The organism is Lactiplantibacillus argentoratensis (genome assembly GCF_037290055.1).
GTDB classification, from domain to species: domain Bacteria; phylum Bacillota; class Bacilli; order Lactobacillales; family Lactobacillaceae; genus Lactiplantibacillus; species Lactiplantibacillus plantarum.
This window is the reverse complement of record NZ_CP147647.1, coordinates 2,018,168-2,070,746: the sequence shown is the minus strand read 5'-3', so window position 1 is coordinate 2,070,746 and position 52,579 is coordinate 2,018,168. Positions and strand designations below refer to the sequence as shown.

General features: G+C 40.7%; 81 protein-coding genes and 6 tRNA genes (1 of these 87 only partly in view). 68 read left to right on the top strand and 19 right to left on the bottom strand.

The features are described 5' to 3' along the window. Nucleotides 1-11: 11 nt before the first annotated feature. Both V7R88_RS10000 and V7R88_RS09995 read right to left on the bottom strand, forming a co-directional pair. Nucleotides 12-434, bottom strand: a complete 423-nt coding sequence (locus tag V7R88_RS10000; protein ID WP_027821901.1) for an ImmA/IrrE family metallo-endopeptidase — start codon at nt 432-434, stop codon at nt 12-14. Between the two features lie 14 nt (nt 435-448). After that, nucleotides 449-952, bottom strand: coding sequence for a helix-turn-helix domain-containing protein (locus V7R88_RS09995; RefSeq protein WP_060417484.1), 504 nt, complete (start codon nt 950-952; stop codon nt 449-451). A 145-nt stretch (nt 953-1,097) separates the two neighbouring features. On the opposite strand from V7R88_RS09995, the gene V7R88_RS09990 reads away from it, so the two are divergent. After that, nucleotides 1,098-1,352, top strand: coding sequence for a helix-turn-helix domain-containing protein (locus V7R88_RS09990; RefSeq protein ID WP_060417532.1), 255 nt, complete (start codon nt 1,098-1,100; stop codon nt 1,350-1,352). Nucleotides 1,353-1,508: 156 nt separating this feature from the next. Here the strand turns inward: V7R88_RS09990 and V7R88_RS09985 are convergent, their stop codons facing one another. After that, nucleotides 1,509-1,790, bottom strand: a complete 282-nt coding sequence (locus tag V7R88_RS09985) for a hypothetical protein (RefSeq protein ID WP_338816206.1) — start codon at nt 1,788-1,790, stop codon at nt 1,509-1,511. Between the two features lie 260 nt (nt 1,791-2,050). Here V7R88_RS09985 and V7R88_RS09980 point away from each other — a divergent pair, with 260 nt between their 5' ends. From V7R88_RS09980 to V7R88_RS09755, 46 genes are all read left to right on the top strand, one after another. Further along, complete coding sequence (locus tag V7R88_RS09980; protein WP_333509753.1) at nt 2,051-2,356, top strand: DUF771 domain-containing protein; 306 nt, start codon at nt 2,051-2,053, stop codon at nt 2,354-2,356. A gap of 67 nt (nt 2,357-2,423) precedes the next feature. Then, a complete protein-coding gene (locus V7R88_RS09975; RefSeq protein ID WP_338816204.1) occupies nt 2,424-2,936 on the top strand; it encodes a helix-turn-helix transcriptional regulator in 513 nt (170 codons plus the stop codon). A gap of 319 nt (nt 2,937-3,255) precedes the next feature. After that, on the top strand, nt 3,256-3,420 hold the full coding sequence (locus V7R88_RS09970) for a hypothetical protein (RefSeq protein WP_338816203.1): 165 nt from the start codon (nt 3,256-3,258) through the stop codon (nt 3,418-3,420). Nucleotides 3,421-3,437: 17 nt separating this feature from the next. Next, the gene (locus V7R88_RS09965) at nt 3,438-3,968 is read left to right on the top strand and encodes a host-nuclease inhibitor Gam family protein (RefSeq protein WP_024002536.1); all 531 of its coding nucleotides are present in this window, start codon (nt 3,438-3,440) and stop codon (nt 3,966-3,968) included. Between the two features lie 11 nt (nt 3,969-3,979). Continuing rightward, entirely contained in the window at nt 3,980-4,945 is a 966-nt protein-coding gene (locus tag V7R88_RS09960; RefSeq protein WP_338816201.1) for a hypothetical protein, read from the top strand. 82 nt (nt 4,946-5,027) lie between these two features. Next, on the top strand, nt 5,028-5,960 hold the full coding sequence (locus tag V7R88_RS09955; protein WP_024002534.1) for a DUF4373 domain-containing protein: 933 nt from the start codon (nt 5,028-5,030) through the stop codon (nt 5,958-5,960). After that, a complete protein-coding gene (locus V7R88_RS09950) occupies nt 5,957-6,244 on the top strand; it encodes a hypothetical protein (protein WP_003642800.1) in 288 nt (95 codons plus the stop codon). The genes V7R88_RS09955 and V7R88_RS09950 overlap by 4 nt, the downstream gene beginning before the upstream one ends. Next, entirely contained in the window at nt 6,241-6,759 is a 519-nt protein-coding gene (locus V7R88_RS09945; protein WP_338816200.1) for a hypothetical protein, read from the top strand. Before V7R88_RS09950 ends, V7R88_RS09945 begins: the two co-directional genes overlap by 4 nt. Further along, the gene (locus V7R88_RS09940; protein WP_011101765.1) at nt 6,756-7,136 is read left to right on the top strand and encodes an endodeoxyribonuclease; all 381 of its coding nucleotides are present in this window, start codon (nt 6,756-6,758) and stop codon (nt 7,134-7,136) included. The genes V7R88_RS09945 and V7R88_RS09940 overlap by 4 nt, the downstream gene beginning before the upstream one ends. Then, nucleotides 7,129-7,287: a hypothetical protein gene (locus V7R88_RS09935; RefSeq protein ID WP_123808850.1), complete on the top strand. Its 159-nt coding sequence runs from the start codon at nt 7,129-7,131 to the stop codon at nt 7,285-7,287. Before V7R88_RS09940 ends, V7R88_RS09935 begins: the two co-directional genes overlap by 8 nt. 2 nt (nt 7,288-7,289) lie before the next feature. Further along, the gene (locus tag V7R88_RS09930; RefSeq protein WP_338816199.1) at nt 7,290-7,457 is read left to right on the top strand and encodes a hypothetical protein; all 168 of its coding nucleotides are present in this window, start codon (nt 7,290-7,292) and stop codon (nt 7,455-7,457) included. A gap of 29 nt (nt 7,458-7,486) precedes the next feature. Next, a complete protein-coding gene (locus tag V7R88_RS09925) occupies nt 7,487-7,864 on the top strand; it encodes a YopX family protein (RefSeq protein ID WP_338816198.1) in 378 nt (125 codons plus the stop codon). Then, nucleotides 7,854-8,396, top strand: a complete 543-nt coding sequence (locus V7R88_RS09920; RefSeq protein ID WP_338816197.1) for an HNH endonuclease — start codon at nt 7,854-7,856, stop codon at nt 8,394-8,396. Before V7R88_RS09925 ends, V7R88_RS09920 begins: the two co-directional genes overlap by 11 nt. Before the next feature lie 2 nt (nt 8,397-8,398). Beyond that, nucleotides 8,399-8,848: a DUF1642 domain-containing protein gene (locus tag V7R88_RS09915; RefSeq protein WP_338816196.1), complete on the top strand. Its 450-nt coding sequence runs from the start codon at nt 8,399-8,401 to the stop codon at nt 8,846-8,848. Further along, entirely contained in the window at nt 8,845-9,090 is a 246-nt protein-coding gene (locus V7R88_RS09910; RefSeq protein ID WP_338816195.1) for a DUF3850 domain-containing protein, read from the top strand. Before V7R88_RS09915 ends, V7R88_RS09910 begins: the two co-directional genes overlap by 4 nt. Nucleotides 9,091-9,120: 30 nt before the next feature. Next, the gene (locus V7R88_RS09905) at nt 9,121-9,489 is read left to right on the top strand and encodes a hypothetical protein (RefSeq protein WP_338816194.1); all 369 of its coding nucleotides are present in this window, start codon (nt 9,121-9,123) and stop codon (nt 9,487-9,489) included. Between the two features lie 30 nt (nt 9,490-9,519). After that, nucleotides 9,520-9,744, top strand: coding sequence for a hypothetical protein (locus V7R88_RS09900; RefSeq protein WP_338816193.1), 225 nt, complete (start codon nt 9,520-9,522; stop codon nt 9,742-9,744). Nucleotides 9,745-9,820: 76 nt separating this feature from the next. Then, nucleotides 9,821-10,264: an ArpU family phage packaging/lysis transcriptional regulator gene (locus V7R88_RS09895; protein WP_015968485.1), complete on the top strand. Its 444-nt coding sequence runs from the start codon at nt 9,821-9,823 to the stop codon at nt 10,262-10,264. A gap of 192 nt (nt 10,265-10,456) precedes the next feature. Next, nucleotides 10,457-10,528, top strand: a tRNA-Trp gene (locus tag V7R88_RS09890). Nucleotides 10,529-10,644: 116 nt separating this feature from the next. Further along, a complete protein-coding gene (locus V7R88_RS09885) occupies nt 10,645-10,824 on the top strand; it encodes a hypothetical protein (RefSeq protein ID WP_338816191.1) in 180 nt (59 codons plus the stop codon). 177 nt (nt 10,825-11,001) lie between these two features. Beyond that, on the top strand, nt 11,002-11,541 hold the full coding sequence (locus V7R88_RS09880; protein ID WP_338816190.1) for a terminase small subunit: 540 nt from the start codon (nt 11,002-11,004) through the stop codon (nt 11,539-11,541). Beyond that, nucleotides 11,522-12,847 (top strand): PBSX family phage terminase large subunit, encoded by a 1,326-nt coding sequence (locus tag V7R88_RS09875; RefSeq protein ID WP_338816189.1) that lies wholly within the window; start codon nt 11,522-11,524, stop codon nt 12,845-12,847. Before V7R88_RS09880 ends, V7R88_RS09875 begins: the two co-directional genes overlap by 20 nt. A 47-nt stretch (nt 12,848-12,894) precedes the next feature. Continuing rightward, on the top strand, nt 12,895-14,445 hold the full coding sequence (locus V7R88_RS09870) for a phage portal protein (protein ID WP_338816188.1): 1,551 nt from the start codon (nt 12,895-12,897) through the stop codon (nt 14,443-14,445). After that, nucleotides 14,438-15,523 (top strand): phage minor capsid protein, encoded by a 1,086-nt coding sequence (locus tag V7R88_RS09865; RefSeq protein WP_338816187.1) that lies wholly within the window; start codon nt 14,438-14,440, stop codon nt 15,521-15,523. Before V7R88_RS09870 ends, V7R88_RS09865 begins: the two co-directional genes overlap by 8 nt. Before the next feature lie 63 nt (nt 15,524-15,586). Next, entirely contained in the window at nt 15,587-16,189 is a 603-nt protein-coding gene (locus V7R88_RS09860) for a hypothetical protein (protein ID WP_338816186.1), read from the top strand. A 13-nt stretch (nt 16,190-16,202) separates the two neighbouring features. Further along, the gene (locus V7R88_RS09855) at nt 16,203-17,150 is read left to right on the top strand and encodes a N4-gp56 family major capsid protein (RefSeq protein ID WP_015380617.1); all 948 of its coding nucleotides are present in this window, start codon (nt 16,203-16,205) and stop codon (nt 17,148-17,150) included. A gap of 88 nt (nt 17,151-17,238) precedes the next feature. After that, on the top strand, nt 17,239-17,499 hold the full coding sequence (locus tag V7R88_RS09850) for a hypothetical protein (protein WP_015380616.1): 261 nt from the start codon (nt 17,239-17,241) through the stop codon (nt 17,497-17,499). Nucleotides 17,500-17,509: 10 nt separating this feature from the next. Then, nucleotides 17,510-17,914: a hypothetical protein gene (locus V7R88_RS09845; RefSeq protein ID WP_338816185.1), complete on the top strand. Its 405-nt coding sequence runs from the start codon at nt 17,510-17,512 to the stop codon at nt 17,912-17,914. Then, nucleotides 17,915-18,304: a putative minor capsid protein gene (locus tag V7R88_RS09840; protein WP_106904684.1), complete on the top strand. Its 390-nt coding sequence runs from the start codon at nt 17,915-17,917 to the stop codon at nt 18,302-18,304. Continuing rightward, a complete protein-coding gene (locus tag V7R88_RS09835) occupies nt 18,301-18,702 on the top strand; it encodes a minor capsid protein (RefSeq protein WP_046947889.1) in 402 nt (133 codons plus the stop codon). Before V7R88_RS09840 ends, V7R88_RS09835 begins: the two co-directional genes overlap by 4 nt. Then, complete coding sequence (locus V7R88_RS09830; RefSeq protein ID WP_015380612.1) at nt 18,702-19,127, top strand: hypothetical protein; 426 nt, start codon at nt 18,702-18,704, stop codon at nt 19,125-19,127. Before V7R88_RS09835 ends, V7R88_RS09830 begins: the two co-directional genes overlap by 1 nt. A gap of 17 nt (nt 19,128-19,144) precedes the next feature. Continuing rightward, nucleotides 19,145-19,762 (top strand): phage tail tube protein, encoded by a 618-nt coding sequence (locus V7R88_RS09825; protein WP_063486493.1) that lies wholly within the window; start codon nt 19,145-19,147, stop codon nt 19,760-19,762. Nucleotides 19,763-19,880: 118 nt separating this feature from the next. Next, a complete protein-coding gene (locus tag V7R88_RS09820) occupies nt 19,881-20,399 on the top strand; it encodes a hypothetical protein (protein ID WP_338816183.1) in 519 nt (172 codons plus the stop codon). A 71-nt stretch (nt 20,400-20,470) separates the two neighbouring features. Beyond that, nucleotides 20,471-21,037 carry a Gp15 family bacteriophage protein gene (locus tag V7R88_RS09815; RefSeq protein WP_338816182.1) on the top strand — a complete coding sequence of 189 codons (567 nt, stop codon included), beginning with the start codon at nt 20,471-20,473 and terminating at the stop codon, nt 21,035-21,037. Between the two features lie 15 nt (nt 21,038-21,052). Next, complete coding sequence (locus tag V7R88_RS09810) at nt 21,053-26,701, top strand: phage tail tape measure protein (RefSeq protein WP_338816181.1); 5,649 nt, start codon at nt 21,053-21,055, stop codon at nt 26,699-26,701. Then, entirely contained in the window at nt 26,702-27,520 is an 819-nt protein-coding gene (locus tag V7R88_RS09805) for a phage tail domain-containing protein (RefSeq protein ID WP_338816180.1), read from the top strand. Between the two features lie 11 nt (nt 27,521-27,531). Continuing rightward, entirely contained in the window at nt 27,532-28,659 is a 1,128-nt protein-coding gene (locus V7R88_RS09800) for a phage tail protein (protein ID WP_338816179.1), read from the top strand. 1 nt (nt 28,660) lies between these two features. Continuing rightward, nucleotides 28,661-28,897, top strand: coding sequence for a hypothetical protein (locus tag V7R88_RS09795; protein WP_338816604.1), 237 nt, complete (start codon nt 28,661-28,663; stop codon nt 28,895-28,897). Continuing rightward, complete coding sequence (locus V7R88_RS09790) at nt 28,875-29,165, top strand: hypothetical protein (RefSeq protein WP_338816178.1); 291 nt, start codon at nt 28,875-28,877, stop codon at nt 29,163-29,165. The genes V7R88_RS09795 and V7R88_RS09790 overlap by 23 nt, the downstream gene beginning before the upstream one ends. Next, nucleotides 29,166-31,508, top strand: a complete 2,343-nt coding sequence (locus V7R88_RS09785; protein WP_338816176.1) for a glycosyl hydrolase family 28-related protein — start codon at nt 29,166-29,168, stop codon at nt 31,506-31,508. It begins immediately after the preceding gene. A 10-nt stretch (nt 31,509-31,518) separates the two neighbouring features. Then, nucleotides 31,519-31,791, top strand: coding sequence for a hypothetical protein (locus tag V7R88_RS09780; RefSeq protein WP_289229267.1), 273 nt, complete (start codon nt 31,519-31,521; stop codon nt 31,789-31,791). After that, nucleotides 31,791-31,934 carry an XkdX family protein gene (locus tag V7R88_RS09775; protein ID WP_289229468.1) on the top strand — a complete coding sequence of 48 codons (144 nt, stop codon included), beginning with the start codon at nt 31,791-31,793 and terminating at the stop codon, nt 31,932-31,934. The genes V7R88_RS09780 and V7R88_RS09775 overlap by 1 nt, the downstream gene beginning before the upstream one ends. A 6-nt stretch (nt 31,935-31,940) precedes the next feature. Further along, nucleotides 31,941-33,104: a GH25 family lysozyme gene (locus V7R88_RS09770; protein WP_338816174.1), complete on the top strand. Its 1,164-nt coding sequence runs from the start codon at nt 31,941-31,943 to the stop codon at nt 33,102-33,104. Continuing rightward, nucleotides 33,105-33,401, top strand: a complete 297-nt coding sequence (locus tag V7R88_RS09765) for a hypothetical protein (protein ID WP_338816173.1) — start codon at nt 33,105-33,107, stop codon at nt 33,399-33,401. It begins immediately after the preceding gene. Next, nucleotides 33,388-33,765: a phage holin gene (locus V7R88_RS09760; RefSeq protein WP_338816172.1), complete on the top strand. Its 378-nt coding sequence runs from the start codon at nt 33,388-33,390 to the stop codon at nt 33,763-33,765. The genes V7R88_RS09765 and V7R88_RS09760 overlap by 14 nt, the downstream gene beginning before the upstream one ends. Nucleotides 33,766-34,440: 675 nt before the next feature. After that, nucleotides 34,441-34,653 (top strand): LysM peptidoglycan-binding domain-containing protein, encoded by a 213-nt coding sequence (locus tag V7R88_RS09755; RefSeq protein ID WP_021356213.1) that lies wholly within the window; start codon nt 34,441-34,443, stop codon nt 34,651-34,653. 1,103 nt (nt 34,654-35,756) lie between these two features. Here V7R88_RS09755 and V7R88_RS09750 read toward each other — a convergent pair. From V7R88_RS09750 to V7R88_RS09695, 12 genes are all read right to left on the bottom strand, one after another. Beyond that, nucleotides 35,757-36,878 carry a tyrosine-type recombinase/integrase gene (locus tag V7R88_RS09750; protein ID WP_338816215.1) on the bottom strand — a complete coding sequence of 374 codons (1,122 nt, stop codon included), beginning with the start codon at nt 36,876-36,878 and terminating at the stop codon, nt 35,757-35,759. A gap of 95 nt (nt 36,879-36,973) precedes the next feature. Beyond that, nucleotides 36,974-37,663: a hypothetical protein gene (locus V7R88_RS09745; protein ID WP_127526314.1), complete on the bottom strand. Its 690-nt coding sequence runs from the start codon at nt 37,661-37,663 to the stop codon at nt 36,974-36,976. Between the two features lie 3 nt (nt 37,664-37,666). Continuing rightward, a complete protein-coding gene (locus V7R88_RS09740; RefSeq protein WP_127526313.1) occupies nt 37,667-38,053 on the bottom strand; it encodes a hypothetical protein in 387 nt (128 codons plus the stop codon). Between the two features lie 17 nt (nt 38,054-38,070). Continuing rightward, entirely contained in the window at nt 38,071-38,973 is a 903-nt protein-coding gene (locus V7R88_RS09735) for a ParA family protein (RefSeq protein WP_127526312.1), read from the bottom strand. A gap of 60 nt (nt 38,974-39,033) precedes the next feature. Continuing rightward, a tRNA-Gly gene (locus tag V7R88_RS09730) sits at nt 39,034-39,104 on the bottom strand. A 57-nt stretch (nt 39,105-39,161) separates the two neighbouring features. After that, a complete protein-coding gene (locus tag V7R88_RS09725; protein ID WP_016511204.1) occupies nt 39,162-39,338 on the bottom strand; it encodes a hypothetical protein in 177 nt (58 codons plus the stop codon). A gap of 23 nt (nt 39,339-39,361) precedes the next feature. Beyond that, nucleotides 39,362-39,448: transfer RNA gene (locus tag V7R88_RS09720), tRNA-OTHER, on the bottom strand. 47 nt (nt 39,449-39,495) lie between these two features. Beyond that, nucleotides 39,496-39,579: transfer RNA gene (locus tag V7R88_RS09715), tRNA-OTHER, on the bottom strand. Between the two features lie 42 nt (nt 39,580-39,621). Further along, the gene (locus tag V7R88_RS09710) at nt 39,622-39,798 is read right to left on the bottom strand and encodes a hypothetical protein (protein WP_076637223.1); all 177 of its coding nucleotides are present in this window, start codon (nt 39,796-39,798) and stop codon (nt 39,622-39,624) included. A gap of 25 nt (nt 39,799-39,823) precedes the next feature. Next, nucleotides 39,824-39,909: transfer RNA gene (locus V7R88_RS09705), tRNA-OTHER, on the bottom strand. 31 nt (nt 39,910-39,940) lie between these two features. Continuing rightward, nucleotides 39,941-40,372: a hypothetical protein gene (locus V7R88_RS09700; RefSeq protein WP_338816212.1), complete on the bottom strand. Its 432-nt coding sequence runs from the start codon at nt 40,370-40,372 to the stop codon at nt 39,941-39,943. Beyond that, nucleotides 40,359-40,931: a hypothetical protein gene (locus V7R88_RS09695; protein WP_338816211.1), complete on the bottom strand. Its 573-nt coding sequence runs from the start codon at nt 40,929-40,931 to the stop codon at nt 40,359-40,361. The genes V7R88_RS09700 and V7R88_RS09695 overlap by 14 nt, the downstream gene beginning before the upstream one ends. On the opposite strand from V7R88_RS09695, the gene V7R88_RS09690 reads away from it, so the two are divergent. Further along, nucleotides 40,914-41,111, top strand: coding sequence for a hypothetical protein (locus tag V7R88_RS09690; RefSeq protein WP_022638156.1), 198 nt, complete (start codon nt 40,914-40,916; stop codon nt 41,109-41,111). The genes V7R88_RS09695 and V7R88_RS09690 overlap by 18 nt on opposite strands. Nucleotides 41,112-41,161: 50 nt before the next feature. Here the strand turns inward: V7R88_RS09690 and V7R88_RS09685 are convergent, their stop codons facing one another. The 3 genes from V7R88_RS09685 to V7R88_RS09675 all read right to left on the bottom strand — a co-directional run bounded on the left by V7R88_RS09685 (nt 41,162) and on the right by V7R88_RS09675 (nt 43,013). Then, the gene (locus V7R88_RS09685) at nt 41,162-41,959 is read right to left on the bottom strand and encodes an Ltp family lipoprotein (RefSeq protein ID WP_338816605.1); all 798 of its coding nucleotides are present in this window, start codon (nt 41,957-41,959) and stop codon (nt 41,162-41,164) included. Between the two features lie 113 nt (nt 41,960-42,072). Then, on the bottom strand, nt 42,073-42,495 hold the full coding sequence (locus V7R88_RS09680; protein ID WP_027821901.1) for an ImmA/IrrE family metallo-endopeptidase: 423 nt from the start codon (nt 42,493-42,495) through the stop codon (nt 42,073-42,075). 14 nt (nt 42,496-42,509) lie between these two features. Continuing rightward, a complete protein-coding gene (locus V7R88_RS09675) occupies nt 42,510-43,013 on the bottom strand; it encodes a helix-turn-helix domain-containing protein (RefSeq protein WP_060417484.1) in 504 nt (167 codons plus the stop codon). A 145-nt stretch (nt 43,014-43,158) separates the two neighbouring features. Here V7R88_RS09675 and V7R88_RS09670 point away from each other — a divergent pair, with 145 nt between their 5' ends. Beyond that, a complete protein-coding gene (locus V7R88_RS09670; RefSeq protein ID WP_060417532.1) occupies nt 43,159-43,413 on the top strand; it encodes a helix-turn-helix domain-containing protein in 255 nt (84 codons plus the stop codon). A gap of 156 nt (nt 43,414-43,569) precedes the next feature. On the opposite strand, the gene V7R88_RS09665 is transcribed toward V7R88_RS09670, so the two are convergent. Continuing rightward, nucleotides 43,570-43,851 carry a hypothetical protein gene (locus V7R88_RS09665; RefSeq protein ID WP_338816206.1) on the bottom strand — a complete coding sequence of 94 codons (282 nt, stop codon included), beginning with the start codon at nt 43,849-43,851 and terminating at the stop codon, nt 43,570-43,572. 260 nt (nt 43,852-44,111) lie between these two features. Between V7R88_RS09665 and V7R88_RS09660 the strand changes: the two genes are divergently transcribed. The 19 genes from V7R88_RS09660 to V7R88_RS09570 form a co-directional block, all read left to right on the top strand. After that, on the top strand, nt 44,112-44,417 hold the full coding sequence (locus V7R88_RS09660; protein WP_333509753.1) for a DUF771 domain-containing protein: 306 nt from the start codon (nt 44,112-44,114) through the stop codon (nt 44,415-44,417). A gap of 67 nt (nt 44,418-44,484) precedes the next feature. Further along, nucleotides 44,485-44,997, top strand: coding sequence for a helix-turn-helix transcriptional regulator (locus V7R88_RS09655; protein ID WP_338816204.1), 513 nt, complete (start codon nt 44,485-44,487; stop codon nt 44,995-44,997). A gap of 319 nt (nt 44,998-45,316) precedes the next feature. Then, nucleotides 45,317-45,481, top strand: a complete 165-nt coding sequence (locus V7R88_RS09650; RefSeq protein ID WP_338816203.1) for a hypothetical protein — start codon at nt 45,317-45,319, stop codon at nt 45,479-45,481. Nucleotides 45,482-45,498: 17 nt separating this feature from the next. Then, nucleotides 45,499-46,029, top strand: coding sequence for a host-nuclease inhibitor Gam family protein (locus V7R88_RS09645; RefSeq protein ID WP_024002536.1), 531 nt, complete (start codon nt 45,499-45,501; stop codon nt 46,027-46,029). An 11-nt stretch (nt 46,030-46,040) separates the two neighbouring features. Then, nucleotides 46,041-47,006: a hypothetical protein gene (locus V7R88_RS09640; RefSeq protein WP_338816201.1), complete on the top strand. Its 966-nt coding sequence runs from the start codon at nt 46,041-46,043 to the stop codon at nt 47,004-47,006. A gap of 82 nt (nt 47,007-47,088) precedes the next feature. Then, the gene (locus V7R88_RS09635) at nt 47,089-48,021 is read left to right on the top strand and encodes a DUF4373 domain-containing protein (protein ID WP_024002534.1); all 933 of its coding nucleotides are present in this window, start codon (nt 47,089-47,091) and stop codon (nt 48,019-48,021) included. Beyond that, nucleotides 48,018-48,305: a hypothetical protein gene (locus V7R88_RS09630; protein ID WP_003642800.1), complete on the top strand. Its 288-nt coding sequence runs from the start codon at nt 48,018-48,020 to the stop codon at nt 48,303-48,305. The genes V7R88_RS09635 and V7R88_RS09630 overlap by 4 nt, the downstream gene beginning before the upstream one ends. Next, the gene (locus V7R88_RS09625) at nt 48,302-48,820 is read left to right on the top strand and encodes a hypothetical protein (RefSeq protein ID WP_338816200.1); all 519 of its coding nucleotides are present in this window, start codon (nt 48,302-48,304) and stop codon (nt 48,818-48,820) included. The genes V7R88_RS09630 and V7R88_RS09625 overlap by 4 nt, the downstream gene beginning before the upstream one ends. Continuing rightward, entirely contained in the window at nt 48,817-49,197 is a 381-nt protein-coding gene (locus V7R88_RS09620) for an endodeoxyribonuclease (protein WP_011101765.1), read from the top strand. Before V7R88_RS09625 ends, V7R88_RS09620 begins: the two co-directional genes overlap by 4 nt. Beyond that, complete coding sequence (locus V7R88_RS09615; protein ID WP_123808850.1) at nt 49,190-49,348, top strand: hypothetical protein; 159 nt, start codon at nt 49,190-49,192, stop codon at nt 49,346-49,348. The genes V7R88_RS09620 and V7R88_RS09615 overlap by 8 nt, the downstream gene beginning before the upstream one ends. A 2-nt stretch (nt 49,349-49,350) precedes the next feature. Beyond that, a complete protein-coding gene (locus V7R88_RS09610) occupies nt 49,351-49,518 on the top strand; it encodes a hypothetical protein (RefSeq protein WP_338816199.1) in 168 nt (55 codons plus the stop codon). Nucleotides 49,519-49,547: 29 nt separating this feature from the next. Beyond that, the gene (locus V7R88_RS09605; RefSeq protein ID WP_338816198.1) at nt 49,548-49,925 is read left to right on the top strand and encodes a YopX family protein; all 378 of its coding nucleotides are present in this window, start codon (nt 49,548-49,550) and stop codon (nt 49,923-49,925) included. After that, a complete protein-coding gene (locus V7R88_RS09600; protein WP_338816197.1) occupies nt 49,915-50,457 on the top strand; it encodes an HNH endonuclease in 543 nt (180 codons plus the stop codon). The genes V7R88_RS09605 and V7R88_RS09600 overlap by 11 nt, the downstream gene beginning before the upstream one ends. Before the next feature lie 2 nt (nt 50,458-50,459). Next, nucleotides 50,460-50,909 (top strand): DUF1642 domain-containing protein, encoded by a 450-nt coding sequence (locus V7R88_RS09595; RefSeq protein ID WP_338816196.1) that lies wholly within the window; start codon nt 50,460-50,462, stop codon nt 50,907-50,909. After that, entirely contained in the window at nt 50,906-51,151 is a 246-nt protein-coding gene (locus V7R88_RS09590; protein WP_338816195.1) for a DUF3850 domain-containing protein, read from the top strand. Before V7R88_RS09595 ends, V7R88_RS09590 begins: the two co-directional genes overlap by 4 nt. A gap of 30 nt (nt 51,152-51,181) precedes the next feature. Then, on the top strand, nt 51,182-51,550 hold the full coding sequence (locus V7R88_RS09585; RefSeq protein ID WP_338816194.1) for a hypothetical protein: 369 nt from the start codon (nt 51,182-51,184) through the stop codon (nt 51,548-51,550). 30 nt (nt 51,551-51,580) lie between these two features. After that, entirely contained in the window at nt 51,581-51,805 is a 225-nt protein-coding gene (locus V7R88_RS09580; protein WP_338816193.1) for a hypothetical protein, read from the top strand. Between the two features lie 76 nt (nt 51,806-51,881). Further along, nucleotides 51,882-52,325 carry an ArpU family phage packaging/lysis transcriptional regulator gene (locus V7R88_RS09575; RefSeq protein ID WP_015968485.1) on the top strand — a complete coding sequence of 148 codons (444 nt, stop codon included), beginning with the start codon at nt 51,882-51,884 and terminating at the stop codon, nt 52,323-52,325. 192 nt (nt 52,326-52,517) lie between these two features. Continuing rightward, nucleotides 52,518-52,579, top strand: a tRNA-Trp gene (locus tag V7R88_RS09570); it runs 10 nt beyond the window's last position.

Sequence of the window (52,579 nt, the reverse complement as noted above, 5' to 3'; positions counted from 1 at the left end):
ACAAAAGCTAATTAAAATAGCGAAGCCAGCTCATGCGGTAGCTTGAAAAAATCTAAGAAGTCTAATACATCTTCTTGCTTGCTCCAACCATATTCCTCTTTCAACATAGCCAGCATAAACTTGTTGGCCTCAGTTTCGTTGTCATCGGATAGAAAGCTTGTCGTATTTACCGCAAAAAACTGCGTATTGAATCCCTTGTGATGCCGTATATGAAAAATTTCATGATAGCAAACACCATCTTGTGTACGTTCGTCAATTGTATTATTAATGACAATCATTGGGATTCGATGCGAGTTATTATTGTAGCCGTAAATATTGCTACCAAGGTTATTGAATTGCACGTTAATGCCCAAGTCACGCGCCAAATCAAAAGCACTTTGAATCCCAAACTTGTTGGTTAAGTGGTCAATATCTTCTTCAATCCACCGTTCCATATAACCAGCTCCTATTATTCCTCTCCATTACGATACTTTTTAGGAGTGAATTTTCTTTTTGCTAATTGTTTGGATAATTCTAATGTTTGGCGCATGGACGCTTTGAGCAGTTCTTTGTCCTGATCGGATAGCTCTTGCCCATTTTGGAAAAATGATAAAGAATGTTTGGAGTCGAGCCCGTTCATCATATCTTCAAGTTCCTTATCGATACTTTTTTCATCTTTTTCAGTTAAGTCATAATAGTGAGAGTTTTTTGTAGGCAAGTTATCCTGATCTTTGGTAATACCAGCTAGTTTAAAAATCTCATCATCAGTAATTCGTAGACCTGTTGCCATTTTTTGAAGAGTTTTTGGTTTGGGAATCTCACGTTTTTTATTTTCTACCTGTGACCAAAATGATGGAGATATTCCTGCTTGTAGCGCAGCTTGTCTAACTGTAAATCGTTTCTTATTTCTTATTTCTTTGATTTTTGGACCGAAGTTTAACACTTCGTTACGTAAATTTTCCGTTGAACTCATGGCGTCAAACTCCCTTCTATGACTGGATTATAGCAAAAAGTGAAACAATAGAGTGCAAAAAGTGAAATATTATCGTGATAAGTGGTTGCAAAAAGTGAAACAAAAGATTATAATAATTTATGTAATCAAGAAAGGAGGCGAAGACATGGCAGTAGTCCTTCCTGTAAAAAACTCTGATGAAATCAGAGAACTAATTAGCCTGAAAGGTGAGACAGTACGGTCTTTTTCCCGTAAGAACGGCATTTCTTATGGATATTTATCTCAAATATTAAATGGAAGGAAACCATCTCCGAAAGTCGCTAAGAAAATATCAGATGGGGTTGAGAGACCAATTGATTCACTTTTTTTGTTCTCTAAAGTTGCAAAAAGTGACACAAAACCAAAGGAGGCGGCAAAATGAGTGAGAAAAAATATAAAGGTTCCTCAATAAATAAGTATGCAGAAGCTTGCAAGTTCGCACGAGAGGTAGCGTACCCAAATGATTTAGATAGTGTTCTTGCTGCTGTACAAAAAGTCGAGGAGCAATTTAATATGCACCCTCGGCAACTAGAATCAATTATTCAGTTTCATTGTCAATATCATCAATTTCAAGATGAACTTCTTCATCATGAATATTGAGACTAAAACGTGGTTCTTCTGATTCCATTTCATGTTTGTGGAATGCTTGGTTTAAGCTGGAAACTTGTGCCCAAACATCGCGAATAGGTTCAATCATTGATTCATCAACGTCTGTATCACAGTATGGACAGCTGATTTTTGTGATTGGTTGATACATGTTTAATGGAAAATCGTGATTACACTGATAACAATGAAGTTTCGCGATTGTCATAATAGCCATAATTATCACCTCCTTATGATAATTATCGCATAAGGAGCGAACAAAACTATTAACTTTTCAAAGAACGGAGGCAGCAAAATGACACATCTATCACGAACTACATTAATTAATGCACTAGCAAAGGTTAAGCCAGAAACACCAAGAGTAATGTTTGAGGCACTAAGCGATAAAGCACTAGATGCTGAATTCCGAGCGGTAACGGCCGAGTATAACGAGCAAGCTAGCCAACTTATGTCAGTTTCATATTAGGAGGTGCGAACATGTCAGATACGATATTGATTCGGCATGAGGCTCCAAAGGGCTTCCAATTCATTAGCGAAGAAGAATACGAGAGGTTCCAAGCATGGCAGCAAGCACAGCGTGGTATTCGTACTTGGAAGCTTAAAGATTTGGCCAGGTATAAATACGGAACTAAATCAACCGAACGAGCCTCACGATATTTAACCAAGCATCGCCATGATTTGGATATTGAACAGGGTGGCTTTATTGATTATGTGAATACCCATAACGGCTGGCAGATTCCAGCAGCTGAGATGATGGATTACTTATTAGATCATCCCGATTAATTTAAATTATAGGTGAATTACGTGGAAAGGCGATATAAAGCCCTTTCCAAAATACAGAGGTGTAGGTATGAAGAACAAGTTTGCAGAGCAATTGTCATTGGCATTAGGTAGAGATAAAACACTAACACAGCAGCAGATTGCAGATAGGACGCATGTTTCTCCCGGACAATTGTCTCGGTTGAAGAGTGGATCAAGAAGCACTGATTCACAAATAAGGAAGTCGTTAGCAAATGTAATTAACGATTTTTGGCTTAGCTATTCTGGTGCTCGCGAGAATTTCGGCGTGCTGTCATTTCAGAATGACAGGCGTCTAAAGGGTGACATGTTCTCAGCCCTAATGCGTCAGAAAAAAGAGCAGCAAGAACGAGAGGCAATGGAAGCTGAGTTTGAGAACGCTATTGCAATTAATCCAAATGATCGGACGCCAGCGCAACAGCTAGTTATTGAACGTTATCCACGTGAATACGCTGAAGAGATTAGCGCCGAGATAACCGATCTGGCTAAGAAGGCTGAGTATGCCGGTATTCCAATGGATAAATTGCAGGAAGTAATCGATAAAGTCAACCAAGAAAATGGCTAGGAGGAAATAGCAATGATTGAAGGAGCACTAATAGGCTGCACATTAACAGTGCTGTGGTTTAAACGTCATGAGGTTGCTAGTTGGTTTGGAATTTAAGGAGATGAAGACAATGAAATTTACATTCAGGATTGGAAATGTGCTTTACAAGCAAATCACAATTGAAGAATTGAATAATGTTTTTGGCACATTTAAGGAGGTTGAACGAATTGGAAGTATGCAAAGTATCGCTAAAGCCTAAATTTGAGTACAAAAAAAGCTGCTCGAGTATTGGTAGTACCCGTGCAGCAAAGACGCTTAACAATTTCATTTTCGAGTTCTATTGTACTCCGAAACAGTCACTAAGACAACGTTTAGTACGGAGGTGGGCGAAATGAACGGCTACGATAGCTGGTTAATTGACCAAGAAGAAGCTGCGGAAGGCTGGCGTGATGATGTGCCTACCGAGGAAGACTTAATCGAAAGTGGCGTCATTGCTGGATATTAAATAGGAGGATTTCAATCATGGATGCAATGTTAAAAGAAGAACTTAGAACGGTGACAGAACGTGAAAACGAAGGCTTCAAAATTGACTCATTGGAGAAAGCTGACTGGGCGTTAAAGAAGCTCAAGGCTATCCAAGCGCATGATGATGAAATTGGTCAAGTTGCGAAGAACAATATTGACCAGGCAATTGCATGGCGCGACCGGGAGCTTGATAAGAACCAAGCCAACCGCGAGTACTTCGAAGGGCTACTGACCGACTATTTACGTGATCAACGGTTAGTCGATAAGAAATTCAAAATCGATACTCCTAATGGCCGTGTATCAACTCGCAAGAACCCGGCTGGGTTGGCGTATGACGAAAAGATGGTTTTGAACTCACTTCGTAATCAAGGTATGAGCCAATACATCAAGGTCAAGGAGTCTATTGATAAAGTTGATTTGAAAAAAGCTGGTCGCATGGTTGGTGACAAGTTTGTCATGGAAGATGGCGAGATTATCGCTGGTATTACTGAAAAACCAGCAACTGAGAAGGTCACGTTTAAATACTAGGAGGAACCGATATGAGTGAAGCAATCGCGAAAGCAGAAAATCAAACGAACAGTCTATCCCTAATCATGGGTACTGATCAAAACAAGATGGCTAGCGAACTACAGGCTATCTCTAATTTCCAAACTATGGTTCAACATCAACTAAAAGATGGTCAAGATTTTGGGGTTGTCCCTGGCACACAAAAACCGACATTATTGAAGCCCGGAGCTGAGAAAATTCAAATGCTGATGGGTGTAACGAGTGAGTATAACGTCATTGATAAGGTTGAAAACTACAAGGATGGTTATTTCGACTATACCGTCAAGTGCGTGCTGTACAAGAGTGGTATGCAGTTAACTGAGGGATTAGGCTCGGCAAACACAAAAGAGAGTAAGTACGTTTCTCGTGATGGCTTTTCAATGAAAAACACGGTATTGAAAATGGCTAAAAAGCGAGCTCAGGTTGATGCCACACTGACCATCGCTAGTTTATCAAATGTCTTCACGCAAGATGTCGAAGATATGCAGAACTTTAACCAACGTGAGAATAATGAAACCATGACTTATGATGAAGCCTTTAATTTGAAACTTAATTTTGGTAAAAACAAAGGCAAGAGCATGGGAGATGTCTTGAATGAGAATCGTGGCTATATTGAATGGCTAGCTGAAAACGCGCAGAAACCTGAATTTAAGACTGCTGCTAAATTATTACTAGCTGGCAAGCAACAGCCCGCAACTGACGATGAAATAAATGAAGATTTTGACCCTACCACCATCATTGCTAGTTCAAAACAGACGAGTGAGATTGCTAACCTTGCTGGTGAACTGGCCACCCAAACCAAGAATGGCACACCATTATCAGTGACTAATGAGGTTATTCAACAAATTGTACCTGATTGGAAAGGGACTGACGACGATTGGAAGAACCTGACAATAGCACAAGCAGAGGATGCTAAGAGTCAGCTACAAGGATTGCTAGCAGCATTTGATAAGAAATAAACATTCGAATTGGCTTGAATGCAGCAGTGACTGAATCCACCAGGTGGGTGAAAGGCCCATTAATAAGGACAGGAGGTGCGAGATGGCCCGTCCAATTAAGAAAGGAATTGACTATTTCAACTTAGATGTAGATTTTTTGCGTGACATTAAGGTTCGTAAAATCATGCGTGCTTGTGGAAACCAATCGATTGCTGTACTAATCTGCCTGCTCTGTAATATTTATCAAGATGAAGGGTATTACATGACGTGGGATGCTGATATGCGGTTCTTGGTGGCTGATGATATTGGTGCCAAGGAAAGCGCAGTACAGGACGTGGTTTTAAAAGCAAGTGAGGTAGGGTTTTTCGACGCTGAGATGTTCAAGCAAGAAAAAATCTTAACGTCTAAGCGAATTCAAGAGAACTATAAATTAGCTTCTCGGCAGAAGAAAGATAGCTCAATTCTTAATAAATATCGTTTACCACGGGTTTCCAATACTGATAACGGGGTTTCCAACGTTGGAAACGAAGTAAACAACACTGACAATCCCCATAGTATATCAGAACAGAGTAAATCAGATAATAACAAAACAAATAAAACCCAACCGCGTGATCCTCGTGATCGCATTCAACAAGAGTTTACTGAACAGGTTTGGTCCATCTACCCGAAAAAGCGTGATTTTCAAAAAGCTTATGACGTTTATTATGCAGCCAAGGTTGAGGGGGTTAGCTTAGAGACCATTGTTGCTAAGATTAACGAGTATAAGGCTTATTTAAAGCTACATGGCACGGGTGAGTATTACACCAAAAGCTTAGAAAATTGGCTGGGTGGTCGAGGCTGGATGGATGAATACGATATGACACCGCCTAAGCCAAAGGGTAAGGCATCAAACGGCCGTAAAGAAGTTACGCCAAAGTGGATGCAAAACGGCGCTTCTCAGGCGGATTCTAAGCCAAACTCAAGCGATAACCAGCAGGACGATATGAGTGATGAGGATTTCCTAGCGCTCGTGAACAGTCAGGAGGAAGCTAAATGAATTGGGGCAATCAATTAGTCAATTTAGCCGCTAACCATGCCTATGAACCGGCCGCGTTGCACTGGACTAAGCAGCGCATGAAGCGACATCTGAAGGCTGGCGGTAGCGCGCAAGATGAGGTGTGCGCTCATGAGTACAAGCTATTTGCACTCGAAGTTTTAATTATTGAATATCAGCGGGATGGCTTAAATTTTGATTTGACCCAATGTTGGGGTAAGCCAGCCGAGTATTTTATTGATCTAGAGCAAGCTAGACAAGGATTGCAAACGGAGGTAAGCGCATGACTGAAACACAGGTGCTAGTAATTAACGCTGATCTACCCGATATCGATCACCCACTAGCAATGGGGCCCGAACCGGAAATGTTTAAGCTCGCGCAGCATAACTACAAATCTGGTGAATGGCCTTTCCCGGTTAGACTGGTGAAGCCTGGAACTAAGGTAAGCAGTGATGCGGCCTACCTAGCCAGTATGAAACAAGATCCGAAACAGGGCGAACGTGAAGATATTAAAGCCATTCGGCAAGCACATAAGCATGGCAAACATTCTCTCAGACAGATAGCCGAAAGCACGGCAATTGAATTCAAGCGGGTAAAGGATTTAGTCCACAAATACAGCCTGCCACTGAATAACGGTTACTGGCGTGCTGAGAAGTATAACAATCCTGACGAAGTGATCGCTTATCAAACACTGGCACGATTATGTAAAAGGATTGGCGCCCCAGAGTTCTCGATTAGACAGGCCAGTATGTCTAACGGGATCGTTAATGGCTACTACATTAGCCGGGTGCCGAAAGTATGAACAAAGTCGTGATTAAGGGCGAACTACCTAGCTTAAATGAGTACATCAAGGCTGAACGGGCCAATCGGTATGCGGCAGCTAACCTAAAGAAGCGGTACACGGCCTTATGTAGTGTATATGCGAGAGCTAGTCGGAATTCCGGAGTTGAATTCAGTTGGCCTTGCAAGCTTAAATTTACGTGGTACACGAAGAACAACCGGAAAGATGCGGATAATATCGCGTTTGCTAAAAAGTTTGTGCTGGATGGCTTTATGAAGGCTGGACTTTTAGGCAACGACAATCGAAAGCACATCACAGGATTCCAGGATGAATTTGCCGTTGATAAACGAAATCCTAGAGTAGAAATTGATGAAATCACGGAGGACGAAGATGCCTAAACACACTAAGAAGCGTTCAACGATTAAACGGAAGCACCGGCGCATGAAGCAACACGCTGAAGCAAACAAAGCTAAAGCACAGGATAACAAGCAACTGGTCAAGGAATATGAGCCGTACAACATTAATAAGCGGGCGTTCGGGGAGGATTGAAAATGAGCACTAGAAATAAAATTGGCTTTGGAATAATCATCTGTCTTTTAATTGCTTTTGCTGTGGCATCTATAGTCGATATATTTATTGAAGGTGGAATAGTTGCATTAATAGTTTACCTGACTATTGTTTCATTGTGTGTTATAGGAGTGACACTAGCGGCTTCGTAGGATTGAAACTAATCAAGGAGATGGCGACGATGATTAAGTTTAGAGCGTGGGAAGACAGAGGAAAAGAATATATAAAAGATGTGTTAATTGGAAGTGACGGAAAAATTTATTTTGATGATGGAGTTGCAACGCAGGACGATTTGGATATTAGCGTTGAGCAGTTTACCGGCCTGAAAGACGTGAATAGCAAGGATATCTATGAAGGCGATATTTTACAGCCAGTCATTTCTTACACTAAGAGGAATATTGGCAAACCTTTTGAAGTTAATAAAGGCAATTATGTATACGGTAAATGGATTGCTAAGGATGTTTCTAGCAAGGAATTTGACGTAGATGGGTGTTATTTCAGCAATGAAATCAAGGCTATTGGTAACGTGCATATGGACGGTGATTTGATTGACAGTTAAAATTCAAAGAAAAATAAGATGGATCAACGATTGCAATTGCAAAGTTGATGAGATCCTTTTAACTGAGGCTTCCTTATGGAAATCAAAAAAGCCCATGACATCTATTAAGCACATTTATAAATACGGAAACTATGCCGCAGTAACAGTTGATGGGATAAAAATGCACGTTCATAGGTTGCTGATGGAATATGAGGTACTTAATAATATTCCTAAAGAATTTTGTATTCATCATCTTGATGGAGACAAGATGAATAATTCAATTGATAATTTAGCAATTATGGTTTCAGGAGCACACAATAGCCACCATATGAAAGGACACGTAGTAACAGACAAACAAATAGAAATGAGTTCAAAAGCCAACCATAAACGAAAAGGCATAAAAATTCGCCGTACGGTCAAAGTGCCTTTAGACGAATTAGAACAATTTTTGAAAGACGGTAAAAGCATCAATTGGATTTCAAATTACTATGAGTGCGACTGGGGAACCATCAAGCGAAGAATTAACGAGAACCCGGAGCTATTGGAGGATTAAAAATGAAGTTCTATCGCAAACAGCCAATCGAGGCCGAACAGTTTGATGGAAGCAATGAGATGGTTGATAAGTATGAATTAATTGACGCAGGAATAATGCTTGGAACTCACCGCAGCCCTGAATTATATCTAACAGGGTCAGGGAAAGTAGACGTTGGTGACTGGATTGCAACCAGCGTTAACGGTGAGCGTTGGCTGATTACAGACGAAGTGTTCAAGCAGAAGTATAAAGAGCTACCGGTGATTCCTAAAAATGTTGCAAACTATCTTACGGATTGCAAGCGTGCCAATACTACCATAGAAACATCTTTATCTGGCAATATCATGTTGTTTAGCCATGCCAGATCACATGATATGATCCACGACATATTAAGTTGGTTGTGTCCGTCTGATAATCAAGATCTTTTTGCTCGCGCGTGGCTAGATGGATATACGGTGGAGGAAGACAAATGAAAGCTCATGTTTTAAAGCTGTATGCAAATTATTTCAACGATGTAGCACATGGACATAAAAGATTTGAAATTCGAAAAAATGACCGTGACTATCAGGTCGATGACTTGCTAATCTTGCGTGAATTCGTACCACAGTTTGGTGTGTATACGGGCAATATGATGGTTTATCAAGTAACGTATATGACTGACTTTAAGCAGCAGCCGGGTTATGTTGTTTTGGGAATCGAGAATTTCGTTGAATAAAGCTTTTATTTTATACAGAGGTGAAATGTTATGAAAGCATACAGAATTGGATATGACGAAGACCTCCCAGTTAGAGCTCTTGTTTTTGCCAATACTCCAGGTAAAGCAAAGGATAAGGTTCTTGGCACTGATGAGTTTGATGGAGCTGATTGGACAGATCTAAGTTGCAAGCGAGTTAAGTGGGCTGACAATATGGAAGGCTATCCTCAAGTTGACCTTGAAATTTTGGAATTACAACATGGTTGGTCTTGGTGGTTTGAGGATGGCGGCGAGTCCATAGATAAGGACACGATTCCGTTAGTTAAAAAGTATGGTGGCGTTGAAAAATTGATATCTGCGTATGCGGACTCTGGTTCTGGACTGCATTACGGGGAAGATGGCTTTTATGAAGAACGGTAAATAAAGCTTTATTTTATGTGGAGGTACTAGGTGGAAACAAAAGATTATACGTTAGAGCTAGACTACAACGATGCGGAAGAGAACATCTATATGTGGCTTACGCGGCTAGAGTTTGAAGAGCTTGTCGAAAATATGCAGAAATTGTTGGGAATGCCTGACGATGGTGCCACCCATGAATACCGGAAAACGGTGATTGATGATTATGAGGGAAAACAGCTTAAGCTAACTGTTGGCCTCCATAAATGGTGTAAATAAAAACGCCGCCACTGAAGGCCGCGCTACGATTGAATCCGATTAATTTAATTATAGCACAGCGAGGAGTGGCGGGGTAATGAAGCAGGTACGAGATATGGATTACAGCAGTCTGTTCCCTGAAGTAGACGAAAAGAAGACAATTGCCAATGTTAAACGGTTCCTTTCGGTGGAACTACCAAGAATGGAACGGGTAAGCCATCAAGATATTACCTGTTTGAAGTCACCGGTTGTTAGTGATTTGCCAAAGGCCCCTGCGAGCGATAACAAGGCCGAAACAACAATATACCGTAAATTATATGCAGAACAGGTTGTATGGCGTACAAGTGAAGCCATTGATGGCTGTGATCACATCAGTCAAGTGTTACTCAAACGGTTGTTCGCAGACAAATCTGCGATATATGATTATCAGTTGATGAATGAGTTAGGTTATGGGAATGATCGTTATTATTTTTACAAGAATCGTGCGTGTTTGCAATTCGCTGACACATATTTATTAGATGATTTGCACACTTATCTATAAATCGTAGAAACATCGTAGATATACCGTATGATATAGATGCTTTCAGGGTGTAAATTAGTATTATCGATAATTGGTTAGGGCGACAAATAAATGTTTTCCTGATAGCTCTAATTGATTATTATTATAGTTTGAGATGGTTGGTAACCGGCGACGGTAAGCCGACTAGCAGGGTGCTATAAAGCGCCCTTTGCTACAGATATGATCTAATTGGCAAGATGGCGGTCTCCAAAACCGTCTATGTTGGTTCAAATCCAGCTATCTGTGTAGCTGGCGGATTTATAAGGGGTGATGTGCTCCTCTCTGCCGCCGGCATTGTCTATTAGTTAAAGTCCGGGGTCGGAACCGGGCTTTTTGTGTACATAAATTTAGGAGTGGTATCAATGTCACGAATGATTCATAGCAAATACGGGTACGAGCCGCCTGAATGGGTGCAAGCCGATTCCCGGCTAGATAGGTGGTACAAGGATAAGAAGCGTCGTGCTAAACAGCATGGCGCTTTTCGTTTGGATAAAAATAAGGAGGTGCAACATGCGGGGAATGAGACGACAACGAGGTATTAATTATTTAAAGCCAATCAATTATAAAGATGTTGGATATTATGATGGAGGCCGAGTTAGTACCATTGTTACGGACAGAAACGTCAAGGCTTTACCTGAAACGTGGCTATTGGTTAAGGACATCTTACTCAAGCGTTAGACGCTGAAAATATCAATTAGACGGAGGTGTGGTGGTATGTAATGAAACGAAAGTTAACGCCAAAACAGCAAAAGTTTGCCGACGAGTATATCAAGTCTGGCAATGCTGCTGATGCGGCTCGTAAAGCGGGTTACAGCAAGCAAACAGCTCGCACAGTTGGACAGCAAAACTTGACAAAACTTGACATCAAAAAATACATCGATGAGCGAATGGCCGAGATAGCCTCAAAGCGCATTATGGACGCCAGAGAGGCCGTCGAATTGCTTACCCGGATAGCTAGAGGCGAGGAGAAAGAAACGGTTATATCGAGCACTCCGGAAGGCGTATACGAGAGCCAGAAGGAGGCAGACTTGAAGACCCGGATAAGTGCTGTCAAGGAGATACTTAAGCGATATCCAGGCGATGATAAGCTAGTCAAAGCTCAAATCCGTAAAGCTAACGCGGATGCTCGCATTGTTGAGCATAAGGCTAATGAGCTTGAAGGCGTTGGTCATGTCAATCCATTGCTTAAGGCTTTAACGAAGGGTGCAGCGCAACTGGTGCCTAAGGAGGAAGAAAACGATGCAAACACCATTGAGTAATATTAATTATGGTAAGAAGCAAGCGACGTTCATCTTTTCTCCATTTGACCACCTATTTGATGTGAATGAGGGCTCGATTCGTGCCGGTAAGACAGCGGCGGATGATGCTCGGCTTGCAATGTTCTATTTGGCAACACCGGACGAGAACCATTTAGTCAGTGCCTACAACCAAGAGTTAGCCTATAACCTGTTTATTGAAGGTGATGGCATGGGACTAGCCTATATATTCGATGGCGCTAGCCATTTAAGGCGCGATCGTGGTGGCGACCATTTAGCTTTAGACCTGCCTAGTGGGAAAAAGAAGATTTATTTCAAAGGTGGGGCCAAGTCAAACAGTGCTAACGCTATTCGTGGGATGTCATTGGGTTCAGTCGCGTATTCTGAAATCAACTTGTTAAACCGCGAGTTCCTTGACGAGACCTTTCGACGAACGGCCGCAGCTAAGTATCGCTATCATCTTGCTGACCTTAACCCGCCAGCACCACAAGACCCGATTATTAAGTTCTTTGATGAACGTGATGCGCATTGGCTACATTGGCGTATGTCTGATAACCCAGTGATGACAACCAAGCGTTTGACTGAGATGGAGGCACAGCTTAAGAAGAATTCATATCTGTATAAGCGCGACTGGTTAGGATTAAGAGTTATGCCACAAGGGATTATCTATGACCAGTTTGACCAAGACAGTATGACTAACCATACCTTAATTGGGCAGCCAGTAGAAATGTACTTTACTGGTGATGCTGGTCAAGATGATGCCACAACAATGAGTTGCAATATTGTTACCCGCGTCCGTCAACCTGATGGGCGTTTTAAGTTTGTTCTAAATCGCGTTGCTAATTATTATCACAGTGGCACGGAGACGGGACAAACAAAGGCGATGAGCACATATGCAACAGAATTGAGAAGATTCATTATGTGGTGCGTTAGCACATATCAGCTGCACTACTCGATGGTACTAGTGGATCCTGCTTCATTAGCATTGCGGCAAGAGCTAATCAAAGTTGGTATCGAGGCTGGTAAGGCAGATAACAATGGCCATGATCACGTTGGTAATTCTAAAGGAATTGAAGTCGGCATTCAGCGGCAGCAATCACTGATTGCCGATGGTCAGTTTGTCTTAGTTGATACGCCGGATAGTGGACTAGCCAATCAGAGCTATGATTCCTATCACTTCGTTAAGGAACTTGGTATGTATGTTCGTGATGAGGCGACTGGTAAGCCTGTCGATGCAAATAACCATGCAATGGATGAGTGCCGGTATGCGGCTAACTACTTTACGAAGAAATACAAGGGAGGTTACTAACCTTGTTTAATAGAATACACGATTGGATAAAGGGGGTGTTGGTCAAAATGGGATTAGCTAGTGAATTGCAGAGTGTACCTGACCATAAGAAAGTAATGGCGGATGATGATCAGTATGGATTGATTGCTAAGTGGTTTGATATTTACCAGTCAACACCTGAATGGTTGAAAATCCATAAGCGGCTTCCTGACGGCTCTTATTTAGATCGTCAGAAGATGTCATTAAACATGGGACAAGTTGCTGCTAAAAAGATGGCAAGCCTAGTATTCAATCAAAAGGCTGTCATCACCGTTAGTCCTAAGGATGCGAAGAGCCCTAATGATCCTACATCGCCTGAGGACTATCAAACGGTTGAGAATCAATTCGTACAGCAAACCTTGAAGGACAATCATTTTTATAACAACTTTGAACGTTACTTAGAATATATGTTCGCAACTGGTGGCATTGTAATTCGGCTATATACCGATCGTGGTAGAGTTAAGATTCGATTCGCTACCGCAGATGCGTTCTACCCGATTTCTTCGGATGCAAATGGTGTGAGTGAGGCTGTCATTGCCTCCAAGTTCATGAGTGACAGTCATTACTATACGTTACTGGAATGGCATGAAGAAACAGATACTGACTACGTTGTGACTAATGAAATTTACAAGAGCACAACTAACAGTACTGATGATTTGGGTGTGAAAATCAATGACTGGAGCGACCTACCAAATGCGTTCAAAAATATGTCACCCAAACCAACTAAGTATCCCAAAGAATTATACTCGCAACCTACATTTATCTATCTGAAACCCAACCTAGCCAACAACTTGCACATTGACAGTCCACTTGGTATTCCGATTTATGCGAATGCAGTGGATACGTTACGCCAACTAGATGAAGCCTATGACCTGCTATTCCAAGAATTTGTTAAAGGCAAACGACGCATCGTTGCACCAGCAAATCAATTGAGGCGTGAAGTTGACCCGGAAACCGGTAAGGAACGGTATTTTGTCGATTGGACTGAAGATGTCTACATGGCATACAACACGACAATGGGTGGCGGTGATGGCGAGTCAGCTAAACCAACTGATATTACCTTAGGGTTGCGAAATGAAGCAATCGTATCTGGAATCAATGATCTATTGCATTTCTACTCCTCACAAATTGGATTTAGTGCGGATATGTTCACATTTGACAGCAAACAGGGTGTTATCACAGCAACGGCGGTAATTAGTGAGAATAGTGATACGTATCAATCAAAAAACAGCCATGAAACGTTGATTGGAGAAGCGATTGAACATATGTGCCAGATTATTGTGGAGCTGGCTAAAAATGATCCAGGTGTACAATATTCAGGCCAAACGGATATTGATATTTCAGTTAACTTTGATGATTCGATTGCCAAAGACCGGAATGATAATCTGGACTATTACATGAAAGCTAATGGCAATCACCCCGTCATGACACAGCTAGAAGCAATCAAGCGGGCTAATGGAATTACTGATGTTGAAGCTCAACAGGTTCTTGACCAAATCAATGCAGAAACAGCGAATGCTGAAGGTGCAATTGAAGATGTTGTCGGTGGTAATGGTAAAGATGGTGAGGGTGATGCTTAAACCATGGGATTTATCAGACTATTCGGATGAAGATGCTAACAACTATGCTAGTGTTGAAGATTTGATTTGGTCTTACATTGTCAACCTAATAGGAAATGAAGCATCTAAACATGATGATACGGATAACGAATGGATAAACGAGCTACTTAACCATGCGGACGATGTACGGAAATACGCTGCTAAAATAACTGTCTCGCCTACACAGCATGTGTCTAAGCAATTGCACACAAGACTTAGTACAATTAGTCAAGATAATGTCAAACAAGCTGAAAAGTGGCTTAAAAAGGTTACTGGAAAGCAAGTGGATTCGATCAAGGATTCGCAACAGTTTAAGCAAGTTGTTGATGACCAGTTAACAGAGACGGATAATTATCTGAACCTTGCTAGACGTAATATGAGCGCTAATGCGTATCAGATGTTTAGGGGAATTGTTGGTGATGCAAAGCGGTCAATTGATAGTGGTACAACTGCCATCAAATCAATAGCTAAAGCTAGTGAGCAATGGGCAGAACAAGGTGTACCCGCACTCGTTGATAAGGCTGGTCGAAAATGGTCACCAGATGTCTATGTGCGGACAGTGGTTAACTCAAGTATTAATAGTGCTACGAATGATACAGAGTTACTTAGGTATCGTCAGTATGGCTCGTTAGTTAAAGTTAGTTCACATATTGGTTGTCGGCCAAGCCACTTGCAGTATCAAGACCATGTCTACTCATTGGATGGTGATACGGACAAGTATCCAGATTTTGAATCAACAACGGGATACGGTACGATTACTGGCATTGGGGGCATTAATTGCCGACATTATACGATTCCATATATTGAAGGCCACGGTTCAATGCCAGTGCCGCAGCAGTCAGATGATGACAATGCTGCTAGGTATCAATTAGAACAGACTCAGCGACGACTTGAACGTGAGGTACGAAAAGCTAAGCGTAAATTGATAGCAGCTAAAAAGCTTGGTGATCAAAGTGATATTACGGATGCACAAGAATTAGTGAGACGTCGTCAGTCAGTTACTCGTCAGTTTGTTAACAAGCATGGGCTAGTACGTCAATACGATCGAGAAAAACAGTAGTGCCCTTAGCATGGCGTTAAAAGGCTTATTTTTTATACCTAAATTTAGAGAGGAGCAATAAAGATGGCAGAAGATAATCCAGTTCCAACACCTGAACCAGTGCCGGTTACTGATCCAGTACCGACTCCTACGCCAATTGATACTAAACAGGTAGCCACAGAAGCGCGTACCGAATTATTAAAGTCACTTGGGTTCGATAACGAAGATGACTTGAAAGGTGTCGTCGAACAGCATAATAAAGATGTGGCGGCTAATCAGAGTGCATTGGAGGCTAAATCCGGTGAGTTAGACAAGGCTACCAGTAAGCTTGCAAAAGAAACCAGTCGTGCTGACACTGCAGAAGCTCAAGTAGCTGCTCTTAAACAAGGAGTTGATGCTGATCATTTAAGTGATGCGCTGGCACTCGCTAAGGCCGATTTGGTGAATAAAGCTAACGGAGTTAAAACAATCGATGAGGCATTAACAGGTGTTTTGGCACGAAACCCATCGTTTAAAGGTGCAGAAGTCGCACAAGGAACAGCCGTTGCTGGTCAAAATCTTAGTGGTGGTCAAGATAACATTGCGGTGCCAGATTTGTCAAAGATTAGCTACGGTGAAGCCGCAAAACTGAAACTTGAGCACCCGGATGTATACAAGCAAGCTGTTACAAAACTAACAAATAATTAGGAGGAAATAACACATGGCAGATGAAACAACTGTATTAGATAACCTGATTGATCCACAAGTTATGACTGCGATGATTAGTGCTAAATTACCTAAGGCAATCCGTTTTAGCGCTATTGCACCTGTTGACACCACACTTGAAGGTCGACCAGGTACTGATGTAACTGTACCTCGATACAAGTATATCGGAGATGCGACGGATGTCGATGAAGGTGGCGCTATTGATTATGCCAGTCTTTCAACAGATACCGACATGTTCACGATTAAGAAAGCAGGTAAAGGTGTCAAGATTACTGACGAAGCCGCTCTATCCGGATACGGAGATCCAGTGGGAGAAGGTCAGCGACAAATTACGATGGCAATCGCATCTAAGATTGACAATGATATCTTGGCTACTGCAATGAAAGCACGGCTTACGCTAAGTACTGGCGTTGATGTTACGTCATTGGATATGGTTGATGCAATTGAAGCTGCATTTAATGATGATACGAGTGAATACGCGGTAGAAGATGATTCACCGACCACCGGCGTCTTGTTTATGAACCCTAAAGATGTCAATAAACTACGTAAGGCTGCTGCTGAGAACTGGACGCGAGCAACTGATTTAGGCGACAACATCTTGATTAATGGCACATTTGGTGAGTTACTCGGATGGCAAATTGTGCGGTCACGTAAGATCAAAGAAGGCTCCGCTGTGGCAGTTAAGCCGGGTGCAATGCGTACCTACATGAAGCGGAATGTTCTCTCTGAAAAGGGTCGCGATATGGATCATAAGATCACTAAGTTTAATGCCGATGAACATTATGGTGTTGCAATCTATGATGACACTAAGTTGTTAGTCATTAATCCATTTGATGTCGAAGGCGGTACTGTTATTAACCAAAACGTAACCAGTACTAAGGATGCTACGGTTAAAAAGTCCAATAAGGGTAAAGCTGTGGCATCTGATACGCCGTCAAAATAATGTCGCCGTCTAATGTCAAAGCAATGCCTACTAATGACGGTGCGAAGATCACAGCAAAGTAGGCAATTAAATTTAGGAGGAATGTAGAATGGCTAAAGTGTTGAAGGCTTATCAAAAGGGCAATGAAACGGCAATTGCGACTGGTGATGCAACCAGTGTGGCAATTACTGGCTTAGCAGCTGGCACAGTTGTCGCTACTGGTGACTATCAGGTTGCCTATGTGGACGGTAGTCAAACGAGTGACAAGTTAGATGTTCCGGGATTTACGGTTCTTGCTGCCAAGCCCGCTGATCCACAAAATGTTAAAGCTGCAGCAACCACTGATGGTGCCAATGTAACTGCTGGTTAGAGGTGATTAGATGCCGATAGTAGATCAAGATTTTTACGCTTACACTTATTTTGGCGAGCAAGTACCAGTAAATATTAATTTTGAACGTTTGGAAATGCGAGCCGAAGAGATGGTCAATCAATACGCAAATTATTATTTCGATTCGCATAATCTTGATGATTTGCCACTTGAGGCTGACCGAATTAACGTGAAGAAGGCTGTCTGCGCTCAGATTGAATGGTTTATTGATTCTGGTGGGGTTGAAGAGCTAGCTAACGCTAAACAATCGGCTAAAGGGATTAGTCATGTAACGATAGGCAAATTTAGTTATGATAAGTCAGCGCCCACAACGCTGCCACGTGGTACGGCACAACGCTCCAATGCGGCAATCAACTACTTACGACCAACCGGCCTATTGTATCGTGGGGTGCATTAAATGGATGATATTATTGATCCAATTCCCATAGAGTTGTTAGATGATGCCATCAAAGTGACACCCTACGACGCTAATAAAGCCAAACAGGATTCATGGACTACCAGCCCAGATAGCAATGGATCTGATGACTACATGATTAGACATGTACGAGTTGAACCCACAACTTCAGTGTCAGTTCAATCTGTTGGTAATAATACTAGTACACAGGTCGTTACTGGCGCTTATACATTAATTATTGATTCGGCTAACTCGGCGCCGCTAAACAAGTTACCTAGCCTGAATGACAAGATTCAGGTACAGAGTACCCAACAATCATTAGTTGTGAAGAGTCTTGACCCCATTTATGATTTTGGCACGCATGTTCATCATTGGGAAGGGGTGCTGCAATGACTAACAAAGTAGACTTGTCACCATTGGTTACACGTTTGAATAATCTTAATGTGCTGACAAACCGACTAGCAGATGTGATTGTGCGTGATTCTGACCAATATGTGCCATTTCTAAATGGTTATTTAGCTGGCCATGTATCGAGAATTCAAACCGGTACTGGCGTTACTATTGTTTGGACAGAGCCGTATGCGGCCTATATGTACGGTGGTAAAGTAATGGTGAAGGCACCGGATACAATGGGTCAGCGGAGAGGCTATCACAAAGTAGTGACGAATCGGCCTTTGAATTATAACCACACTAAGCATGCGTTAGCGCAAAAGGGTTGGGTTGATAAAGCCTATTTGGTTAATGGTCACAATTGGGCAGCGCTCGTGGCACACGGATTGGGGGCGACGTAGTGAGTCAAGTTGACCTTGATCTGGATGTTCGGGTTGCTAATTATATTAGTGCTAACGTTAAGCTGTTTGATACGTTAACACTTGGCAATGACTATGCTCCTGGAATGTCACTGAGTTATACATTGCAACCCGCTGGACCGGCAACGCGATATTATGACGGTCGCCGCCGCCGTAGTTTTGCATTTGCAATCACTGCTAAACATCCACACGGAATTGTTTGTATTAACACTCTCAGTGCCATTATGGACATCATGGAGAATGCAACGCCGATATCAATCAAAAGTGAGAATGGAAGTTTCAAATTCATAAGCGCTAAGATGACAACCTCACCGGAGTTTCTAGCCACTGTTCAGGATGACGATGGTCAAGATGCTCAAAAGTATGGTGTCTATCAAGGCGCTTTTAGTGTACAAGTAATTATTTAATTTAGGAGGAATGCAAAATGGCTGATGCAACAACACCAACAGCTGACCCGAACGACAGAAACGTCCAGGGGTCAATTCAAGAAAACTATTTAGATGAATATTGGGTAGGAAAAACTGCGGCAGATAAGACGATCAACTGGTTATATTTAGGTGATGGGATTACGACTGTAACGCCTAAATATACTGATAAGAAGAAGTCTGCTGCCTACTACAATGGTGGTGGCCAAGAACGACAAACAGTTACTGGTGTAACGTCATCGTATGATATTTCTGGTGATCGTTCAATTGGGAACCCGGCCCAAGATGATATTGCCGACATGAAGCAAAAGACTGGTGGCTTGCGTGAACGGATGTTCCGTAAAGTCCAATGGGTACAAGAAGAAGATGGTTCATTAACACCTAATGCGATTGAATCAGGTATGGGAACATTCTCTGACATTGATGATGGTGGTGGCGCTGCGGACGATAACGGCAGCTTCAAGGTAACGATGACGTACAATGCTACTCCCACAGTAATCAAGGCAAGCAATCCTACTGATATGCAAACTGCATTGAAGGATACACCTTGTCAAAATGCGATTATTTTGGGTGTTAAGGCTAATATGCCAACTGACAACGGTAATCCGTCAAAATAACAGCGCCATCAAATGTTCAATCATTGCCTACTAGCGATGGCGCTATTGTAAAGAGTATGTAGGCAAGTGACGGAGCGATCCGTCATACATAGCATTAAAAATATTAGGAGGTACCAGCATGAGTGATGTAATTAAATTAGAGGTTCCTAGTGACAGCATGACTTTTGAAATTGGTGATAAGAGTTACACGGTGAGCTTTGCGGATAAATCATTTGCTGTTTTTACAGATCAATATAACGACATTAAGATGGCCGAAGTTAAGTTGCAACAAGACTTGCAACACCGCTCTGTTGAGTTAACTGATAAAGAAGCTCAATTGGAAAAAGATATGATTAATGAACCAATGACGGCGTTAGATCATAAGAAACAAGTCCTACAACGACGCTATTTGCGAATGTACGATGATATTCAGAACAAATATAAGATTGAAGCTAAGGAACGCTTTTATCAATTACTTGATGGCATGTTTGGTAAGGCTGCTGGCAAGGAACTATATCATACTTGCAATGATTCTATGGTGGTATTTGCTAAGGTTGTCGCTCAAATCATGATTAACGTAGAACAACATACGGATATTTCCGATTATCGCGACAAGTACTTACAGTCCATTACAGAATTGCGGAAGAATGAACAATGAGTTTTACCGAGATAAACACTAACAGTATCGTATTTCGGAAACATCGGTATCGTTTAGACCTTTCATTTCGCATGGTGTTGCTCTATTTTAAAGCGATTCGGGATGAAGGCCTAACTATACCAGAGCGTGTAGAAGTCAGCTTAAAAGCGCTGGTATTAGACGATACGAGCAAGCTACGTTTTGAGGATAAGGGCCAGTTACTATCTGAAATATTTAATACAAAAATCAATAATGACCGCGATCGGGTTCGAGCTAAGGTGCTCAAGTCTGGTAAGCGGTCTTTTGATTTTGATGAAGACGAATCGTTAATCAAGGCTGGGTTCCAACAACAATACGGTATCGATTTAGACCGAGATAGCCTCAGTTGGGAACGGTTTACCACTATGTTGGATGGTCTTAATGAAGATACGCAATTTAAAAAAGTTATCAGGTTTCGACTGACCAAGGTTAGCGATGATGTGGATGCTGATACGCAAACTTATTTGAAACAAATGAAGCTAATTTATGGTTTAAAGCAAGCTCACACCGATGGCGACGGCAAGCTGACACCAGATGAACTATCTATCGAGCTGGCTAATTTAGATATGCCACACAAAGCGTTACGGATGAAAGAGCTACGGGAGCAAGGGAAAATATAGAAAGGATGTGTGTAGATGGCTGATATTGCTGGTAGTGTCAAGATTAACGTGGACTTAATCGCTAAAGAGGCGCTTGCACAAGTCGAAGTTCTTAAGCGAACATTTAAAGACGTGGATGTTAGCCCGAAAGCAGCTGCCAATTTAAAAGTGTTGAATCAAGGGTTAGAGACAACTGCAGCCAGCTATAGTAAGCTATCAGCCGCTCAAGAACAAGCAGGGCTGCACATATCTTCTCAAGTTTCTAAGTTGAACTCTTATAAAGCACAGTTGCAAGCTAACCGACAAGAGATGACAGCAACAGCTGGTGAAATTGGTCGTCTGTCACGAGCAGAAGGTGATAATTCTGCTGAAGTAGTAGCGGCTAAAAGCAAATATGCTGCCCTTGAACGTGAACAGCAAGCTCTGGTTTTGTCAGCAGGCAAACTGCAAAAGAGTGTTGGTGCGTTAACACCTGAAATGGCTGCCGTAGCCGATAAAGCTATGGCAATGGGTACTAAGATACAAAATGCCGGTGAAAAGATTAGTTCATTGGGAAGTAAAGCCACCATCGGTTTCACGGTACCTATTGTCACAGCACTGGGTGTAGCAACTAAAGCCGCTTCCAATTATCAATATCAATTAGCTGATATCCGTAAGGAAGTTGTTGCACAAGGATACTCTGCTAGCCAAACAAGCTCAATTATGAAGAATCTATCTTCAGACACATTAAAATGGTCCAAAGAATTTGGTGTTGGTACCAAAGAAATCAATGATGGTATGTTTGAATTGGTTTCTAATGGTTACAATGTCAAACAAGCCATGGGAATGATGCCAGAGTTGTTAAAGACTATGACCGCTAATTCCGATCAGTCTGGGGAGTCTATTAAACTGACCGCTTCTATGCTTGAACAATTTGGTCAGAACTTGGGTTCAAACAGTACTGTAATAAAGAATGGTAATAGCTTGATGAATCAGATGACTGAAGCCACCCATAAGTCAGCCATGTCATTAGACGATTTGAAAGAAATTAGTGGTAATGCTGGTGCTGCAATGCACGCCATGGGCGTTAAAACATATGAATTTATGGCAATTGCAGGGCGCTTAAAGTCTGCTGGTATTGACGCTAGCTCTGTTGGTACGGGGCTGTCATCATTGATGACACGAGTTGGAACAGGGACAGGTCAAGCAGCTAAGGATTTAAAGAAATACAATATTCAAGTATTCGATAGCAAAGGCAAAATGAAAGACGTCTTTGATATTCTTGGACAAATGCAGGGTGCTTATCAGAAGATGAATGATAAGCAGCGTCAGTCGTTCATGTATAACGTTGTTGGTCAGGAAAATATGAAGGTCGGTATGACCTTGATGGACGCTAATCTTGATCGGTACAAATCGTTATCTAATGAGATCGAACACAGCAATGGAACCGTTGATAAATACAACAAAACAATGCGTAACACGAGTCAGTTCACCATGGCCCAATTTAAATCTAGTTTAAACGCTTTAGAGATTGAATTTGGGCAGAAATTCCTACCAACCCTCACGCCAATTATTCGTGAGTTAAAGAATATGCTAGACCGTTTTAGCGACTTAGATCCGGCAACGCAGAAGCTAATTCTTAATACAGGCTTAGCAGTTGCGGCTGGTGGCCCATTGATTAGCATGTTTGGAAAATTGACCTCTGGTGTAGGGCTACTAACTAGTGGATCTATGAAACTATTGGTTGGTGCTGGTAAACTATCACCGTTATTTGGCACTTTGGTTAAAGATGGCGGTGCGGCCAGTACTGTCATTGCTAGCCTTAGTGGTGGCGCAGAAACAGGTTCAGCCTCCTTATTAGGTTTAGGTGGGTCAGCATTAGGTACAGTCTCAGGATTAGGTGCGTTGGCTGCGGCTGCTGCCCCGGTTGTGTTAGGTGTAGCAGCTGTGGGGACAGCGACTTACTTTGCGATTAAAGCTGGCAAGGAGCATAGTGACCAGTTGAAGCGCCAACGTGCTTCGATGGACGAATATGGCGCCAATATCAGTCAAAACTCGCAAAAAGCAATTGGCTCATTTAATGAACTACATCAAAAAGCCAAGAATGATATGGCACTATTGGACACCGCGGTAGGTAAGCAGTCTAAACAATTATCTAGCGATGTGGTTACTAAATACAGTAAGATGGCTGATTTGGTTGAACAACAGTTTTCCAAGACTAAAAAGGCTGGGATGGACGCACTATCCGACTTATCTGGAAGCTTTGGAAGTGCCGGCAATAGCTGGGTAACGCAAGTTGAAAAGGGGGTTGATAAGCGGGCTGATGGGCAAACAAGTAAGCTTGAAAAAGCTAAAAAAACGATGGAGAGCATTTTAAAGTCAGTTGACGGTGACTTCTCTAAGTTGTCTGCTACTCAGAAGGCCAGGCTAAATGAGGCTGAAGCTTACATTGACTCGCAAGTCTCCGCGTTTGGTATGGCTTATAAGGACCAGCAAGCATTATATAAAGCCTACGTTCAACAGCATGGCACTATCACGGATGGCATGTATAAGGCGGACGTAAAGTCAGCAGATTCGGCATATTCCAAGACTTACGGCAAGGCAAGTGATAGCTACAAGAAGAGTTTGTCTGAGCTAAAATCGCTAAGAAAAAATGACCAAATTAGCAAGAGCCAATACGACCAAGCACTGGCCATGCTGGACGCTAAGCGTAACAAGCAGCAAACGCAGGCCTCGTTGGAATACATCAAAACTGAAAAGGCAGCTGGCGATGCGTATAACAACAATGGTCGTGAAAGCTTACGCACAAAGCAAACGCTTGATGATGCGTATACTAAAACGATTACCGATGAGAATGGCAAAAAGGAAAAGCTCTATTGGGACGATGTCAGCAACAGCGAAGAATCGGCAGCCAAGTGGATTGCGGACCATAAGAAGGATAATCAGAAGTACATTGATGATCAAGTCAACGCGCATGGCACGATTCAAAAGAATATGGCTAAGTTCCAGAAGTCTCAGGAAAAAGCCTATGAAGCAATGGGGATGGATGCTGACCAAGCTGTTGCTCAAGCCAAAGTTGACGCTGACGATTTACTAGCAACCACTACTAAGTCGGGTGCTGAGAATGCCAAAGCGGCCGCTAAAATTCATAGTGACTATATTAAGGCACTGAACAACGGAAGTTTGGGAAGTGCTACGGCAGTTGCTAAGCAATGGGGCCTGGATCTTTCAGACACGACTAGCAAGATTGATCTTGGAAAGTATGGTAAGAAGACAGCTGCTTCGTTTTGGAACGATATAAAATCTGGATCTAAAACAGGTTATGAAGAAGCAAAAGTCTATTTTAATACTATTTTAGCCGACTTGAAGTCACGAAATATTACATCTGCCAGTGATTTAAGCAAATCCACTATGGATGAACTAAAATCTGGCTTGTCTAGTGGCGTATTAACGCTAAAAGAGTTAAAGCCAGTTTTGGGTGATTCCTTTGTTAGCTTGTTTCCACATGACCTTTCTAAAGTAAGCAGTCAGGAAATGAAGACTCTAAAGCAAGGTCTCAAAGATGGCGTAATTACATTGTCTGACCTAAATGGACAATTCAATGGAAAAATCATGGGGCTGTTTCCTAAAGACTTATCACAGCTGGGTAAAGATGACATTTCAACATTGAAGAAAGGTTTGAAAGATGGCTCAATTACAGACTCCGATTTAAAGGGTAAGTATGGCAAACAATATGCTTCTATTTTTAAGCAAGATTTATCTAAGCTGGGTAAGAGCGATATTCAATCACTCAAATTAGGCTTGGATCTTGGAATTATTACCAAGAGTGATTTAAAGACACGTTATGGCAAAGCACTAAATAAGATGTTTAGTAGCAAGAAGTCTTTGCATGATATTGGTAAAGAAAATATGAGTGCCCTAGCCAACGGATTAGACGCAGGGATACCTGAGGCTGACAGCGTACTAAAAAAATTACAAGGCCAAGTACACAAAGGCACCACCATTGAGCTTAACGGCGAAGGTCACTACACAATGGATACGTTAAACCGAGGCTACAAAGATAAGAAGCTTTCTACTCACGACTATCTCAAAGCGCTTACTGCTATGATTGCAGGTGACACCAACGTCGATATTAGTAAGAGCGGCAAAGACACAATGAATAGTTACAACGATGGACTAACAGCTAACAAAAAGACCGCTATTCAAACTGCTACTGGCACGGCGGACTCGATTCAAGGTGAATTAACTTTAGGGCGGAAGGCAATAGGGGCTGGTAAAAGCTCTATGAAATCATTTAATGACGCCTTAGTTCAATATTCAGCTGACCCGTTGAAGGCCGCTGGAGGTATCGGAGAAGCTGTTGCTAAGAACATTGATATAGGTGGAAACAGTGCTAATGATTTATCGAAAGCTGTGGGTGGCAAACAATCGTACAAAAAAACTCACAATAGACAGCCAGTTACTGGTATCGCCAATCCTTGGGCTGGATACAAAGCCGGCACTAATGGCAAAATCACTAGTCCTGAAACTGCAATAGTTGGTGATGGTTATAAGCCAGAATTGATTGATTACGGTAATGGATCATTAGGACTGTCACCGGCTGTTCCAACTGTGACCCACTTGCCTGTCGGTGCTCAAGTCTTTTCAGGTGAGGATACTGAAAAAGCGGCACCATTCCTTAAAATGATGGGGTTACCGATGTTTGCGACTGGTTCTGGTGGTAACATCGTTGATTGGATTAAGAACCTATTTGGTGATGCTATGAAGTTCATGGAGCACCCGATTAAGAACTGGGAAAAATTAATAGATTCTAGTTTCAACATGAACCTGTTTCCAGGTGGATCACAGAATCAGTTTGGCCCAGATACTAAGGACTGGGAAAAGAAGCAAACCAATTGGCTAAAGAAACTAGCTATTGAGGGTGCTGGTAATCCGGGTGGTGCTGGAGTAACACGGTGGATTCCGTACATCAAACGAGCCGCCGCTGCTATGCACGTATCGATGCCGGAAGATGGTATTAAGAAAATTCTCAATACCATCAATCACGAGTCCGGCGGTAATCCGACAGTATTTCAACATGGCTATGTGGATGTCAATACTGGTGTTGACCCTGCTCAGGGGTTACTTCAATTTATCGGACAAACATTCCGGTATTACGCGGTTAAAGGCCATGGAAACCGTGCTAATGGTTATGACCAACTATTGGCGTTATTTAACGATTCAAACTGGTACAACGATTTGATGTGGAATCGCGGTTGGGCGCCCAGCGGTCATCGTCGTTTTGACAAAGGCGGCGAGTCCTATGAAAAGCAATTAGCGTGGGTATCTGAGCATAACCAACGTGAAATTCACATCCCAGATGATCAGTCGAATTACAGCAAGTATTTAACGGACCAAGCTGTCAAGATGTCATTTGGCCAGCAGGCTTTTGTTGCTACAAGTGCAGAACAAGCCGCTGGGTTAAAGAGTACCATTCCCGTGGACGTTCCTAAGAATGGTGGGCCCGTCGCAGTCAGTGGTGCAACGGCGAACGGAACTGCTGAGGTATTAGGTATGGTCAAGTCATTAGTGGACGCAATTACTAGCAAGACAGTTAACATCACTGCCAAACTAGATAACGGTGTCCTTTTTAACGCCCAATATCCGTTAATCAAGCTGGCTCTAGGCCAAGATGTTGTCATTGATCGAGCGAGAGGAGGTAAATAAATGGAGTTAGATATTCAAGTGATTCAACAGGATGGCAATAGCTACTGGCTATCTGATTTGGGTATTCAAGTAGAAAAGTTTTCACCACCCGCACCAACGTTCACTCGAACTTACACGCCAGTTGGTAAGTACAATGTAGCTTCATCTGAAACACACACGAGTGAACGCAAGATACCACTAGTGTTTGATGTCAAAACAATTGACTCGGTTGACCAAGAACTAATGCGGTTGAAGCTGTTTGATTTATTTCGCGGCTACGAGGATTTTTATGTTGTTAGTAGCGTCATTCCATCGATTCGTTGGCCAGTCCATGCGGATGATGGTTTTAATGTAGACCCTTATGAAGCGTCACCTATTATGACGGAGGATATCACAGTTAACCTAGTTGTTACTGGTGGATTTGGTGAGACGATTAACACCACTGCCAACATGAAGGATAACATACCATTAGGATTTGATATTCCGTTTGCATGTTTACCACCGTATCGTTTCACCAATCAAAGCGACGTCAAGGTGTTTGTTGGTGGCTCAATTCCGCTGTTGGCTGATGGCAAGACAGCCACATTAACCTTCCATGGAGATGTGGCTAGTCAGTTATCAATTACTAACAAAACTACGGGGCAGGTGTTTCAGTTAAACCAAGCATTGAATAAATCCCAAACTCTAATTTTATATGGCATGGTTCCAGTTGTGGATGGCGTGAATGTCTACAGCAAGGGGAATCATGCCTATTTAGATTACGTCAAAGGGATTAATGAATTACTGGTGGCGGGTGCAACGAATTATGATTTGGAGTTTGATACACGCTATTACGTTTAGGAGGTGTGACAGTGTTTTATTTACGTGATGTAACAGGTAACGAACTACCAGTTATCCCAATTTCAGCACAATTGACTGAAACCGTGAATCAAGTGGCGCAGTTGGAATTGACGTTCATTAACACGGGTACTAACGCGTCTGCTGTAGGCATGTTGCAGCCACGCACGCTTTTGCTAGATTCTGATAGTGGTGAAGCTTATCGTATTCAGACCATGAATGGATCTAACATCGGTGGTAGTCGCAATGTTAAAGCAACGTTTCTAGGCGCTGTGCACGATTTAAACGACCATTACGTTGAAAAGAGTATAAAGGGATCCCAGTCGCTCGATAGCTGCATGCAGCTAATTACTGAAGGCACTGGTTTTACTTATACGATTCATGATGATTTCAATCATTATGATTTTTCTGAAGATTTCGGTACTGGATTAGCGTTTGATTTATTCTTAAACACTTTGATGTCGGACTTCAATTTCGAATGGACTAGTACGGGCAAGCACATTGATATTTATAAACAAGTCGGTAAGCGTGATGCTTTCGTTTGGTTAGATGGATTGAATCTTAGCTCGTTGACCGATGAGAGTGATTACACGACGATTGCAACTCATATTAAAGGTACAGGTAAGTTAGACGACAAAGAAAAGCCATTGGCTACTGCTGAGTACACGAGTCCTAACGCAACAACGTGGGGTGTAATTGATGCAGAGCCAATTTCTGATGAGCGGTTCACGAATAGTGATTCCCTATTGGCATATTTGAAATCAAAATTACAAGATGTGCCGTTGATTCAGCGAACTGCGACATTGAATGATTTCAAGACTAACTCGGTACCTGGAATGATTAATAACAGTGAGGTTGGGAATTACGGCTATATTCGGGATCGTAATGGTGTGGATGTTGAAACTCGAATCAGTGAAACCGTGATTGATTTGGTTACTCCAGCGACGACTAGCGTGACCTTTGGCAATATGACTAAAAGCTTTACACAAATCACCGCGGGATTGCAGACTGCTCATAGTGATTCTGGTAAACAGATCGCACAACTAAAGGCCGGACTTGATGCTGTAGATGGCAATGATTTGATTACTGACACGAGTACACTAGCAAGACTTAATGCATTGGGTGGTGCTGTGAGTGGATAAAATGACGGTGCAACAGGCTATTAATATTCTTTCAATGCAGTTTCCAATTAGCTGGGAGAAGATTGCCAATAAACCAGAGTTAGTGACTAGTGATGATTTGGACCAACGACTAAGTTTAATTGGGCAGTTAACCTCACCAGATGGTACTGCATGGGTACCTAGCATTGATAATGATGGGAAGGTCATCTGGCAAAAAGTAAAAAAGGAGGAAGAAGATGGCAATACAACTAGTAACTGACCAGCTGTCAAACGTGTTAGATGATACTCTTAGAAGTCAGCTTGTTGGTAATTTTAAGGTAATTGAAGAGGCTTTGAATGATTTAGATGGTTCCCAGGCTAGGCTGAATTCGGATAAGGATAAGATTATTCAGGATCTAAAAAATATCAAAGATGACAATGAAATTAGAGATGCGAATGTTCAAGCTATCGTCAATATTCTCACTAAGTATGATGTACCGATTCAAATTGTTAACGGCAAAGTAGTAGAGATTGAGGAAGGTGAGTAAATGATTAGTACGATTACATTAGATACGTACAAGCAACAAATTGGTTCAGGTGATGCTTTCAATCTGAGTGATAGTTTCAATGGTCGAGTGGGGGATGAACAAGCCCCATTGGTTGTCCAGTTCAAAGAACGTGGATTAGCACAACAGTTTCAAGATGGGCTAGTTCCGTTTTTGACTGGCTTTGTGGGCAGCCTTGATGATAATAACCAAGTTACCGCTGAGACTGGTGAAGCAGTTAGCTATGTTGGGACAAGCGATGATATTGTTGGCCTGGGTCGAGTGAAGATGAACCTCCCCGGAACCATTTTCCCACAGGAAGGCTATTTCTACGGCTTCTTGGGGTTACAAAATGCTGACGGTAAACGGGTGACAACTTTCAATGTCTGGTTCCACGTATATAACGGGAACCCTGATATGTTTGTCAATAAGGCACCGTTCCGTACAGAGTTACAGAAGCTTCTGGATGCCGTACAGCTGCTGATTAACGACGCTGATGGCGACTTGAGCAAGTGGAAACAAAAGCTAACTGACCTCTTTACGACTTTGAGCGCGCAGGGTGCCGATACAGAGACTTTGCTGACAACGCTACAAGCACAAATCAAGCAGAGTAACCTGTTCACTCAAGGCCAGATGGACGAACTAGTGGGAACACTAAGCGATTTCAAAATGGCTGGTACTACCGTTGCAGATAAGGTCAATGGTGAATTTGAAGATCGTGGTGTTAATGTCAAGTGGTTTGGGGCTGTTGGCGACGGTGTGACTGATGATACCGCGGCTCTGCAGGATGTTTTTAATAAATACGACAAAATTTTTATGCCTGCGGGAAATTATGTAATTACTAAAACTTTAATTATAAAAAAATCCAATCTCACCATTTATGGTCAAGGCGTCACAATTTTGCTTGACGCTGATGATACGGTGGCGGTAAACATGCAGGGGGCTAATATTAAATTATATGATCTTAATTTTAGATTAGTTGAAGGCCGGTTTTCAGGGAAACAATTTTGTCTTGGTATTGCAGATGCATCAAGTAATGTCACACTAGATAATATTAATATTTCTGGCTTCACAAATTGCGTAATTGATACGTATAACTCAAAAAACTTAGTCTTTAATAATTGTGAGTTTTCCAACGCAATGACAACAGCAACTGCTGAAAACCCAGAAATAACAAACGGATATGGAATCGTGCTACAGTGCTCAAAACATGTGCAAATTATAAATTGTGATTTTAATCACATTTATCGCCATTGTGTATACATTTCCTGTAGTGCTGAGCATAATACGGATTATTGCGACGATATTACGATTGATGATTGCCACATTAACCGTGACATTGATGGATTTGTGACAAATTTTGAGCACCCAATTAAATGTATGTCTGGGCGTAATGTCATTGTTACAAATAATTACTTTAAAAATTGTGGATCTGGTTTGATGGTTGCGCTATTTGAAAAGGCTGCAGATGCTAGTCTAATGCAACCCGAAAATGTAATTTTTAGAAATAATGTTTTTGAGAATTTATTAGCTGGCCAAATTAATCATAACGGCATGGTTGAGGAATTAAACGGCTGCGCCACTGACGGACTTTTCATTACAGATAATATTATGCATAATGCCAAGCTTAATGCTTTTATCAAGCTTTCTAAGACTAATAATTTTGTTATTAATAATAATCGTTTATTTGATTCAACGGCAATAGATTTTTTGGACGTTGAAATGCATTTCGCCAAAGGATTTGTGACTGATAATACGTTAATAAATACTGAGCCGGATCAATTTATTAAGTTTTTAAATTATGCTGATGATAATGGCACCGATTATGATTTGTTTGATGAATTTGTTATTACAGGTAATCGTGGCTATTTGCGTAGATCAATCCTTTATTTAAATATTATAAATAAATACAAATCATTACACATCGCAAACAATGATTTTTATTCTGACGCAGGTGATGCAACGGCTATTATGATTAATAGTCCTACTGATATGGCTACTTATATTAATGGCAATGTGATAAAAGGATTTCGCTATGGTTTCGGATTCCCGTTAGCAAGTGAAATGACCCGTATTGTTGAGCATAGTAATACGATTGCCAATTGTAAGATGGGTACCATCGAGTCAATGGGGGCAAATGTATTTATGATCAAACCATTTCGCAATCCATATAAAAATTGGCAGAATTATGTTTATTCGCGATCAGATAACACGATGCCAGACCCTGTCAAGCTTAATTATGGTGACATCTATCTGCCATCGACTAGTAATGCAGATGGTATTGCTAGCATCGTAGTCGATAAAAACGGCAGTAAGGCGTTTGCCAAAATTTCAGCGATTTTATAGGAGGTCAGAAATGAAATTAATATATATTTTTGACGGTGAGACAAAAGAATTTCGCGGGTCTAAATCCGTTGAGGACAGTTATATTACTGCTAAAAATGAAACAGAGCTGGCACCCGAGGACGACTTAATGCCACCTTACAGTTGGAACGGTATTAAGTGGACAGGCACAGTTACAGCACCGCAGTTGACCCCAGATCAACAGCAAATTGCTATTTTACAGCAAATATTGATGGCACAAGCGGCTGATGTTGCCAAATTAAAACAAGGAGTTGATAAATTGTGATGACAATTTACGATCAATGCAAAATTTTTAAAAGCTGGGGCGCGGCTAACGATTATTTTAAAGTATTCGTTGGTGCCGGTTTGACAGCTGATCAGTACAAAGAAATCACTGGTGAGGACTACGTAGCGCCAACCACTAAATAATGGGAGATGATAATAGTGAAACTCAAAAATAAACTAGCATTATCCGGAGCGGCTACTATGGCGGCTCTTTTTTTAGGACTAAATGCCAGCGCCGCTCGCATGGATATGGTCGATGTGTCGAATAATAATGGCTACATGAGTACCGCCGAATACGTTTCGATGCGTAATGAATTTGGCGTTAAGGCCCTTACCGTCAAGATTAGTGAAGGTACAACCTTCAAAGATGGCTATGCTGCTAGCAATATCGCTAATGGTCAAGCAGCTGGCTTATACGTCAACGGCTATCACTTTGCCCATTATAAAACTAAGGCTCAAGCAATTGCCGAAGCTGACTTTGCTGGTCAGGCAGCCAAAGCGGTCAGACTACCAGTTGGCGCGGTACTAGCAACTGACGTCGAATCACAGGAAGCCAACAGCCAATCGAAAGCAACCAATGACCGCAACAATGCCGCCTTCATGAAAGAAATTCAAAAGTTTGGTTATCGACCCGACATTTACACGTCAGGGTCATGGGCTAACAATAAGATGACCATTAAGAGTAAAACCAGCTGGGTTGCTGCTTACCCGTATGTGGTTAGCAGTAAGAACTGGTATTCAAATAACCACGCATGGCAGTGGTCATCAACGGCTAAGTTCCGTATTAGCTATGGTGGCTTCGATGTTAGCCAATTAAATGACAACTACTACACCGCTGGTCAAAAATCAACGGTCAAGCCGACTAATAAGGCTGCAGTAAAGGCCAACAATCGAAAAGCAAACAAACATACTTACCAGCCGTATGCTTCGGCTAAGTGGATCAAGGAAAAGAAGATCTACACACTCAAGACGGCGGTTAAGCTGCGCACTGGCATGTCAACGTCATCAAATGCGATTGCTATTTTGCCAGCTGGAACCACGGTAAAGACCGACCAAGCTATCATTAAAAGTGGCTATCGCTGGGTACGTCAGCCGCGATTTAATGGTTATGGTTATTTAGCAACCGGCCCAGCAAGCAATACGCTGGAATATGTAAAGAGTGGTGCCTTTCATACGTACTACACAGTTAAGTCCGGCGACAGCTGGTGGACAATCGCACAACGCAACGGCCTGAGCATGACTACATTAGCTAGTCAGAACGGAAAGACGATTTACACCACTATCTATCCTGGCCAGCGATTGGTGGTGCGGTAATTGCATACACTATTAGGATTAGGTTGGGATGAATGGGGATCCATTGTTGCCATTGTCACTAGTATTTGTGTATTAGCTAATTGGATTCTCAATAAGACGGTCCGTATCCCACTTAACGATTTAGGCAAGCGGCTTAGCCGTTTTACTGATGAAAGTTTAAAAGTACGACAGCAAAACGCCGACACAATGAACGCTATTGAAAACCGGGTCATTAAGGTAGAAGGTCGGTTAGATGGTCATGACATTGAATTTAAACATCTATATGAAAAGGAAGCCAAAGAAAATGAAAAAAATTAGTTTTAAGAATGCTGACGGAAGCTTGAATGGAAAATTAATTGCTGGGATTATTTCATTATTGATCGTTTTGATTCAACAAGTCTTTGCTGTGTTTGGCGTTAAATTTACTGGTGACTGGACGAGTATTGTGGCCGTTATCAACACCGTGTTAACAATCCTTGGTATGCTGGGCGTTATTACTGACGTTCAAACAGTGACAGCACCAACAGTTAAAAGTGACGAGGAAAGTCAGGTTGAAGCGACCGCTAATGCGGTTGCTGACGAAGCGCAAACACCAACGTCCACAGTCGCTGCAGTGAATAGTTCTGCAGCTTCTGACACTGAAATGGCGTCAGAATCCGCCTCACAAGCAAGCCAAAAGTAGTATAATAATCTTGAACTGTTCTAGTCCCCCATGCTTCGGCGTGGGGATTTTTTGTTAACAAAATATATAAAAAAGAGCCAGTCAAGACTGGCCCAATGTTTAAATAAATAAAATGGGTGTTCTGTTTCTCCTAAGATAATAAAGAACACAGTTATTATACATTAAACCTAATTAATATAACAAGGACTTATTAATATTTTTCTATAGATTACTTTCGGTATTGTGATATAAACCGACAAGTGTTATTATGTCCCTTGTCCTGTTATTAGTATCACAGCTTTCAAATCCCCCCAAGATTGTCGGTTAGTGGTGCCGGAAGTGATGAGGATAATCTTCTGCTTGATGGGTGGAAGATTTTTTTTGTTGCTTGCCTGTATATTTTGTTAGTGAGAGTTTAGATTTAGCATTATTAGCTGTCAATATAGCTAATTAGATAACTACAAGACTTTACAGAATAGCAAGTAATAAGTATAATATTAATTGTCTCTAGTGTAGTTTCTAGATGATAGTTATAACTTGATTAATTCCCCTGCGCTTCGGCGTGGGGAATTTTTTTATGTATTACCCGCCTAGAAATTTTGGTGCACATTTGGTGCACGTCGTGAAACAAAACGTTGCTATGTTGGTGCCTAACCACCGTATACTACTCCGGGTGGGTACGTCAGCCACGATTTAATGGGTTATGGTTGTCTAGCAACAGGCCCAGCCAATAATTCACTGGAATACGTTAAAACGGATGCTTCTCACACGTATTACACGGTCGTTTCAGGTAACTCATGGTGGGTGATCACTCAACGCAACGGTTTAAGCGTCTACACGTTGGCAGCGCAAAACGGTAAGAGTATCTATTCAACGATTTATCCTGGTAACAAGCTACTTATCAAATAAGTGAGCTTTCTAGAAGTGACACGCAATCTGCGTTTTATATTATGATATAATAAAACACAGACTAGTTGGTGTGCTTGCCCACACTAGCCTGTGCTTCCAAGTTTATTCTGCTTTACGCTTTTTTGTTAGCTTTCCGAATAAGTAAGGCAAACTTGGTTAATCCTAATAATACGGTTACCAAATCTTTAGTAGAGATGGTAAGCGTAAGATGCAGAATGATTGAAGATATTACCATTGAAGGATTCCTCCTTCCGGCAAAATAGTGGATTGATTAAGTCCCGTAAAATTTGCCTATCTTTAATTTTACCATAATACTTTGTTAAACTCAGTATTATGAGTAATCAAGAAACGTTATTTGTTGATGAATAAATTGTTGAATTTTTTCTACTAGAAGTGTTAGAATGTTTGTAGATTGAAGATACATTATTGAAGGATTCTTTCAGTGTGGACTGATTACCCACACTAAGTTTCCAATCTGTCATTTGTTATCACTCCTTTCTGCCAGTTGCAGGAAGGTCTTTTTTATTTAACGAGTTAATTATAAAGTAATGGTTTAGAAAATCAGTCAAAACATGTAAAATCGGAAAAATGAAGCAAACAGATGCAATGTTAACACTTTGCCTTTTAGTAAAAAATGTAAAGTCATTTATAAAATCCTGCACTAGCCTTAATTGGCTGGTGTGGGACTTTTTTGTGTTTAAGATAATAAGTTGGTATATAATAGTGGAAAAAGCAAAACATCAAAAAAGGGCCAATATTAAATTAATTTGTGCTCTTCCACGATTTGTAAATTAAAAATCTCTCTTTTTCATAAATGGCTTATAAATGGCATTTATAGCGTGCTACCCTTAATGGTATAACTACCGTGCGGGTGATAAGGCGACAAATATAGAGAAACGACAAAGCACCAAAACGCTGATATAAAGGCGTTTTGGTGCTTTTGTTTTACACTCGAAAACCACTCAAACACGATATGTTCTTCCACGATTCTTCCAAAAACGAAAAAAGTAGCCAAAATATAGCAGTTTTTGGAAGAAAAATTAACAAATGATTTTGTAATCCCTTGCGGCACAAGGACTACAGCAATCATAAAATTATCATTTTTAAAATCCTCCGTCCATTAGCTCAGTAGCCTTCTTATCTGACACGCCGTTTTCTTCTTCAATAAGATGGACGTAGGTGTTAACGGTCGTTTCTAGTTTTTGATGTCGAAGGCGATGTTGAACATAGGGAAGGGACTCATGATTTAGGATAAGAATCGAAGCGTGTGTGTGCCTCATGGCGTGTGTTGTAACTTTGTTGATCTTTAGACGGTTACAAATACGTCCTAGCTCTTCGTTTGCATTCCCATTGCCCACGATTTTTCCTAGTTTAGACCAAAATACGAGGTTCTTAGGATTCTTCATTTCGTGTAATTCTAAATAATCTTTCTGCGTGCTACGATAGCTCCTCATAAAACGACAGTAGGCGGGTCCTATGGTTATATCTCCATCGGCCTGTCCATTTCCCTTAGTTGGACGAAAAGTCTGTCTACGGGCGTCCCACTGCTGTTTAATGTGAACTATTCCATTATTCAAATCCAAATTATCCCACGTCAGACCAGCAGCTTCCTCGAACCTGGTTCCAGTTTCTAATTGAAACAGCATCATCAGCATAGTCATGTGGTCATAATCAGCCGTTTTAATGAGGTATTTACGCAGCTTCTTATAATCGGACAACGTCAAATACTTTTCCTCTACGGGCTTAGGAGGGCGTCCAGTGACGTGTGCCTTGTAAGCAAAGTCTCGTTTTAGAATACCATCAGCTACGGCGTCCTTGATTGCAGTGTGTACTTGTTGATGAAGCTTGTGAGATGTGGCAATTCCATGACTGCGGCCAAATTCATTCAGGAATTTCTGATAATCCGGCCGTTTAATTGCGCTCATAGGTTTATCCTTAAAATATGCAGAGACGTGACGCCAGTTGCCCATATACAGCTCGTGAGTATGACGCGATACACCGTCAGTTTTGTAAATTCTGATCCAATCAAGAAAGTAATGCTTTAGGCTCTCGGTACTACGTGATAAGTCAGCACCTTCCAGCAGAGCATTTTTAGTTTTAGTTTCCCACTCAACAGCGTCAGTTTTGCGCTTTTCTAAATGGGTAACCGACTTATAATTACCGTCATCATCCTTATAAGAGACACGGGCTTGCCATTTACCATTATTAAGTTTGGTTACTGACATGTTTTATTCCTCCCAACTGGAAATAACAATAGGTTAATATTTCCGAACGTATGTTCTTTTAAGCTTAAAATTAAAAGCCCAGGTCACTAGGGCTTTCAATAATAATCAAGTTTAATTTGCTCTGAATGGCTAAATATATTTTTTAAGATTGTTAGTTCTTCAATTCCATAGTCTGCGTATTTAAGAGGCATTTCATTCTGAAAAATATTTAGATTTATTCTTAATATATTAAAAATTTTCTTCTTATAAGTCCCATAATTTAACGAAGTACGTAGCTGCTCATTTAAATATAGAATGGTATCTATATCCGTAAGTGGACCATGTAATTTAACTGATGATGTACTGAATAAATCGTATAAATAAATAAATTGTTTTTTTCTTTTAAAAAGATAACTATCAAGATTGATTTGTTTTTTTATTGTCGAGAAAGAAGCTTTTTCAATTTCAAACTTTGATATTCGTCTATTAGAACTAGCAGTTAAAATTAATCGTAATTCTGATTCTGAAATAGAACGCAAAAGTGTATCAAGTAGATACTTATCATTTAGAGGAAGAACGAGTAGGACTTTTAAAAATAGTTGTTCAATTTCTTGGATATAATGTTTCCTTTCGTTCTCTATACCATACTTATTGCGCATTAACTTCAGTTGGAAGATAATTTTATAAATACAAATATACAGTTGAGCAGCATCATTCGAATGCTCGTCAGGTTTAGCCAGAAATGTAGTAGGATAGTTATTTTTTATGAAAGATTTATAACTTGAGTAAAGTTCCGTTTTTTTCATAATTTAAGAACGGCCAAACTTATCTATTGCGGATAGCTTTTTGCTTGTTTTTGTAACTGCTCTCTTGGATATTTTGCCGTTGCCGTTTTCCTGAACAATTTCTTTTGCGACTGACAGGAAAAGAAGAATTTGTTCTGAGTCTAATGTTTGAATCTTTTTCATAAATCTGGCAATAAGCAGAGTTCTGCTTTTGAAGACATAGTCTTTTAATTCAAAATCAAGTTTATTTGTTAGTTCCTTAATATCAGCATTTGTTTGAAAATATTTATGTGAAAGTAACAGGTTAACATATGCTGAGTATAGTTTATATTGTATGGTTGCCGGATTAGTACGAGTATCAATTTCTTTTAAATCATTTTCAAGTAAAAAATTTTGAGATTCTTTTGCCATATCATTATCCCCCAGAACTAAATTGAGTTGACTCTGTCGATGAATTCTTGAGTTAGCTTGTTAATGTTGGCCGTACTCTTCATATTATCATGGTCAAGTATAAAGTACGATATATCTTCTCTAAATTGATAATTGTAAATGAAATCATTAGAGAAGAAAAACAAGTTATACTTACTTAGCTTTTTACTATTTTTAATTCTACTTTTTTGTAGCTCTAATTGCCGGTTAGCTGAAGATGACTTTGCTGTACTATCGAAGATTACTCCTAAGTTCTTTAGTTTTTTAGATGAGTACCTTCTTATATCGGTTTTTCTTAATTTTTTAACTACTTTTTCAAGCAAATCAATTCCAAGAGTTGAGTAAGGATCTACACCAACTGGAACAATATAATAATCGCTAGCATTGAAAGCAGCTGTTGTATAGAAGGAGTATGTAGGGGGACAGTCAATTAGGATATATTCATATTTTGTAGTAATACTATTTCTTATTAAAAAATTGTCAATGGCATTTTCTCTTGCAGACCCCCCATTAGTGCGTTCTAGGAAAATAGTGTTAAGATCGCCCGGAATTAACGCAAGATTTTTGTTGCTATCTAATACCTGTATTACATCATTTTCAGCTGGCTCATAATTTGAGGAGTCTAATAACCTACTGATTGTCTTATCGGAAATTGTTATGCCCTTTTGCTGTTTAGGGTCTAATTCGTCATATAGTTCTTGATTAAGAAAATCATATTTATCAAATAATGATTGGGTTAGATTTGCTTGTGGATCAACATCGATAAACAACACAGATTTATTGAATTTATCCGCTAATGTGTATCCAATTTCTTTACATAAGGTAGTTTTTCCAACACCACCCTTCATGTTAATGAATGAGACAACTTTTCCTGCTTGACGTGCTTCTTCTGGTTCACTCATTGTTAGACTCCTCCAATATTTTTATTTTCCTGAATTATTAGCCGGTAATATGTTGGTCAAAGCGAGTGACGGGAATCGGACCCGCGACTACAGCTTGGAAGGCTGTCGTTTTACCACTAAACTACACTCGCATAAGAGCCAACAATGGGTTTTGGTCGGCTCAACAGTTAATTAGAATGTACCTACAATTATTTTTGCTTAAGACGATCAACCATATCTCTTTCCATTCCTTGGATTATGCGGTCATATTCTTTCCTTGAGTAGCTATCTTTTGTAAGATAAACGAAAGCATACAGATTAATAAAAGAGGTTAAGTCATTAGTAATGTTATCTATGAGTTCGTATTTCGACATATCTTTATCCATAATCTTACCTTCTTTCTTTTAAAAGTGGGTGGCAGGGATTGAACCTACATAACAATTTCAAACGAGAGAGAAGGGCTGAAATCGTTATTCTACCATTGAATTACGCCCACGTGATGTAGGTACTAAAGTAAGCGGTAGTATGGGTTATTTGTTACAATGCGAGCGGCAGGAGTCGAACCTGCATTGGAAGGTAGGCTATATTTGAATTAAAGGAACCATTCTACCGTTGAACTACACTCGCGTGAAGTCAGCTAGGGCTGACTATCATTTACTGAGTTCATAATTATTTTTGCAATAGCCGTGTTTTCAAATCATCTTTTACTTCTGTAAGCATACGGTCATATTCTTCTGTTGAATATGAATCTTTTTTTAGATATAACATGGATTCTGAGTCCATAAATGTCTGTATATCTTTCTTCATCGTGGCAATTAGCTCGTATTTTGAAATTTCACTATCCATAGCATTAAGCCTTCTTTCTGGTTAAAGCGAGCGGCAGGAGTCGAACCTGCATCTGTTAGTATCTAGTTAGCAATTCAAAGGAGCACCGTTCTACCGTTGAACTACGCTCGCGTGGAAGCCCGGGTAGGGGCTAGTTTGTGCTTTAGCTCAATTTGCGTGCAGTATCGCCTCTTTGAATAGGGGCGTCACTTTTCTCTAGCGGTTCCATTTCAGATGGATCTATATTGGCTCGCTTGTAATGAGCTGGAACGTCGGTGCGCATAGAACCAGTTACGAACGGAGCAAAAGCGCTAGACTTCATCATTTGCTGAATTGATGTTTCTTTATTAGATGTCGAGTTTATAAAACGTGTTTTTAGAATTGAGAAAGTATCGTGAACATCAGTGGCTGTTAATATTTCTTTTTGCGCTCCGTAATAACCAATTACGTTATCATCCATATCCTTAATAGGATTGGATTTTGTATCTAACACTTGAAATTTATCTCCATTTTTTACTCCATCGTTGATGCCAGCGTCAATAATGAATTCAGTATCCGATATAATTCTAATAATCTTAAAATTATGACTGTCCATCTTTGTTTCCCTCCGTAGCTACTATTGCGTCAATATCTTTACGAGCTTGTAATTTTTGTTCTAGAGCATATTTCCCTGCAGTCGTTAATTCTTTATTGTTATTGGGTGAGACGGACATTTGGTATAGCAATTCAATTATCCTTGGGTCCGGCGTATCTATGTCGATTAATTGATATACAAAATAAGCAAAAGTCTTATCTTTGTTTTGAGATGCTTCTTTCAATTTATTCTGTTCATCGGCATAACGCAGATTCTCTGCATTAATGCTGTCATATAATTGCTGTAAATTGTTACTTGTTTTTTGTAATTCTTTTATCTTTTTCTTCTGATTGTCGCTATTTTCTTGAAATTCAGCAGTGATTTTTGAATATTGAAAGAATAAATTTGCCAAAAATAGTATAGAAAATATTATAATGACTGTGTAGAATAAGAATGTTTTTTCTGGTGTTATCCATCCAGTGAAGAAATCAACGAGTTCGAGTGTACCTAGTGTAGTTGCTGAACCTGAAATTATTTTAAAACTGTTAGGAGGAATACTGATATGTTTAGAAGCAAACAAAGTCCCATCGACTCCTTTTTAAGTTCTCTGGATTACTGGCAAGAATTGAATTTGTTAACAGTCCTGATAAAGAGCCAGCATCCAGAATTATCATTATCGGAAGCTAAACGTGAAGCAGTACTTGCAGATGACGATGAATTACGTTCAGAGCTCGATGAAGCCTTGAACAGTCCAATTTAAAACCAGTAGGATACGCTCGCGTGAAAGCCCGGTGAGGGGCTTTGTGAACATTATTTTGGTAAGTGATCCACAGCGTATTGTGCTTGAGATTGAGTAAATTGCTCACCAGCTGACGATGTTAATTGGTCAAGAATTGCGCTGCGTGACATGGACATTTTACTTTGGTAGTCCTTCGCTTTTGCAAGAGCATTAGCATTCCAGTCGATATCGGTCAGATGATTAACAGCATACTGTGCAGCCTCTGAGGAGAAGCCTTCACCAGCAGATGAGGTGAGTTGCTCATATACACCTTGTTTTGACATGTCCATTCTGGAAGCATAAGCTTCTGCTTTGTTCAAAGCTGCCTTATCTTCGGAACTAACCTTAGTAGTTGCGGTCGAACTGCTAGAGCTCGATTCGTTTGTTGCAGATGAATCAGTGTCTGATGAGCTAGATGTCAAAGATTCGTCTGCACTACTCTTGGAGGTGCTGGACTGTGAGCTAGAGTCAGTTTCATTACTACTTTCTTTTTCAATAGATGCCCATGTTGAAGATTCTTCTTTATCCTCATATTGGCTAATTGCTTTGTCTTTTTTTACATGTAATTTTAGAGACTTGCTGGCCTTTCCGTTTAAGCTAGCGGTTACTGTATAAATTCCAGGCTTTAGATTTGTTTCGTAGAATTTTCCATTGCTATTTGCAGTCGTAGTTACTTTCTTTTGCCCATGTGTGAAAGTGACTTTTGATTCAGGTGTCGCTTTACCACGAACAGTATCTATTTCTGATACGTTAGTTTTATATAATTGAATTTCAGTTTTGGTAGAACACCCTGAAAGTAGTAAAGCTAAAATGGGTATACTTAAAATCATCTTTTTCAATTGAAACTCCTCCAAATATCCTTATTCCCCAATTAAATCCCATTCATATATCTAAAATAAAACATTCGAACTCTTTGCTAGTTTCCCATGCTAACAAAAGCTAATTAAAATAGCGAAGCCAGCTCATGCGGTAGCTTGAAAAAATCTAAGAAGTCTAATACATCTTCTTGCTTGCTCCAACCATATTCCTCTTTCAACATAGCCAGCATAAACTTGTTGGCCTCAGTTTCGTTGTCATCGGATAGAAAGCTTGTCGTATTTACCGCAAAAAACTGCGTATTGAATCCCTTGTGATGCCGTATATGAAAAATTTCATGATAGCAAACACCATCTTGTGTACGTTCGTCAATTGTATTATTAATGACAATCATTGGGATTCGATGCGAGTTATTATTGTAGCCGTAAATATTGCTACCAAGGTTATTGAATTGCACGTTAATGCCCAAGTCACGCGCCAAATCAAAAGCACTTTGAATCCCAAACTTGTTGGTTAAGTGGTCAATATCTTCTTCAATCCACCGTTCCATATAACCAGCTCCTATTATTCCTCTCCATTACGATACTTTTTAGGAGTGAATTTTCTTTTTGCTAATTGTTTGGATAATTCTAATGTTTGGCGCATGGACGCTTTGAGCAGTTCTTTGTCCTGATCGGATAGCTCTTGCCCATTTTGGAAAAATGATAAAGAATGTTTGGAGTCGAGCCCGTTCATCATATCTTCAAGTTCCTTATCGATACTTTTTTCATCTTTTTCAGTTAAGTCATAATAGTGAGAGTTTTTTGTAGGCAAGTTATCCTGATCTTTGGTAATACCAGCTAGTTTAAAAATCTCATCATCAGTAATTCGTAGACCTGTTGCCATTTTTTGAAGAGTTTTTGGTTTGGGAATCTCACGTTTTTTATTTTCTACCTGTGACCAAAATGATGGAGATATTCCTGCTTGTAGCGCAGCTTGTCTAACTGTAAATCGTTTCTTATTTCTTATTTCTTTGATTTTTGGACCGAAGTTTAACACTTCGTTACGTAAATTTTCCGTTGAACTCATGGCGTCAAACTCCCTTCTATGACTGGATTATAGCAAAAAGTGAAACAATAGAGTGCAAAAAGTGAAATATTATCGTGATAAGTGGTTGCAAAAAGTGAAACAAAAGATTATAATAATTTATGTAATCAAGAAAGGAGGCGAAGACATGGCAGTAGTCCTTCCTGTAAAAAACTCTGATGAAATCAGAGAACTAATTAGCCTGAAAGGTGAGACAGTACGGTCTTTTTCCCGTAAGAACGGCATTTCTTATGGATATTTATCTCAAATATTAAATGGAAGGAAACCATCTCCGAAAGTCGCTAAGAAAATATCAGATGGGGTTGAGAGACCAATTGATTCACTTTTTTTGTTCTCTAAAGTTGCAAAAAGTGACACAAAACCAAAGGAGGCGGCAAAATGAGTGAGAAAAAATATAAAGGTTCCTCAATAAATAAGTATGCAGAAGCTTGCAAGTTCGCACGAGAGGTAGCGTACCCAAATGATTTAGATAGTGTTCTTGCTGCTGTACAAAAAGTCGAGGAGCAATTTAATATGCACCCTCGGCAACTAGAATCAATTATTCAGTTTCATTGTCAATATCATCAATTTCAAGATGAACTTCTTCATCATGAATATTGAGACTAAAACGTGGTTCTTCTGATTCCATTTCATGTTTGTGGAATGCTTGGTTTAAGCTGGAAACTTGTGCCCAAACATCGCGAATAGGTTCAATCATTGATTCATCAACGTCTGTATCACAGTATGGACAGCTGATTTTTGTGATTGGTTGATACATGTTTAATGGAAAATCGTGATTACACTGATAACAATGAAGTTTCGCGATTGTCATAATAGCCATAATTATCACCTCCTTATGATAATTATCGCATAAGGAGCGAACAAAACTATTAACTTTTCAAAGAACGGAGGCAGCAAAATGACACATCTATCACGAACTACATTAATTAATGCACTAGCAAAGGTTAAGCCAGAAACACCAAGAGTAATGTTTGAGGCACTAAGCGATAAAGCACTAGATGCTGAATTCCGAGCGGTAACGGCCGAGTATAACGAGCAAGCTAGCCAACTTATGTCAGTTTCATATTAGGAGGTGCGAACATGTCAGATACGATATTGATTCGGCATGAGGCTCCAAAGGGCTTCCAATTCATTAGCGAAGAAGAATACGAGAGGTTCCAAGCATGGCAGCAAGCACAGCGTGGTATTCGTACTTGGAAGCTTAAAGATTTGGCCAGGTATAAATACGGAACTAAATCAACCGAACGAGCCTCACGATATTTAACCAAGCATCGCCATGATTTGGATATTGAACAGGGTGGCTTTATTGATTATGTGAATACCCATAACGGCTGGCAGATTCCAGCAGCTGAGATGATGGATTACTTATTAGATCATCCCGATTAATTTAAATTATAGGTGAATTACGTGGAAAGGCGATATAAAGCCCTTTCCAAAATACAGAGGTGTAGGTATGAAGAACAAGTTTGCAGAGCAATTGTCATTGGCATTAGGTAGAGATAAAACACTAACACAGCAGCAGATTGCAGATAGGACGCATGTTTCTCCCGGACAATTGTCTCGGTTGAAGAGTGGATCAAGAAGCACTGATTCACAAATAAGGAAGTCGTTAGCAAATGTAATTAACGATTTTTGGCTTAGCTATTCTGGTGCTCGCGAGAATTTCGGCGTGCTGTCATTTCAGAATGACAGGCGTCTAAAGGGTGACATGTTCTCAGCCCTAATGCGTCAGAAAAAAGAGCAGCAAGAACGAGAGGCAATGGAAGCTGAGTTTGAGAACGCTATTGCAATTAATCCAAATGATCGGACGCCAGCGCAACAGCTAGTTATTGAACGTTATCCACGTGAATACGCTGAAGAGATTAGCGCCGAGATAACCGATCTGGCTAAGAAGGCTGAGTATGCCGGTATTCCAATGGATAAATTGCAGGAAGTAATCGATAAAGTCAACCAAGAAAATGGCTAGGAGGAAATAGCAATGATTGAAGGAGCACTAATAGGCTGCACATTAACAGTGCTGTGGTTTAAACGTCATGAGGTTGCTAGTTGGTTTGGAATTTAAGGAGATGAAGACAATGAAATTTACATTCAGGATTGGAAATGTGCTTTACAAGCAAATCACAATTGAAGAATTGAATAATGTTTTTGGCACATTTAAGGAGGTTGAACGAATTGGAAGTATGCAAAGTATCGCTAAAGCCTAAATTTGAGTACAAAAAAAGCTGCTCGAGTATTGGTAGTACCCGTGCAGCAAAGACGCTTAACAATTTCATTTTCGAGTTCTATTGTACTCCGAAACAGTCACTAAGACAACGTTTAGTACGGAGGTGGGCGAAATGAACGGCTACGATAGCTGGTTAATTGACCAAGAAGAAGCTGCGGAAGGCTGGCGTGATGATGTGCCTACCGAGGAAGACTTAATCGAAAGTGGCGTCATTGCTGGATATTAAATAGGAGGATTTCAATCATGGATGCAATGTTAAAAGAAGAACTTAGAACGGTGACAGAACGTGAAAACGAAGGCTTCAAAATTGACTCATTGGAGAAAGCTGACTGGGCGTTAAAGAAGCTCAAGGCTATCCAAGCGCATGATGATGAAATTGGTCAAGTTGCGAAGAACAATATTGACCAGGCAATTGCATGGCGCGACCGGGAGCTTGATAAGAACCAAGCCAACCGCGAGTACTTCGAAGGGCTACTGACCGACTATTTACGTGATCAACGGTTAGTCGATAAGAAATTCAAAATCGATACTCCTAATGGCCGTGTATCAACTCGCAAGAACCCGGCTGGGTTGGCGTATGACGAAAAGATGGTTTTGAACTCACTTCGTAATCAAGGTATGAGCCAATACATCAAGGTCAAGGAGTCTATTGATAAAGTTGATTTGAAAAAAGCTGGTCGCATGGTTGGTGACAAGTTTGTCATGGAAGATGGCGAGATTATCGCTGGTATTACTGAAAAACCAGCAACTGAGAAGGTCACGTTTAAATACTAGGAGGAACCGATATGAGTGAAGCAATCGCGAAAGCAGAAAATCAAACGAACAGTCTATCCCTAATCATGGGTACTGATCAAAACAAGATGGCTAGCGAACTACAGGCTATCTCTAATTTCCAAACTATGGTTCAACATCAACTAAAAGATGGTCAAGATTTTGGGGTTGTCCCTGGCACACAAAAACCGACATTATTGAAGCCCGGAGCTGAGAAAATTCAAATGCTGATGGGTGTAACGAGTGAGTATAACGTCATTGATAAGGTTGAAAACTACAAGGATGGTTATTTCGACTATACCGTCAAGTGCGTGCTGTACAAGAGTGGTATGCAGTTAACTGAGGGATTAGGCTCGGCAAACACAAAAGAGAGTAAGTACGTTTCTCGTGATGGCTTTTCAATGAAAAACACGGTATTGAAAATGGCTAAAAAGCGAGCTCAGGTTGATGCCACACTGACCATCGCTAGTTTATCAAATGTCTTCACGCAAGATGTCGAAGATATGCAGAACTTTAACCAACGTGAGAATAATGAAACCATGACTTATGATGAAGCCTTTAATTTGAAACTTAATTTTGGTAAAAACAAAGGCAAGAGCATGGGAGATGTCTTGAATGAGAATCGTGGCTATATTGAATGGCTAGCTGAAAACGCGCAGAAACCTGAATTTAAGACTGCTGCTAAATTATTACTAGCTGGCAAGCAACAGCCCGCAACTGACGATGAAATAAATGAAGATTTTGACCCTACCACCATCATTGCTAGTTCAAAACAGACGAGTGAGATTGCTAACCTTGCTGGTGAACTGGCCACCCAAACCAAGAATGGCACACCATTATCAGTGACTAATGAGGTTATTCAACAAATTGTACCTGATTGGAAAGGGACTGACGACGATTGGAAGAACCTGACAATAGCACAAGCAGAGGATGCTAAGAGTCAGCTACAAGGATTGCTAGCAGCATTTGATAAGAAATAAACATTCGAATTGGCTTGAATGCAGCAGTGACTGAATCCACCAGGTGGGTGAAAGGCCCATTAATAAGGACAGGAGGTGCGAGATGGCCCGTCCAATTAAGAAAGGAATTGACTATTTCAACTTAGATGTAGATTTTTTGCGTGACATTAAGGTTCGTAAAATCATGCGTGCTTGTGGAAACCAATCGATTGCTGTACTAATCTGCCTGCTCTGTAATATTTATCAAGATGAAGGGTATTACATGACGTGGGATGCTGATATGCGGTTCTTGGTGGCTGATGATATTGGTGCCAAGGAAAGCGCAGTACAGGACGTGGTTTTAAAAGCAAGTGAGGTAGGGTTTTTCGACGCTGAGATGTTCAAGCAAGAAAAAATCTTAACGTCTAAGCGAATTCAAGAGAACTATAAATTAGCTTCTCGGCAGAAGAAAGATAGCTCAATTCTTAATAAATATCGTTTACCACGGGTTTCCAATACTGATAACGGGGTTTCCAACGTTGGAAACGAAGTAAACAACACTGACAATCCCCATAGTATATCAGAACAGAGTAAATCAGATAATAACAAAACAAATAAAACCCAACCGCGTGATCCTCGTGATCGCATTCAACAAGAGTTTACTGAACAGGTTTGGTCCATCTACCCGAAAAAGCGTGATTTTCAAAAAGCTTATGACGTTTATTATGCAGCCAAGGTTGAGGGGGTTAGCTTAGAGACCATTGTTGCTAAGATTAACGAGTATAAGGCTTATTTAAAGCTACATGGCACGGGTGAGTATTACACCAAAAGCTTAGAAAATTGGCTGGGTGGTCGAGGCTGGATGGATGAATACGATATGACACCGCCTAAGCCAAAGGGTAAGGCATCAAACGGCCGTAAAGAAGTTACGCCAAAGTGGATGCAAAACGGCGCTTCTCAGGCGGATTCTAAGCCAAACTCAAGCGATAACCAGCAGGACGATATGAGTGATGAGGATTTCCTAGCGCTCGTGAACAGTCAGGAGGAAGCTAAATGAATTGGGGCAATCAATTAGTCAATTTAGCCGCTAACCATGCCTATGAACCGGCCGCGTTGCACTGGACTAAGCAGCGCATGAAGCGACATCTGAAGGCTGGCGGTAGCGCGCAAGATGAGGTGTGCGCTCATGAGTACAAGCTATTTGCACTCGAAGTTTTAATTATTGAATATCAGCGGGATGGCTTAAATTTTGATTTGACCCAATGTTGGGGTAAGCCAGCCGAGTATTTTATTGATCTAGAGCAAGCTAGACAAGGATTGCAAACGGAGGTAAGCGCATGACTGAAACACAGGTGCTAGTAATTAACGCTGATCTACCCGATATCGATCACCCACTAGCAATGGGGCCCGAACCGGAAATGTTTAAGCTCGCGCAGCATAACTACAAATCTGGTGAATGGCCTTTCCCGGTTAGACTGGTGAAGCCTGGAACTAAGGTAAGCAGTGATGCGGCCTACCTAGCCAGTATGAAACAAGATCCGAAACAGGGCGAACGTGAAGATATTAAAGCCATTCGGCAAGCACATAAGCATGGCAAACATTCTCTCAGACAGATAGCCGAAAGCACGGCAATTGAATTCAAGCGGGTAAAGGATTTAGTCCACAAATACAGCCTGCCACTGAATAACGGTTACTGGCGTGCTGAGAAGTATAACAATCCTGACGAAGTGATCGCTTATCAAACACTGGCACGATTATGTAAAAGGATTGGCGCCCCAGAGTTCTCGATTAGACAGGCCAGTATGTCTAACGGGATCGTTAATGGCTACTACATTAGCCGGGTGCCGAAAGTATGAACAAAGTCGTGATTAAGGGCGAACTACCTAGCTTAAATGAGTACATCAAGGCTGAACGGGCCAATCGGTATGCGGCAGCTAACCTAAAGAAGCGGTACACGGCCTTATGTAGTGTATATGCGAGAGCTAGTCGGAATTCCGGAGTTGAATTCAGTTGGCCTTGCAAGCTTAAATTTACGTGGTACACGAAGAACAACCGGAAAGATGCGGATAATATCGCGTTTGCTAAAAAGTTTGTGCTGGATGGCTTTATGAAGGCTGGACTTTTAGGCAACGACAATCGAAAGCACATCACAGGATTCCAGGATGAATTTGCCGTTGATAAACGAAATCCTAGAGTAGAAATTGATGAAATCACGGAGGACGAAGATGCCTAAACACACTAAGAAGCGTTCAACGATTAAACGGAAGCACCGGCGCATGAAGCAACACGCTGAAGCAAACAAAGCTAAAGCACAGGATAACAAGCAACTGGTCAAGGAATATGAGCCGTACAACATTAATAAGCGGGCGTTCGGGGAGGATTGAAAATGAGCACTAGAAATAAAATTGGCTTTGGAATAATCATCTGTCTTTTAATTGCTTTTGCTGTGGCATCTATAGTCGATATATTTATTGAAGGTGGAATAGTTGCATTAATAGTTTACCTGACTATTGTTTCATTGTGTGTTATAGGAGTGACACTAGCGGCTTCGTAGGATTGAAACTAATCAAGGAGATGGCGACGATGATTAAGTTTAGAGCGTGGGAAGACAGAGGAAAAGAATATATAAAAGATGTGTTAATTGGAAGTGACGGAAAAATTTATTTTGATGATGGAGTTGCAACGCAGGACGATTTGGATATTAGCGTTGAGCAGTTTACCGGCCTGAAAGACGTGAATAGCAAGGATATCTATGAAGGCGATATTTTACAGCCAGTCATTTCTTACACTAAGAGGAATATTGGCAAACCTTTTGAAGTTAATAAAGGCAATTATGTATACGGTAAATGGATTGCTAAGGATGTTTCTAGCAAGGAATTTGACGTAGATGGGTGTTATTTCAGCAATGAAATCAAGGCTATTGGTAACGTGCATATGGACGGTGATTTGATTGACAGTTAAAATTCAAAGAAAAATAAGATGGATCAACGATTGCAATTGCAAAGTTGATGAGATCCTTTTAACTGAGGCTTCCTTATGGAAATCAAAAAAGCCCATGACATCTATTAAGCACATTTATAAATACGGAAACTATGCCGCAGTAACAGTTGATGGGATAAAAATGCACGTTCATAGGTTGCTGATGGAATATGAGGTACTTAATAATATTCCTAAAGAATTTTGTATTCATCATCTTGATGGAGACAAGATGAATAATTCAATTGATAATTTAGCAATTATGGTTTCAGGAGCACACAATAGCCACCATATGAAAGGACACGTAGTAACAGACAAACAAATAGAAATGAGTTCAAAAGCCAACCATAAACGAAAAGGCATAAAAATTCGCCGTACGGTCAAAGTGCCTTTAGACGAATTAGAACAATTTTTGAAAGACGGTAAAAGCATCAATTGGATTTCAAATTACTATGAGTGCGACTGGGGAACCATCAAGCGAAGAATTAACGAGAACCCGGAGCTATTGGAGGATTAAAAATGAAGTTCTATCGCAAACAGCCAATCGAGGCCGAACAGTTTGATGGAAGCAATGAGATGGTTGATAAGTATGAATTAATTGACGCAGGAATAATGCTTGGAACTCACCGCAGCCCTGAATTATATCTAACAGGGTCAGGGAAAGTAGACGTTGGTGACTGGATTGCAACCAGCGTTAACGGTGAGCGTTGGCTGATTACAGACGAAGTGTTCAAGCAGAAGTATAAAGAGCTACCGGTGATTCCTAAAAATGTTGCAAACTATCTTACGGATTGCAAGCGTGCCAATACTACCATAGAAACATCTTTATCTGGCAATATCATGTTGTTTAGCCATGCCAGATCACATGATATGATCCACGACATATTAAGTTGGTTGTGTCCGTCTGATAATCAAGATCTTTTTGCTCGCGCGTGGCTAGATGGATATACGGTGGAGGAAGACAAATGAAAGCTCATGTTTTAAAGCTGTATGCAAATTATTTCAACGATGTAGCACATGGACATAAAAGATTTGAAATTCGAAAAAATGACCGTGACTATCAGGTCGATGACTTGCTAATCTTGCGTGAATTCGTACCACAGTTTGGTGTGTATACGGGCAATATGATGGTTTATCAAGTAACGTATATGACTGACTTTAAGCAGCAGCCGGGTTATGTTGTTTTGGGAATCGAGAATTTCGTTGAATAAAGCTTTTATTTTATACAGAGGTGAAATGTTATGAAAGCATACAGAATTGGATATGACGAAGACCTCCCAGTTAGAGCTCTTGTTTTTGCCAATACTCCAGGTAAAGCAAAGGATAAGGTTCTTGGCACTGATGAGTTTGATGGAGCTGATTGGACAGATCTAAGTTGCAAGCGAGTTAAGTGGGCTGACAATATGGAAGGCTATCCTCAAGTTGACCTTGAAATTTTGGAATTACAACATGGTTGGTCTTGGTGGTTTGAGGATGGCGGCGAGTCCATAGATAAGGACACGATTCCGTTAGTTAAAAAGTATGGTGGCGTTGAAAAATTGATATCTGCGTATGCGGACTCTGGTTCTGGACTGCATTACGGGGAAGATGGCTTTTATGAAGAACGGTAAATAAAGCTTTATTTTATGTGGAGGTACTAGGTGGAAACAAAAGATTATACGTTAGAGCTAGACTACAACGATGCGGAAGAGAACATCTATATGTGGCTTACGCGGCTAGAGTTTGAAGAGCTTGTCGAAAATATGCAGAAATTGTTGGGAATGCCTGACGATGGTGCCACCCATGAATACCGGAAAACGGTGATTGATGATTATGAGGGAAAACAGCTTAAGCTAACTGTTGGCCTCCATAAATGGTGTAAATAAAAACGCCGCCACTGAAGGCCGCGCTACGATTGAATCCGATTAATTTAATTATAGCACAGCGAGGAGTGGCGGGGTAATGAAGCAGGTACGAGATATGGATTACAGCAGTCTGTTCCCTGAAGTAGACGAAAAGAAGACAATTGCCAATGTTAAACGGTTCCTTTCGGTGGAACTACCAAGAATGGAACGGGTAAGCCATCAAGATATTACCTGTTTGAAGTCACCGGTTGTTAGTGATTTGCCAAAGGCCCCTGCGAGCGATAACAAGGCCGAAACAACAATATACCGTAAATTATATGCAGAACAGGTTGTATGGCGTACAAGTGAAGCCATTGATGGCTGTGATCACATCAGTCAAGTGTTACTCAAACGGTTGTTCGCAGACAAATCTGCGATATATGATTATCAGTTGATGAATGAGTTAGGTTATGGGAATGATCGTTATTATTTTTACAAGAATCGTGCGTGTTTGCAATTCGCTGACACATATTTATTAGATGATTTGCACACTTATCTATAAATCGTAGAAACATCGTAGATATACCGTATGATATAGATGCTTTCAGGGTGTAAATTAGTATTATCGATAATTGGTTAGGGCGACAAATAAATGTTTTCCTGATAGCTCTAATTGATTATTATTATAGTTTGAGATGGTTGGTAACCGGCGACGGTAAGCCGACTAGCAGGGTGCTATAAAGCGCCCTTTGCTACAGATATGATCTAATTGGCAAGATGGCGGTCTCCAAAACCGTCTATGTTGGTTCAAATCCA

What these genes read in the sequence shown, in the direction of transcription:
- V7R88_RS10000 (WP_027821901.1), bottom strand. Translation starts at nt 434, where the DNA reads ATGGAACGGTGGATTGAAGAAGATATTGACCACTTAACCAACAAGTTT.
- V7R88_RS09995 (WP_060417484.1), bottom strand. Translation starts at nt 952, where the DNA reads ATGAGTTCAACGGAAAATTTACGTAACGAAGTGTTAAACTTCGGTCCA.
- V7R88_RS09990 (WP_060417532.1), top strand. Translation starts at nt 1,098, where the DNA reads ATGGCAGTAGTCCTTCCTGTAAAAAACTCTGATGAAATCAGAGAACTA.
- V7R88_RS09985 (WP_338816206.1), bottom strand. Translation starts at nt 1,790, where the DNA reads ATGGCTATTATGACAATCGCGAAACTTCATTGTTATCAGTGTAATCAC.
- V7R88_RS09980 (WP_333509753.1), top strand. Translation starts at nt 2,051, where the DNA reads ATGTCAGATACGATATTGATTCGGCATGAGGCTCCAAAGGGCTTCCAA.
- V7R88_RS09975 (WP_338816204.1), top strand. Translation starts at nt 2,424, where the DNA reads ATGAAGAACAAGTTTGCAGAGCAATTGTCATTGGCATTAGGTAGAGAT.
- V7R88_RS09965 (WP_024002536.1), top strand. Translation starts at nt 3,438, where the DNA reads ATGGATGCAATGTTAAAAGAAGAACTTAGAACGGTGACAGAACGTGAA.
- V7R88_RS09960 (WP_338816201.1), top strand. Translation starts at nt 3,980, where the DNA reads ATGAGTGAAGCAATCGCGAAAGCAGAAAATCAAACGAACAGTCTATCC.
- V7R88_RS09955 (WP_024002534.1), top strand. Translation starts at nt 5,028, where the DNA reads ATGGCCCGTCCAATTAAGAAAGGAATTGACTATTTCAACTTAGATGTA.
- V7R88_RS09950 (WP_003642800.1), top strand. Translation starts at nt 5,957, where the DNA reads ATGAATTGGGGCAATCAATTAGTCAATTTAGCCGCTAACCATGCCTAT.
- V7R88_RS09945 (WP_338816200.1), top strand. Translation starts at nt 6,241, where the DNA reads ATGACTGAAACACAGGTGCTAGTAATTAACGCTGATCTACCCGATATC.
- V7R88_RS09940 (WP_011101765.1), top strand. Translation starts at nt 6,756, where the DNA reads ATGAACAAAGTCGTGATTAAGGGCGAACTACCTAGCTTAAATGAGTAC.
- V7R88_RS09935 (WP_123808850.1), top strand. Translation starts at nt 7,129, where the DNA reads ATGCCTAAACACACTAAGAAGCGTTCAACGATTAAACGGAAGCACCGG.
- V7R88_RS09930 (WP_338816199.1), top strand. Translation starts at nt 7,290, where the DNA reads ATGAGCACTAGAAATAAAATTGGCTTTGGAATAATCATCTGTCTTTTA.
- V7R88_RS09925 (WP_338816198.1), top strand. Translation starts at nt 7,487, where the DNA reads ATGATTAAGTTTAGAGCGTGGGAAGACAGAGGAAAAGAATATATAAAA.
- V7R88_RS09915 (WP_338816196.1), top strand. Translation starts at nt 8,399, where the DNA reads ATGAAGTTCTATCGCAAACAGCCAATCGAGGCCGAACAGTTTGATGGA.
- V7R88_RS09910 (WP_338816195.1), top strand. Translation starts at nt 8,845, where the DNA reads ATGAAAGCTCATGTTTTAAAGCTGTATGCAAATTATTTCAACGATGTA.
- V7R88_RS09905 (WP_338816194.1), top strand. Translation starts at nt 9,121, where the DNA reads ATGAAAGCATACAGAATTGGATATGACGAAGACCTCCCAGTTAGAGCT.
- V7R88_RS09895 (WP_015968485.1), top strand. Translation starts at nt 9,821, where the DNA reads ATGAAGCAGGTACGAGATATGGATTACAGCAGTCTGTTCCCTGAAGTA.
- V7R88_RS09885 (WP_338816191.1), top strand. Translation starts at nt 10,645, where the DNA reads ATGTCACGAATGATTCATAGCAAATACGGGTACGAGCCGCCTGAATGG.
- V7R88_RS09880 (WP_338816190.1), top strand. Translation starts at nt 11,002, where the DNA reads ATGAAACGAAAGTTAACGCCAAAACAGCAAAAGTTTGCCGACGAGTAT.
- V7R88_RS09875 (WP_338816189.1), top strand. Translation starts at nt 11,522, where the DNA reads ATGCAAACACCATTGAGTAATATTAATTATGGTAAGAAGCAAGCGACG.
- V7R88_RS09870 (WP_338816188.1), top strand. Translation starts at nt 12,895, where the DNA reads ATGGGATTAGCTAGTGAATTGCAGAGTGTACCTGACCATAAGAAAGTA.
- V7R88_RS09865 (WP_338816187.1), top strand. Translation starts at nt 14,438, where the DNA reads ATGCTTAAACCATGGGATTTATCAGACTATTCGGATGAAGATGCTAAC.
- V7R88_RS09860 (WP_338816186.1), top strand. Translation starts at nt 15,587, where the DNA reads ATGGCAGAAGATAATCCAGTTCCAACACCTGAACCAGTGCCGGTTACT.
- V7R88_RS09855 (WP_015380617.1), top strand. Translation starts at nt 16,203, where the DNA reads ATGGCAGATGAAACAACTGTATTAGATAACCTGATTGATCCACAAGTT.
- V7R88_RS09850 (WP_015380616.1), top strand. Translation starts at nt 17,239, where the DNA reads ATGGCTAAAGTGTTGAAGGCTTATCAAAAGGGCAATGAAACGGCAATT.
- V7R88_RS09845 (WP_338816185.1), top strand. Translation starts at nt 17,510, where the DNA reads ATGCCGATAGTAGATCAAGATTTTTACGCTTACACTTATTTTGGCGAG.
- V7R88_RS09840 (WP_106904684.1), top strand. Translation starts at nt 17,915, where the DNA reads ATGGATGATATTATTGATCCAATTCCCATAGAGTTGTTAGATGATGCC.
- V7R88_RS09835 (WP_046947889.1), top strand. Translation starts at nt 18,301, where the DNA reads ATGACTAACAAAGTAGACTTGTCACCATTGGTTACACGTTTGAATAAT.
- V7R88_RS09825 (WP_063486493.1), top strand. Translation starts at nt 19,145, where the DNA reads ATGGCTGATGCAACAACACCAACAGCTGACCCGAACGACAGAAACGTC.
- V7R88_RS09820 (WP_338816183.1), top strand. Translation starts at nt 19,881, where the DNA reads ATGAGTGATGTAATTAAATTAGAGGTTCCTAGTGACAGCATGACTTTT.
- V7R88_RS09815 (WP_338816182.1), top strand. Translation starts at nt 20,471, where the DNA reads ATGGTGTTGCTCTATTTTAAAGCGATTCGGGATGAAGGCCTAACTATA.
- V7R88_RS09810 (WP_338816181.1), top strand. Translation starts at nt 21,053, where the DNA reads ATGGCTGATATTGCTGGTAGTGTCAAGATTAACGTGGACTTAATCGCT.
- V7R88_RS09805 (WP_338816180.1), top strand. Translation starts at nt 26,702, where the DNA reads ATGGAGTTAGATATTCAAGTGATTCAACAGGATGGCAATAGCTACTGG.
- V7R88_RS09795 (WP_338816604.1), top strand. Translation starts at nt 28,661, where the DNA reads ATGACGGTGCAACAGGCTATTAATATTCTTTCAATGCAGTTTCCAATT.
- V7R88_RS09790 (WP_338816178.1), top strand. Translation starts at nt 28,875, where the DNA reads ATGGCAATACAACTAGTAACTGACCAGCTGTCAAACGTGTTAGATGAT.
- V7R88_RS09785 (WP_338816176.1), top strand. Translation starts at nt 29,166, where the DNA reads ATGATTAGTACGATTACATTAGATACGTACAAGCAACAAATTGGTTCA.
- V7R88_RS09780 (WP_289229267.1), top strand. Translation starts at nt 31,519, where the DNA reads ATGAAATTAATATATATTTTTGACGGTGAGACAAAAGAATTTCGCGGG.
- V7R88_RS09775 (WP_289229468.1), top strand. Translation starts at nt 31,791, where the DNA reads ATGACAATTTACGATCAATGCAAAATTTTTAAAAGCTGGGGCGCGGCT.
- V7R88_RS09770 (WP_338816174.1), top strand. Translation starts at nt 31,941, where the DNA reads ATGATAATAGTGAAACTCAAAAATAAACTAGCATTATCCGGAGCGGCT.
- V7R88_RS09760 (WP_338816172.1), top strand. Translation starts at nt 33,388, where the DNA reads ATGAAAAAAATTAGTTTTAAGAATGCTGACGGAAGCTTGAATGGAAAA.
- V7R88_RS09755 (WP_021356213.1), top strand. Translation starts at nt 34,441, where the DNA reads ATGGGTTATGGTTGTCTAGCAACAGGCCCAGCCAATAATTCACTGGAA.
- V7R88_RS09750 (WP_338816215.1), bottom strand. Translation starts at nt 36,878, where the DNA reads ATGTCAGTAACCAAACTTAATAATGGTAAATGGCAAGCCCGTGTCTCT.
- V7R88_RS09745 (WP_127526314.1), bottom strand. Translation starts at nt 37,663, where the DNA reads ATGAAAAAAACGGAACTTTACTCAAGTTATAAATCTTTCATAAAAAAT.
- V7R88_RS09740 (WP_127526313.1), bottom strand. Translation starts at nt 38,053, where the DNA reads ATGGCAAAAGAATCTCAAAATTTTTTACTTGAAAATGATTTAAAAGAA.
- V7R88_RS09735 (WP_127526312.1), bottom strand. Translation starts at nt 38,973, where the DNA reads ATGAGTGAACCAGAAGAAGCACGTCAAGCAGGAAAAGTTGTCTCATTC.
- V7R88_RS09725 (WP_016511204.1), bottom strand. Translation starts at nt 39,338, where the DNA reads ATGGATAAAGATATGTCGAAATACGAACTCATAGATAACATTACTAAT.
- V7R88_RS09710 (WP_076637223.1), bottom strand. Translation starts at nt 39,798, where the DNA reads ATGGATAGTGAAATTTCAAAATACGAGCTAATTGCCACGATGAAGAAA.
- V7R88_RS09700 (WP_338816212.1), bottom strand. Translation starts at nt 40,372, where the DNA reads ATGGACAGTCATAATTTTAAGATTATTAGAATTATATCGGATACTGAA.
- V7R88_RS09690 (WP_022638156.1), top strand. Translation starts at nt 40,914, where the DNA reads ATGTTTAGAAGCAAACAAAGTCCCATCGACTCCTTTTTAAGTTCTCTG.
- V7R88_RS09685 (WP_338816605.1), bottom strand. Translation starts at nt 41,959, where the DNA reads ATGATTTTAAGTATACCCATTTTAGCTTTACTACTTTCAGGGTGTTCT.
- V7R88_RS09680 (WP_027821901.1), bottom strand. Translation starts at nt 42,495, where the DNA reads ATGGAACGGTGGATTGAAGAAGATATTGACCACTTAACCAACAAGTTT.
- V7R88_RS09675 (WP_060417484.1), bottom strand. Translation starts at nt 43,013, where the DNA reads ATGAGTTCAACGGAAAATTTACGTAACGAAGTGTTAAACTTCGGTCCA.
- V7R88_RS09670 (WP_060417532.1), top strand. Translation starts at nt 43,159, where the DNA reads ATGGCAGTAGTCCTTCCTGTAAAAAACTCTGATGAAATCAGAGAACTA.
- V7R88_RS09665 (WP_338816206.1), bottom strand. Translation starts at nt 43,851, where the DNA reads ATGGCTATTATGACAATCGCGAAACTTCATTGTTATCAGTGTAATCAC.
- V7R88_RS09660 (WP_333509753.1), top strand. Translation starts at nt 44,112, where the DNA reads ATGTCAGATACGATATTGATTCGGCATGAGGCTCCAAAGGGCTTCCAA.
- V7R88_RS09655 (WP_338816204.1), top strand. Translation starts at nt 44,485, where the DNA reads ATGAAGAACAAGTTTGCAGAGCAATTGTCATTGGCATTAGGTAGAGAT.
- V7R88_RS09645 (WP_024002536.1), top strand. Translation starts at nt 45,499, where the DNA reads ATGGATGCAATGTTAAAAGAAGAACTTAGAACGGTGACAGAACGTGAA.
- V7R88_RS09640 (WP_338816201.1), top strand. Translation starts at nt 46,041, where the DNA reads ATGAGTGAAGCAATCGCGAAAGCAGAAAATCAAACGAACAGTCTATCC.
- V7R88_RS09635 (WP_024002534.1), top strand. Translation starts at nt 47,089, where the DNA reads ATGGCCCGTCCAATTAAGAAAGGAATTGACTATTTCAACTTAGATGTA.
- V7R88_RS09630 (WP_003642800.1), top strand. Translation starts at nt 48,018, where the DNA reads ATGAATTGGGGCAATCAATTAGTCAATTTAGCCGCTAACCATGCCTAT.
- V7R88_RS09625 (WP_338816200.1), top strand. Translation starts at nt 48,302, where the DNA reads ATGACTGAAACACAGGTGCTAGTAATTAACGCTGATCTACCCGATATC.
- V7R88_RS09620 (WP_011101765.1), top strand. Translation starts at nt 48,817, where the DNA reads ATGAACAAAGTCGTGATTAAGGGCGAACTACCTAGCTTAAATGAGTAC.
- V7R88_RS09615 (WP_123808850.1), top strand. Translation starts at nt 49,190, where the DNA reads ATGCCTAAACACACTAAGAAGCGTTCAACGATTAAACGGAAGCACCGG.
- V7R88_RS09610 (WP_338816199.1), top strand. Translation starts at nt 49,351, where the DNA reads ATGAGCACTAGAAATAAAATTGGCTTTGGAATAATCATCTGTCTTTTA.
- V7R88_RS09605 (WP_338816198.1), top strand. Translation starts at nt 49,548, where the DNA reads ATGATTAAGTTTAGAGCGTGGGAAGACAGAGGAAAAGAATATATAAAA.
- V7R88_RS09595 (WP_338816196.1), top strand. Translation starts at nt 50,460, where the DNA reads ATGAAGTTCTATCGCAAACAGCCAATCGAGGCCGAACAGTTTGATGGA.
- V7R88_RS09590 (WP_338816195.1), top strand. Translation starts at nt 50,906, where the DNA reads ATGAAAGCTCATGTTTTAAAGCTGTATGCAAATTATTTCAACGATGTA.
- V7R88_RS09585 (WP_338816194.1), top strand. Translation starts at nt 51,182, where the DNA reads ATGAAAGCATACAGAATTGGATATGACGAAGACCTCCCAGTTAGAGCT.
- V7R88_RS09575 (WP_015968485.1), top strand. Translation starts at nt 51,882, where the DNA reads ATGAAGCAGGTACGAGATATGGATTACAGCAGTCTGTTCCCTGAAGTA.